Origin of the sequence: Streptomyces regalis (assembly GCF_001509475.1) — a bacterium.
GTDB classification, from domain to species: Bacteria; Actinomycetota; Actinomycetes; order Streptomycetales; family Streptomycetaceae; genus Streptomyces; species Streptomyces regalis.
On record NZ_LLZG01000232.1, the window covers coordinates 1 to 56,966 of the forward strand.

Consider the following 56,966-nt stretch of genomic DNA (forward strand, 5'->3'; position numbering starts at 1 on the left):
GCCGGGCGGTGAGTGGTGGCCGGGCTGTGTGTGGTGGCCGGGGGGCGACGGCACGTCGGGACCGCTCGCCGCCGGTGACACCGGTCCGGCGGGCGGCGGTGACGGGGGGGGCGGGGGCGCGCCCGGGGGCAGTTCGTGGCCGCCGGAGCCGGCCGGCGCCGAGCCGTTCATGACGATGGTCGGGTTGTCGTCCGGCCGTACGGGCACGGCGGACAGGTCGTATCCGCACGCACCGCAGAAACGGTCACCCGACTCGAGCGGCCATGCGCAGCTCGGACACTTCGACAGAGCGGCCTGCTGGGGCATCTGCGACATCAACTACACCCACGTCCGGGGGCGGTAACGATTGGCACGTTCCACCAGGTCGATCCTCTCCTCGCCGCCCCGTGCGAGCCGGGCCAGTGTGCGGTACGAACGCTCCAGTCCGAAACGCAGTCCCCGCTCGTCCAGGCCGCTGCCGAGCAGCGTCCGTCCTCCGGTGGCGGCGGGGTGGCGGCGGGAGGGGCGGAACCCTGGCCACCGGAGAGTATCCAGTCCAGGGCGCAGCCGAGGACTTCCGCCGACAACTGCTCCCGGCGCGCCGGGTCCAAGCCGTACGCGTCCAGCGCCTCGACCTGGCCCGCGGCCGCGGTCAGGTCGTCCAGGAACGGTACGTCAGCGGCGACAGTCGTGCGTCCCCGCAGCCGGGCGCGGACGGCCGCCACGCGTGCGGCCGTGTAGTGAATGGAGCTTTCCGGAACCGACTCCAGGGTCCGTACGGCGCTGCTGCGGTCGCCGGCCGCGAGCTGGACGCGGGCGAGACCGAACGCGGAGCTCACATGGCTCGGGTCGGTCGACCACACCAGCCGGTAGTACTCGGCGGCGTTGTCCAGCTGGCCCAGCACCTCCGCGCACAGGCCGAGGGCCAGCTTGGGGGCGGGCTCGCCGGGGAAGGCGTCGTAGATCGCGTCGAAGGCGAGCGCGGCGCCCTCGTGGTCGCCTGTGACGAGGGCGGCCACGCCGCGGTACCAGACGACCCGCCAGTCGTCGGGCCGCTCGTCCTCCAGCTTCAGCAGGGCCTCGTGCGCGGTGCCTGCGTCACCGTTCTCCAGCCACGCCCGCACCTGCCGCAGCCGCGTCTCGGTGGACGGCGCCGAAGCGGCGGCGAGGGCGCCGAGCAGCTCGGCCGGCGCGGTGGTCATCAGGCCCGCGAGGAAACCGGCGTTGGGGTCGGAGGGATCGACCCGGGGGACGGGAAGCGCGAGGGCGGCGACGGCGGCGTCGACGACCTTGACGATGCCGGCGGACACAGCAGGCGGGTGGGCCGCGGGGAGGGAGAGCTGCTCCTGGGTGCGCTTCTGGGTCCGCACGACCCGCGCACCCAACCGCGACACTTCGCTGTCCAGTTTCGGGAACAACTCCGTGTCCGTGACCCGTACCTCGGGGCCGAACAGGGTCGACAGCGACGGCCGCGCCCGACCCGTCTGCAGGGACACGACCTCGCGCAGGACGCCGGTCAGTTGCTCCGTCATCTCCTGCGCGGAGGCGAAGCGGCGGGCCGGGTCGGGGTCGGTGGCGCGGACCAGGAGGCGGTAGAAGGACTCGTACTGGCGGAAGACCTCGATGTTGTCGGGGTCGGGCAGGGAGTCGACGTAGACGTTCGTGTAGCCCTGGAAGTCGAAGGCCAGGACGGCCAGGGTGCGCGCGACGGTGTAGAGGTCGGACGCCACCGACGGGCCGACCTCCGCGACCTCCGGTGCCTGGTAGCCCACCGTGCCGTAGATGGCCGACTCGTCGTCGTCCATCCTGCGCACCGCGCCCATGTCGATCAGCTTGAGCTGGTCCTCGGTCTGGATGGCGTTGTCGACCTTGAAGTCGCAGTACAGGAGGTTGCGGCTGTGCAGGTGGCTGAGGGCCTCCAGCGCCTCGATGCCGTACGCACACGCCTGCTCGACGGGGAGCGGGTCACGCTTGCCCGTCTCCGTACGGCGCGAATTCGCGATCTCCTTCAGGGACTTGCCCCCGACGTACTCCATGACGATGTAGCCGTCGAGCGAGCCCGTGCGCTGGTCCAGGTGCTCGACGAAGTTGTAGATCCGCACGATGTTGGCGTGCTCGATCTCCGCGAGGAAACGCCGCTCGGAGATCGCCGCCGCCATCGCGTCCTGGTCACCGGTGTCGAGCAGGCCCTTGAGCACCACCCACCGGTCGGAGACGGCGCGGTCCACGGCGAGGTAGATCCAGCCGAGGCCGCCGTGCGCCAGGCAGCCGGCCACCTCGTACTGGCCGTGCACGATGTCGCCGGACTTCAGCTTCGGGACGAAGGAGTACGGGTGGCCGCACTTCGTGCAGAAGCCCTCCGTACGGCCCGGGCGGTCGCCGCGGGCCCGGCCCACGGGTGCGCCGCAGTCCGAGCGGGAGCAGAACCGCTTGCGCTCGGGCACCTCCGGGTTCTCCAGCACCATCGCGCGCGGGTCGGGCCGCGGCACGTCCGGGACCTGGACCAGGCCGACGCCGAGCCGGCCGCGGCCGCTGGAGCCCGCGGTGGAGCCGGAGCTGCGCACCGACACCGAGCGGCCCGTGGAACGGCCCGACAGCGCGCGCGACAGCCGCCCCGACACCGAGCGCCGGGACTTCGACGACTGCGACGACGTACGGGAACTGCCGCGGCTGGTGGAGCGGGAGCTGCCGCTGCCCGCCGAGCCGCGCGAGCTCTTGCCGCCGGCCGTCATGCCGGTGGGCGGCGAGCCGACCGTGCCGGTCGCCGAGACGACCGGGGCGAGGCCGCAGGTGTCGCAGTACAGCTCGCCGCCGCCCACGTCCTCGTACGTCCCGCCGCAGTCCGGTCGCTGGCAGGTCTGCTGTGCCTGACTCATGACGACGACTCCCCCCTGTTCCCCCTGCCCCTCATGATCCCGGCCCCCTGCGGTCCTCGGGCCCCCGCGGCCCCGGCACGCGCGGACTGCCGAGCAGTTCGGCGGCCGCCTGCTGGTAGCGCAGGACCGCCTGTTCGGCGACGCGCAGGTCGCAGGGCGCGCTCCACAGCATGCGGCGGGCCGCGTCGTACCGCTCGATGAGGAACGGGTCCTCCGCGAGGCCGTGCCGGGCCACCTTCGCCTTGTACGCGTCGAGGCGGCCGCGCAGCTCGGCGCGGACCGCCAGGGGCGCGGTGACCGCGGTCAACGACTCGCGGGCGCGCAGCAGTTCGTCCTCCGCCTTCTGCTCCAGGGACTCCAGGAGCGGCGACAGGCGGTGCCACTGGGCATGTCTGCGGTACTCGGCGGCCGTCGCCAGCTGCTCCTGCAGCGCGGTCGGCGGGCCGCTGACGACCGGCACCTCCGTGGCGGCGATCTTCGCCAGCACCTCGCCGCGCGCGGTGCGGGCCTCGGCGAGCGTACGGTCCGCGCGGGACAGCACGTCACGCAGCTTGACCAGACGCTGCTCGGCATCCTGACGGACCGTCAGTACAGCGTCGATCTCCCGCCGTACGTCCTCCAGGGCGCGCGCCTCCCGGTCGTAGACCGTGGTGTCCGGCTTGCCGCCGCCGGGTGCCGAACTCCCTTGGGTGGGGACCCAGTACGCGAGCGGGTCGGACACCACCTGGGCGCGCAGGTGGGTGAGCGTGCGCGTGATGCGCTCCAGGTCGTCGCCCGCCGGGTGCTCGCCGGGGCGTACGCCCACGGAGTGCGCGAGCCGGCGGGTGCGCTGGAGTTCCGCGGCCAGTAGATCGATGCGGGCGGGCAGCGCCGACCAGACCGCGTCGGCGGCGACGACCATGTCCAGCGATGTCGCGTACAGCTCGTTCATCCGGTCGACCAGGGTGACGAGCGTGAACTGTTCGCTGAGCTTGCCCGAACCGCCGTGCAGCGTCGGTGCGTTGGCCGCTGCGGCCGCCGAGCCCGCCACGGTCACGGACTCGCCGCGCAGCAGTTCCGTCAGCTCCACCAGGTCCTCGCGGCTGGACCAGCGGCGGCGGGAGCGGATCTCGCGGGCGGCGCGCAACGCGTCCGTGTACGCGTCGAAATACGCCCACAGCAGGGTGATCGACGCCTCCGCGGCCGTCCAGCGCTCCTTGGTGATGCCCGTGAGCTCGGCGCCCTCGAGAAGTCTGCGGCCCGCGTGGTCCTGCAGGGCGAGGAGCGAGGTCTCGATCGCCTCGTGCTCCGCGCCGAGCCGCGCCAGCGCACGGTCCACCTCGTCCCGGTCCATCACCGGCCCGGCGGGGTCCGTGACGCCCATCGATCACCTCTCGCTGCGTTGTGTGCCGTCAGTTGGTCTTCGTCAGTCTTGTGAGTCTTCGTCAGTCTTCGTGATCTGTCGTTCGTCGGGTGACGGTCTGCTGATGGTTGGTTGATGGTCGGTCACTTGTACCGGGCTTCGGGAGGGGTCGCCGACGCCGACTTCTTGTCGCCCTGGTCCATGGTCGGGTGCAGCCACTTCTCGTACGACGCCTCCCAGCCGCCGTCCTTGATGTAGTTCTCCAGGGTCCGGTTGACCTGGCGTACCAGATCGTCGGTGCCCAGTTTCATCGCCACGCCGTAGTACTCGTCGGTGAACAGGCCGCCCTTCAGTTCCACCGTGGGGTCCTGTGCGGCCTGACTCGCGGCGAGCGCGCCGTCGGTCACGACCGCGTCGACCTCGCCGAGCTGCAACTTCACCAGGCAGTCGAGCTGGTTGGGGACGGTTGTGGTGATGTCTGCGGAGGCGGGGAGGTCGCCGTTCTTCCTGCCGGCTTCCAGGTTGTCGTACGCGGTGGAGCCGTCCGCCGAGCACACCTTCTTGTCGGCCAGGCTCTTGTTGTATCCGGTGATCTTCGAGGTCTTGGGGGCCAGGACCTGCTGGCCGGTCACGAAGTAGGGCGCGGAGAAGGCGACTTGCTCGATGCGGGCGCAGTTGATCGTCATGGTGCGGACCACCATGTCGACCTCGCCCTTCTGGATGGCCTCGATACGCCGGCTGGTCGGGATGGCCTTGAACTGCACCGCGTCGCGGTCGCCGAGAATGTCCTGGGCGATCCGGTGGACCAGGTCGATGTCGAATCCCTCCAGCTCACCGGAGGGGTTGTTCGGGTCGAGGTAACCCCAGCGGTAGCTGTTGGTGTCGACGCCGACGATCAGGCGCCGGTCCTTGCGGGCCTTGATGGCGTCGACGGTCGGGCTCTTCCCGTCGCCGCCGGACGGCGACAGGCTCTTGTCCTGCGGCTTCTCGCAGTCCTCGGCGCGCACCTGAGTACTGTGGGCGACGCCCCGGCCCCCGATGGCCGTACCGCCGTCCCCGACGTGCGTCTGGGACAGGGGCAGCAGCAGCGCGAAGGCCACCGCCAGGGCGCAGACGAGCGCCATCGCGCCGACCCCGCCCCAGCCGCGCAGGCCGGCCCGCAGACGCCGCCACGGGCTGCCCGCACCCCGGAGGCGAACCGAGTCGTCGCGTGCGTTCATCGTCCTGCCCCCTTTCACCGGTACTCCGACAGCCTGCGACCGATGCCGAGCACCGCGCCGGCCGCGCCCAGGACCGCGAGGACCGCGGCGCCGGTCGGGAGGCCGGTCAGCGAGTCACGGCCGTCGCTCGCGGCCTGCTTGAACTCTGTCTGCTCGTGCTCGAGTGCCGTCGCCAGGGCCTTGTCCACGTTGTCGAAGCACACGCTCGTCGGCTCCTTCGCGGCGCCGATGACGCGGTCGCGGGCGGCCTGGTAGTTACCCGAGTTGTTGTCGTCGCGGGCGAGGCCGTGGCGGTCCTTCCAGACCTTCATGAAGCCGTTCGCGTCCTGCACGGGCTTCGTCCCCGCCGTGTCGTCGGCGAGGTCCTCCGCCCGGACGAGCGCCTTGCCGAGCTGTTCGATCTCCTGGTCGTAGCCCCACTCGTACGCGTCCACCACCGTGCCGTCGTCGAGCGTCCTGGTGTCCGCGCCGCGGCGGACCAGGTTCAGGTTCTCGTCGCTGCGGGCGGTCAGGGAGGCGATGCGGGCCTCGTGCAGCACGTTCAGCGAGCGGACGCCGTGGTCGTAGGAGTCGTTCAGGCCGGCGCGCGCGACGGTGTGGCCCACGGCCAGCCACAGCAGGACCACGGTGGAGGCGGCCGTGGCAATGACGAGGCCGTGGTTCAGGACCCGGTTGGTGCGCTGGTAGTTGCGGCGCTGGGCCCAGGCGAGGCCGGCCAGGGCGAGGATGCCGAGGCCGGCCGCGGCCCAGGGGAACGACTTCGCGTCCGCGTAGTCGTCGCGCAGGCGCTGGTTCTCCGTCTGGTGGAGCTTCTCGGCGGCCGGCAGCATCTTCTTCTGCATCATCTCGTTCGCCGCGCGCAGATAGGCGCCGCCCACGGGATAGCCCTGGCGGTTGTTGGCCCTCGCCGTCTCGACCAGGCCCTTGTACTCCGGGAGGAGCTCGCTGAGTTCGGCGATGGTGTCCGCCGAGGTGGAGCCCGGTTCGGAGTTGGCGGCGGCGGTGACGAGTTTGCTGGCGGCCCTGCGGATGTCCCGCTCGTAGCCCTCGCGCATGGCGGGCTTTTCCTGCAGACCCGCGAGGTAACCGCTGGCCGCCGCGGTGTTGGCATCCGCCAGCGAGCGGTAGATGTCGGCGGCGTCCGAGGTCAGGGGCTGGCTTCGGTGGAGGACGTCGTCGGCGGCGCTCGTCCGCTCGGTCATCTGCCAGGCGGCCACCGCGCCGAAGGCGACGACGAGGAGGGCGAGGAGGGCGCCGATGATCCGCAGACGGCCGGGCTCGGTGGTGGCGGCCGCGCGGAGCTGGTCGAGGCCCTCGGCGAAGGCGGTGCGGCGGGGTCCTGCGGCCGGTGGTGCGGGGGCGGGCGTGGGGGGCCGGCCGGGCTGTGGCGGTACGGACGGCATGGTGGGTGCGCCGGGTGCCGGGTCGTATCCCGGTGGTGGTGCCGTGCTGCTCTTCGGCGTCTGTGTCACTGCTGACCTCCCCCGTGGTCATCCGTCGCCGCAAGTATCGCTGCCGGGACCGACATCCGCACCGGGCTTCGCTGGATCTTGATCGGATCGCAGCGCGGACGCGGAGGTTCCGGCACACCGAAATGCGCCCCGCACCACCCCCTGCCCATGAACACGCCGGGAGAATCTGTTCGGTTCCAGGTTCAGGGTTCGCTGGGGGTTGCAAGCCCCCGGCAGCCCCAGCGGCCTCCAGTGGCCCTCACGACTCGAAGTACCGGCGGAGCCGGGTATGCACCTCCGCAGCGGCCCCCACCGCGTCCAGCCCCAGCAACGCCGCCCCCAGTACCGGACTCGCCGTGACCACCCCCGGTACCGCCTTGGGAGCCCGGGACGTGAGCAAGTCCCGGATGCCGTCGATCAGTTGGGGGTGGCGTGCCGCCAGGACGCCCCCGCCCAACAGCACCGGCGTCTCCTCCTCCAGCAGGTCCAGCCGGGTCAGGGCGACCGTGGCCATCGTCACCACCTCGTCGGCCAGGCGGTCGACGATCCCGCGGGCGATCGGGTCGCCGGCCGTGGCCGTGGAGAAGAGGACCGGGGTCAGCTCGTGGCGGCGGACGGGGGCGATGTGTTCGAGGTGCAGGGCCTCGATCAGGGCGTACATCGTCGGCAGGCCGAAGTGGGCGGGGAGGGTGTGCGTCAACGCCGTAGGCACTCCGCGGCCGTCCTCCGCCCGGGCCGCGTGCCACAGGGCCTCCTCCGACAGACCCCAGCCGCCGCCCCAGTCGCCGGAGATACGGCCCAGCGCGGGGAAGCGGGCGGTACGGCCGTCGGGGCGCATGCCCACGCAGTTGATGCCGGCGCCGCACACGACGGCCACACCGCGGGGTTCCGTCACGCCCGCCCGGAGGATGGCGAAGGTGTCGTTGCGGACCTCGACGGACGTGCCCCACGCGCGCGCGTGCAGCGCGGCCGCCAGTCCCTCCTCCTCCACCGGGAAGTCGGCGTTCGCCAGGCAGGCCGAGACGTGCTCGACGCCGGTGACGCCTGCCGCGGCGAAGGCCTCCTGCACTGCTTCGGCGAGGGTGTCCATCGCCGGCTCCACGCCTACCGCCGGTGGGCGGAATCCGCCTCCGCGGGCCGTGGCCAGGACGGTTCCGTCGGCCGCCACGACCGCCACGTCGGTCTTGCTGTTGCCCGCGTCTACGGCGAGGACACGTGCGGTCATGCCCACGCGAGGTGCTCCCGGTTGTGTGCGATCAGTCGGTCGGTGAGTTTCTCCGCGTACTCGTACTGGCCGATCAGGGGGTGGGAGAGCAGGGCCTTGAAGACTCGGGTGCGGCCGCCGTGCAGGGCTGCTTCCAGGGCCAGGTCCTCATAGGCCGTCACCTGGGCCATCAGGCCCGCGTACAGGGGATCCGGGGGTGGGATCGGGAGAGGGGCTGCGCCCCTCGTTCCCACCCCGGCCTGCACCTCGATCACCGCATCGTCGGGGAGGAAAGGAAGCGTGCCCTTGTTGTAGGTGTTGACCACCTGGTACGGGTTGCCGGCGCCGTTCAGCAAGGCGGCCGCCAGGTCCACCGCGGCCTCCGAGTAGTACGCGCCGCCCCTTTTGGAGAGTAGTTCCGGCTTCTCGTCGAGGGCGGGGTCGGCGTAGAGGGTGAGCAACCTCCTTTCCATTTCCGCCACCTCCGCGGCGCGCGACGGTTTGGTGCGCAGTTCCCGCACCACCTCGTCGTGGGCGTAGTAGTAGCGCAGGTAGTACGACGGCACCACGCCCAGGCGGTCCAGGAGGGGGCGGGGGAGGTGCAGGTCGGCGGCGATGGTGTCGCCGTGGTCGGCCAGCAGTTTCGGCAGGACGTCCTCGCCCTCGGGGCCGCCCAGGCGTACCCCGGTCTCCCAGGTGAGGTGGTTGAGGCCGACGTGGTCGAGGTGGACGTCGGCGGGGGTCACGCCGAGCATGGCCGCGAACTTGCGCTGGAAGCCGATCGCCACGTTGCACAGGCCGACCGCCTTGTGTCCCGCCTGGAGCAGGGCCCGGGTCACGATGCCGACCGGGTTGGTGAAGTCGATGATCCAGGCGGTGGGGTTGGTGCGGCGGACCCGTTCCGCGATGTCCAGGACCACCGGGACGGTACGCAGGGCCTTCGCCAGGCCGCCGGCGCCCGTCGTCTCCTGGCCCACGCAGCCGCAGTCCAGGGGCCAGGTCTCGTCCTGCTCGCGGGCCGCCTGGCCGCCCACACGGAGTTGCAGGAGGACCGCGTCCGCGCCGTCCACCGCCGCGTCCAGGTCTGTCGTGGTGGTGATCGTGCCGTGGTGACCCTGACGTTCGAAGATACGGCGGGCCAGGCCACCCACCAGTTCCAGACGGTCCGTCGCCGGGTCCATCAGGACCAGTTCCTCTATCGGCAGGGTGTCCCTGAGGCGGGCGAAGCCGTCGATGAGTTCGGGGGTGTAGGTCGAGCCTCCGCCGACCACGGTGAGTTTCACTGGTTCAACCCTTTACTCCGGTGAGTGTGACGCCCTCTACGAACGCCTTCTGGGCGAAGAAGAACACGAGGATCACGGGGGCCATCACGAGAACCGTGGCGGCCATGGTGAGGTTCCAGTCGGTGTGGTGTGCCCCCTTGAACGACTCCAGGCCGTAGGAGAGGGTCCAGGCGCCCGGGTTCTCGGACGCGTAGATCTGGGGGCCGAAGTAGTCGTTCCACGCGTAGAAGAACTGGAAGAGGGCCACAGCGGCTATGCCCGGTTTCGCCATGGGGAGGACGACCCGCAGGAGTGTGCGGAGTTCGCCGCAGCCGTCGACCCTCGCCGCGTCCAGGTACTCGTTCGGGATCGTCATCAGGAACTGGCGCAGGAGGAAGATCGAGAACGCGTCTCCGAACGCCATCGGGATGATCAGCGGCCACAGGGTCCCCGAGAGGTCCAGCTGCTTCGCCCAGAACAGGTACATCGGGATGATGATCACTTGCGGCGGCAGCATCATCATCGAGATGACCAGCATCAGGGACAGGTTGCGGCCACGGAAGCGGAACTTGGCGAGCGCGTACGCCACCGGGACGGACGACACGACGGTGAGGACGGTGCCCAGACCCGCGTAGATCAGGGTGTTCTTCCACCAGGTCAGGAAGCCGGGTGTGTCGAAGACCTTGGTGTAGTTGCCCCACTCCCAGGTGTCCGGGACCAGGTCGCGGGTGAGCGCCTGCTGGTCGCTCATCAGTGAGGTCAGGACGACGAACACGAACGGCAGCGTGAAGAAGAGCGCGGCCGCGACGCCGAGCGAATGGATCGCTATCCATTCCAGGAGCGCCCTGCGGCGGGCCGTGCGCTCCGCGACTGTCGGGGTTCCCAACTGAACTGGTTTGTCCAGCACTTGGGTCATGGTCCGTCACCTGCCTGGATCAGTCCGCCCCGGCGCCGCATCAACAGCGTGGTGAACGCCATGGCGAGGGCGAACAGCACCAGCGCGACCACACAGGCGGAGCCGTAGTCGAAGCGCTGGAAGCCGAGGTTGTAGACGAGTTGGGGGAGCGTCAGGGTCGACTTGTCCGGGTAGCCCGGCTCGAACTGCTGGCCGGAGCCGCCGATGATGCCGGAGGCGACCTTCCCGGCCACCAGCGGCTGTGTGTAGTACTGCATCGTCTGGATCACGCCCGTGACGACGGCGAACATCACGATCGGCGAGATGTTCGGCAGCGTGACGAAACGGAATCGCTGCCAGGCCGACGTTCCGTCCAGCTCCGCGGCCTCGTACTGCTCCTTCGGTACGTCGAGCAGCGCGGCCATGAAGATGACCATGAGGTCGCCCACGCCCCACAACGCCAGCGCGGTGAGGGCCGGCTTGGACCAGGCGGGGTCCGTGAACCAGCCGGGTGTCGGCAGACCCATGCCGTCGAGGACCGAGTTGACCGGGCCGGTGCCGGGGTTGAGGAGGAAGACGAAGGCCAGCGTCGCGGCGACCGGCGGGGCGAGGTACGGCAGGTAGAAGAGGGTGCGGAAGACGCCGGCCCCGGTCCTGATCTTCGTGATCAGCAGGCCGACGCCGAGTCCGAACACCACCCGGCAGGTCACCATCACCAGCACCAGCCACAGCGTGTTGCGCAGGGCCGGCCAGAACAGCGGGTAGTCCTCGAAGACGTAGGCCCAGTTGCCCAGGCCGCGGAAGACCGGTGTGCCGAAGCCGTCGTACTTCATCAGCGAGAAGTACACGGTGGACACCAGCGGATAGGCGAAGAAGACGCCGAACCCGATGAGCCACGGTGACAGGAAGGCCACCGTCCGAAGCGCCGACCTGCGGCGCTTCGCCCGGAGAGTATGGAGAGCGCGCGTGGACATCGGGCGCTACTTCGCCTGTTCGATGTCGGTGTCGATCTGCTCGGCGGTCTTCTCCAGACCGGCCTTCAGGTCCTTCACCTTGCCCGACTCGTACTGGTAGCCGAAGTCCTGCAGCGTCGTCTGGTACGTCGAGCCGTTGACGGAGGCCGGCGGCGTGTTCGACTCCGGGTTCTGGGCGATGTCCAGGAACGTCTTGAAGCCGGGGTCCACCGTCAGGTCGGGCGACTTCAGCGCGGCGAACGTGGAGGGCACGTTGTGGATGGCGTTGGCGAAGGAGACGACGGCCTCGGTGTCGGTCGTCAGGTACTTCACCAGCTCCCAGGCCGCGTTCTGCTTCTCGCTCTGCGGGGCGATGCCGATGATCGTGCCGGAGAGGAAGCCCTTGCCGTACTCGTCGGCCTCGTCGTCCGCGACCGGCATCGGGGCGGTGCCGATCTCGAAGTCGACGCCGGCGTCCTTCGCCATGCCCAGGCGCCACTCGCCGTCGAGCTGCATGGCCACCTGGCCGGTCTGGAAGGGGTGCTTGGCGCCCCACTCGTCACCGAAGGTGTTGCGGTACTTCTCCAGCTTCGCAAAGCCACCGAGGTCGTCGACGAGCTTCTTCTGGTACGTGAACATCTCGGCGAAGGCCGGGTCCTTGGCGATGCTGGACTTGCCGTCGGCGTCGAAGTAGGCGTGGTCCCACTGGGACATGTAGTGGTCCACGACCGTCTCGTAGCCGTGGTACGTCGGCATGAAGCCGAGCTGCTCGTAGCTGTCGCCCTTGGTCTTGGTCAGCTTCTTGGCGACCTTCGCGAACTCCGACCAGGTCTTCGGCGGGGACTTGATGCCCGCCTTTTCGAAGGCGTCCTTGTTGTAGTAGAGGCCGTAGGCGTCGCCCAGCAGGGGCAGGGCGCAGCGGGTGCCCTCGAACTGGGTGTAGTCCAGCATCGGCTTCGGGATGATCTTGTCGAGGTCCAGCTTCGACTTCTCGATGAACGGCTTCAGGTCGAGGAAGGCGCCCGAGGAGCAGAACTTGCCGACGTTGGAGGTCGTGAACGACGACACCACGTCCGGACCGCTGGAACCGCCCGCGCGCAGCGCCTGGTTGAGCTTGTCGTCGTTGATGTTGCCGACGACCTTCACGGTGATGTTGGGGTGGGCCTTCTCGAAGCGGTCGACGTTCTCCTGGATCGCCTTGGCCTCGGCGGGCGCGCTCCAGCCGTGCCAGAAGGTGATCGTCGTCTTGGCGTCGGGGTCGTCGGTGGCACCAGACGACGAACTGTCTGCCTGGCCGGTGCAGGCCGTGGCGAGGAGGGCCAGGGAGGCGGTGGCGGCGAGAGCGGCGGCCGCCTTGCGGGACGGTGAGGATATGACGTTCCAGGACTTTCCGGGCATGGCAAGGTCTCCCAGGGCGGGACGGGGTGGGTGAGTGAAGGCGGGGGGTGAGTTAAAGGGGCTGAGTCAACGAGCCGGCTTGAGGAGCCGGGGTCAAGGAGCCGGGTTGAGGAGTTGAGCCGCGGAGAGGGCGGGGTGCTCAGCGTGCGGTGTCGAAGACCTCGTCGCGCGTGGTCGCGAGCGCGCTCTCCAACGCGCCCCGCAACACGGGGTGTTCACGGATGGCGCCGACGACGAGCCGGGGCCGTGACGCGGCCAGCTCCTCCAACTCGGCCTGGACGAGAGCGCGCAGCACCTCGCCGCCGGCGGTGAGGGAGGCGCCGCTGAGGACGACCAGTTCGGGGTCGAGGACGGAGACCAAGGAGGCGAGACCGGTTGCGAGCCGGGTCGCGTAGGTCTCCAGGAGGAGCCGGCCCAGGACGGTGTCCTCCCCGGCGGCCCGTGCGACGAGGGCGGCGGCGGCCTCGGCGTACGGCCCGGACGGGATGTTCGCGATACCGAGTTCGCTCGCGAGCTGGGGGATCGCCTGCGAACCGGCCAGTTCCTGGTAGCCGCCACTGTTGGCTTTGGTTACCTGGCGGACCAGGGGTGCGCCCGGAACCGGCAGGAAACCTACCTCGCCCGCGCCGCCGGTCCAGCCGCGATGCAGCCGGCCGCCGAGGACCAGGGCGGCGCCGAGGCCCCCTTCGTTCCACAGCAGCACGAAGTCCTCGTGGCCGCGGGCCGCGCCGAGCCGCTGCTCGGCCACCGCCACGAGGTTGACGTCGTTCTCGTACTCGACCGGCATCGGCAGGGCGGCGGCGACTTCGTCGAGCAGCGCGGGGGTGTGCCAGCCGGGGAGGTGGGAGGCGTAGCGCAGGCGGCCCGTGTTGGGGTCGAAGGCGCCGGGGGTGCCGATGACGAGCCGGTGCACGTCGTCACGGGTGAGCCCTGCCGCCTTCACCGCGCCGTCGAGGGCGTCGGTGACCTGCCGGACGACGGGTTGGGTCGGCCGCCTGCCGGGGGTGGGCAGTTCGTACGACCCCACCGTGCGGCCCGTGATGTCGGCGACGGCGGCGAGGATGCGTTCGGGGGTGACATCGAGCCCCGCGGCGTACGCGGCGGCCGGATTGACCTCGTACAGCTGGGCGTTGGGGCCGGGTCGGCCCTCCGTGGTGCCGGTCGCCAGGACGAGGCCGGCGGCTTCGAGGCGGGCCAGCAGCTGGGACGCGGTCGGCTTGGAGAGGCCGGTGAGCTTGCCGATCCGCGTGCGGGACAGTGGCCCGTGCTCCAGGAGGAGGTCCAGGGCGGCACGGTCGTTCATGGCGCGCAGGACGCGCGGGGTGCCCGGCGTACCGGCGGTTCCTGCCATGGGATCGACACCTGCCTTTCGGCTGACCAGCTTCTCAGCGATCTATTGCGGAAGTCCATCCAGGATCACTGTTAGGAAAGTTTCCTATCGGGTTATCCAGGAAGGTAGACCCGAGAGGAAGGTGGCGTCAAGAGAGGTCTATACCAGGCAACCTAGTCGTTACCCGGTGGTGGTGGTGCTGTGCTGCGGTGCGTGCTCGTGCCGGGGGAGCAGGAGCGGGGTCGCCAGCAGCAGGACGCCCGCGAGGGCGATGGCGGTGCGTGGGCCGGTCAGTGCCGCCAGCAGGCCCCACAGCGCCGTCATGGCCGCGGTCGTCGTCCGGCCTGTGATCTGCCATGCCGACAAGGTGCGGGTGATCCGGTCCGGCGGGGTCCGGTCGAGGCGGGTGGTGGCGAGCACCGGGGTGAAGACGGCCGAGCAGGTGATCAGGCCGAACTCGACGACCATGACGAGGAGAAGGCCGGACGTGCCCGGGCCGACGAAGGCCAGTCCGACGGACCAGCAGGCACGCAGGGTGCCGGCGGTGAGCAGGACCCGGTGCCTGCCGTGGCGGGCGACCAGGCGGCGCGACAGGCGGGAGCCCAGCAGGCCGCCCAGGCACGGGACGGCGAAGGCGAGGCCGTACTGCCAGGGGGCGAAGCCGAGTTGGCCGAGCATGAGGACGGCGAGCACCGGGGCGGGCGCCATGATCAGGGCGTTGACCAGGACCGTGTTGAGGAACAGCGGGCGCAGGGTGGGGTGGGCGAGGAGATGCCGCCAGCCCGCCGCGAGGTCGGCGGCCCGCAGTCTGCCCGCCCGCGCAGCCGACGGTGCGTCAGGGGGGAACTGTTGCCTTTCCTTACCGCTCTGCCGCCCTTCCTCCCCGCACTGTTGCCTTTCCTTACCGCCGATCGCCCGGATCCCCAGCGCCGACAGCAGATAGCTGGCCGCATCCGCCAGCACCGTCGCCATCGGGCCGAACACGCCGATCGCCACCCCGCCCAGTGGTGGGCCGAGCGCGGTGGCCGTCCATGTCGTGGCCTCGAAGCGGCCGTTCGCCACGAGGAGGTCCTCCGGCGGCACGAGGGACTTCAGATACGCCCCGCTCGCCGCGGTGAACGTGATGTCCGCCGCGGCCACCACCACCGAAACCACCAGCAGCTGGCCGAGGCTGAGCCCGTCCAGCGCGAAGGCGGCGGGGATGCTCAGCAGCGCCGCGCACCGGACCAGGTCCGCCGCGATCATCACCGGCCGCTTCCGGCGCAGCTCCACCCACGCCCCGAGCGGCACCGCCATCGCCGCCCCCACCGCGAGCCCCGAGGCCGCCAGCAGCGCCACCTCGGTCGACCCGGCGTGCAGCACGACGACCGCGATGATCGGCAACGCGTCGAAGGCGAGCCGGGTCCCGAACGTACTGACCCCGTAAGCCGCCCACAGCCACCCGAACCCCCGCCCCAGCGACCGACCGCCCGCCATCCCACCCCAACCTTCTGTTGACCGACGCCATCAAAGCGGGCGGCGAACCGCGGATCAAACAACCATCGGGCTCACACAGCCACAACCGATCGTTGTGCTCCTGCTCTTCCTGTGCCTCATGCCCCTCCTGTGCCTCCTGTGCCTCCTGTGCCTCGTGCCTCCTGTGCCTCCTGTGCCTCCTGCGCCTCCTACGATGACGTCGTGGACCTCGACGCCGTGCGCACCTTCGTCGCCGCAGCGGACGCGGGCCGGTTCCAGGACGCCGCCGCGACGCTGTCGATCACCCAGCAGGCCGTCTCCAAACGCATCGCCGTGCTGGAGAAGCGCCTCGGGGTACGGCTGTTCACCCGCACCGCGCGCGGGGCGCGGCTCACCATCGACGGCCAGGCCTTCCTGCCGCACGCCCGCACCCTCCTCCAGGCCGAGGAACGGGCCATCGCCTCCGTACGCCCCGGCAGCCGTGCCCTGCGCGTCGACGTGATCGGCCGACGGCTCGCCCCGGCGGTCCTGCTGCGCGGCTTTCACCGCGCCAACCCCGACACCGAACTCGACGTCGTCACCCTCTTCGACGCCGACGCGGCCGTCGCCGCCCTCCGAGCCGGCACGATCGACGCAACGTTCCGCGCCGTGACCGGGCCCGCCCGGCAACTGCCCGACGGCATCGAGGCGGCCCGGGTGTACGACGAGCCGGTGCAGCTCCTGACCGGGCCGCGGCACGAACTCGCCGCTGCCCGCTCGGTGACACCCGCTCGACTCGCCGGTCAACGGATCTGGATGCCCGGCATCGTCGAGGGCACCGAATGGGCCGCCTACTACGACGCCCTCGCGGCCGAGTTCGGGCTCACCATCGAGGCGACCGGCCCCGACTTCGGCACCGCGCCGCTGGTCGACACGATCGCCGACTCCGCCGTACTGGCGACCTTCGTCGGCGAGGACACCCGTCTGGTCTGGCCCGCCGACCAGGACCTGCGCCGCATCCCGCTGCGCGACCCGGCCCCGGTCTACCCGCACTCCCTGCTGTGGCGCGCCGACAACCCGCACCCCACTCTCACGGCTCTTCGCGCCCACCTTGCCGCGACCCGGACCGAGTGCCCGGAGACGGAGACCTGGACGCCCGCATGGGCGCGGTGACCGGTTCCGGCGGTGGCGTGATCGGCCGCGGCCAGGCGGCGCGGATGACGCGTGACCGTCGCCGTGCACTGCTCGCCCTCGCCTCGCTCGCCGTGATCGTCGCGGGCGTGTCCTTCGTGTTCTGGGCGACACGGCCCGTGCCGCACGGCGAGTGCCTGGTCGCCTTCTCCCGGGTCACCACCATCGGCAGCAAGCCGCTGACCGGGCGTGAGCTGGACGAGCTCGCCCAGCGGGAGTACGAGAAGGCGATCGCCGAGGGGCGGTGCGAGGCGCCCTGGCCGCGGTGGCGGGGTTGGCTCGACTGAGGGAGGCGCGGCTACTTCGTCACGCTCGGCGGCGTCAGCGGAGTGGCGTTCTGTGCCTGCGGTGAGGACGTGTTGGAGTACGCCGACGGCGCCGCCATGCCCGCCGTCGGGTCGGTCGCGGCCGCCTCCTCCGTCGTCAGGGGAGTGTGGCCGACGATCCGGATGTCGGCGGCGTCGAAGGCGCGCTTGATGCGCCAGCGCAGCTCGCGTTCCACCGTCAGGGACTTGCCGGGCATCGTCTTCGCGGACACCCGTACGACCATGGAGTCCAGCAGCACGCTGTCCAGGCCGAGGACCTCGATCGGGCTCCAGAGGAGCTCGTTCCAGGGCTCCTCCTTGCTCATCTTCTCGGCGACCTCGTCAATGGTGCGCTTGACCTTGTCCAGGTCCTCGGAGGAGCGGACCGTGACGTCCACGCCGGCCGTCGACCAGCCCTGCGAGCGGTTGCCGATGCGCTTGACCTCGCCGTTGCGGACGTACCAGATCTCGCCGTTGTCGCCGCGCAGCTTGGTCACGCGCAGGCCGACCTCGATGACCTCGCCGGAGGCGACGCCCGCGTCGACCGAGTCGCCGACGCCGTACTGGTCCTCCAGGATCATGAAGACGCCGGAGAGGAAGTCGGTGACCAGGTTGCGGGCGCCGAAGCCGATCGCCACGCCCGCCACACCGGCGGAGGCCAGCAGCGGGGCCAGGTTGATGTCGAACGTGGAGAGGATCATCAGGGCCGCGGTGCCCATGATCAGGAAGCTCGCCACCGAGCGCAGGACCGAGCCGATCGCCTGCGAGCGCTGACGGCGGCGCTCGACATTGACCAGCAGGCCGCCGAGGGCCGTGCCGTCCACCGCCTGGGCGGTGCGGTTCATCCGGTCGATGAGCTTGGTGATCGCCCGCCGGATCGCCACTCTCAGCACCGCTGCGATCACCAGGATCAGCAGGACCTTCAGACCTATCGCGAGCCAGGTCGACCAGTTCTGCTCGACCCAGCTCGCGGCCTGGGTCGCGCTCTCGTGGGCGTCCTGGATCGAGGGAACCGCCGGGGGCGTCGTCTCCGACGGGGACGGCGAGGGGGTCGAACCGGCGGCCAGTAGGACGGCGGGCAAGGACACGGCTGGTACCTCCAGTGCAGCGGCCCGCCCCACCGGCAGATGGTCAAGGTCACGAAAAGGTCACCAGCAGGGCAGGTTCACCACACTATCGGGGCATCGTGTGTGGATCGGCGCCATGTTCGAGGGAGGAACCGTGCCCACCTGGGGATGAACTGGTGGGATGAACAGTTCGTCATCCTGGGGATGAATCAGATGTGGTCGAAAACACTCCCAGCCCGTTACCGGGACATGGTGGCGCTTTCACCAGGCAAGAGGGGAGACTGACTACAGATCGTCCCGGCGCGAGCCACGCGCCGCCGACGCCCAAGGAGGCATCCGTGCCGCATGTCCTGGTCCTCAACGCGTCGTACGAGCCTCTCGGCGTCGTACCGCTCCGCCGCGCGCTCGTCCTCGTCCTCGAGAACAAGGCCGTATGCCTCGAGGAGTCCGGCGCCTTCATGCACAGCGCAACCGTCACAGTCCCCGCACCCAGCGTGGTCCGGCTCAAGCGATTCGTCCGGGTTCCCTATCGGGGGCCCGTTCCTCTTACCCGCAGGGCGCTCTTCGCGCGCGACGGGGGCCGGTGCATGTACTGCGGTGGCGTCGCAACCAGCGTCGACCACGTCATCCCGCGCAGCCGCGGGGGCAAGCACGTCTGGGACAACGTGGTGGCCTCGTGCCGCCGCTGCAACCACGTGAAGGCCGACCGACACCTCTTCGAGATCGGCTGGCGGCTACGCCACAAACCTGCTCCACCCACCGGTCTCGCCTGGCGCATCATCGGCACCGGGCATAGGGACCCGCGCTGGCTGCCGTACTTGCAGCCGTTCGGCGCGGAGGACGCCATGGCCCGGATCGACGGCATTTCCGCCTGACGACCCGGGCCTTCGCATACCCGGCGTGCCATGCGTACGGCATCCGGCCCCGAGGGTCCCCCGTACCCCGGGGCCGGACGGTCGCGCGGCCGCCGGGCCGTTCTCACACGTACCGGCTCACACGTACCGCCTCACACGTACCGCCTCACACGTACCGCCTCACACGTACCGCAGCTCCGCCGGCCGCACCGAGCGGTGCAGCAGGGGCAGTGACGTGGCCGAGGCCAGCAGGCAGGTGGCATACACGGCCACCGGGACCAGCACCGGCACCAGTGGAATCGCCCCGACGGCGTCGTCGATCATCGTGGCCCAGCCCACGTAGATCGCCGTGCCGCCGGCGCCCGCCAGCAGGAGCGCCGGTGCGAGCGGCAGCGCGGTCTCCAGGAGCAGCGCCCGGCCGAGCACGCTCTGCGGCACCCCTGCCGCGGCCTGCGCAGCCAGTCCCCGGCGCCGGGTGGCCAGCGCCTCGGCGGTGCCCACGGCCAGGGCCGACAGGGTCAGCGCCAGGGCGATCAGGATCGCGGCGCCGCTGAGGTCGAGGCCGGTGGTGTAGTACGACCTGTTCTCGGCCAGGTACTCGGTGTTGTTCACCACCTGCAACAGCACCGTGCGGATGCCGGCGAAGGCTGTGCCCACGACCGTCACCAGCAGCACCGCCGCATGCGTACGGGCCGCCGCCCACGGGTCGTCCCGCAGCCGCTCCGCCGCGATCAGCAGCGCCGGGCGCTGGGCGCGGGTGGCGAGCACGGCGCCCAGCCGCCGGGACGACCAGCCCGCCAGCCACACCGCCGAGACGCCGATCAGCAGGCTGATGGCGAACACCAGCAGGGGGGCGAGGGCCATGTCGAGGGAATTGTGGAAGAACAGGGGATCGCCGAGGAACGCGATCAGGCCGATCCCCACCGCCATCACCGCCAGAAGCACGGTCACCGCCAGGAACGCCCGCCCAGGCCCCCGCGTCGGCCGCACCCGCCGTACCCAGCCCAGCGGCGAGGCCACCACCCGCCGCAGCGACAGCGCGCTCACGGTCGCGCCCAGCACCGGGACGGCCACGGCGACCAGGGCGATGCCCAGCCACGCCAGGGGCTCGGGGTCCTGCCACACGCGCAGCAGGAGCAGTACGGAGAAGACCGTGGCCACCGCCGATCCGACCAGGCAGGCCAGCCCCGCCTCCAGAGCGGCGATCCGCCTGACCTGACGGGGCGCGGCCCCCGCGAGCCGCAGCGCGGCAAGGCGCCGGTCGCGGTGCACCGCCCCCACCCGGGCGCACTGCCCGAGGAACCCGAGCACCGGCACCAGCAGCATCAACAGGGCGATGATCACGCCCTGCCGGTCGCTGGGCTGGTCGAGGAGCCCGGAGCCGAAGGACACCGAGTACTGCCCCCTGATCGAGATGATCGTGGCGACCGCCAGCCCGATGCCGGTCGCGAGCGCCGCCCCGAGCGCCGTGAGCGTGATCCGCCACCACTCGCGCCGGTCGGATCCCCGGGTGAGCAGCCAGGCCAGTCGGAGGTCGGCTCTCATGCCGCCACCTCCAGCGGCGTCACAGCCCCGTCGGCCAGCCGCACCTCGCGGTCCGCGTACGCCGCCACCTGGGCGTCGTGGGTGATCAGCAGCACCGCGGTGCCCGACTCGCGGGCCGTGTGCGTCAGGGCCGTCATCACCTGCTCGCTCGCCAGCGAGTCCAGCGCCCCGGTCGGCTCGTCCGCGAAGACGATCTTCGGGCCGGTGACCAGCGCCCGGGCCAGGGCCGCCCGCTGGGCCTGGCCGCCGCTCATCTCGCCGGGCCGCAACTCCTCCTGCCCGCGCACCCCGAACCGCTCCAGCCACTCACCGGCCTTCGCCTGCGCCTCCTGCCTGCGCGCACCGGCGAGCAGTAGCGGCAGCGCCACGTTGTCCAGGGCCGTCAGCTCCGGGATCAGCTGCCCGAACTGGAAGACCACGCCGAACTCGGTACGCCGCAACTCGCTCAACCGCTGCTCGGGCAACTGGTCCAGCCGCTCCCCGCCGTACGTCACCGAGCCGGTGTCCGGGCGGACGATGCCGGCCAGGCAGTGCAGCAGCGTGGACTTCCCGCTGCCGCTGGCGCCGGTGACGGCGAGGATCTCGCCCGCCCTCAGCTCGACGGAGGCGCCGCGCAGGGCCTCGGTCCTGCCGTGTGCCTTGACGAGGTCACGGGCCGCCAGAAGCGGCACCGTGCTCCGTCCTGTGTTGCTCATGCTGCGTCGACCTCCGCGGTCAAAGTGGTGAGCCGGGCCGCCGTGGTCGTCATCCAGCGGAGGTCGGCGTCGAGGTGGTTGAGGGCGTAGTCCGCCGAGAGGACGGTCGCGAGATCGGTGCCCTGTGCGGTCTTGACCGCCGTGAGCTCCCGCATCCGTTCCATGTGGGCGGCACGCTGGGCGCGCAGATAGGCCTCGGGGTCGCCGCCGGACAGGATCGACACGACGACCTTGGCGAAGATGTCGTTCGTCACGAACGGCGCGGGCGGCGCGATCTCCCCGGCCCACTTGGCCAGTTCGCGCGCTCCGTCGTCCGTCGAGCGGTACGTGGTGCGTTCCGGGCCGCCGTCCGAGTCGGTGCCGTCGACCTCGGCGAGGCCGTCGCGGGCCAGGCGCTGCAAGGTCGTATAGACCTGCCCGTAGGCCAGCGGGCGGGCCTGCGGGAAGCGTTCGTCGTGGCGTCGCTTGAGGTCGTAGCCATGGCTCGGCCCCGTGGCGAGCAGCCCCAAAAGGATGTGGCGGGTGCTCATGCCGATCATTATGTACTGAGTACATGTACTGAGTGAATAGTGATCAGTAAATTAATCCGACAGGGAGGGTGTGTGGAGCAGAATGTGCGGCACGGAATGTGACGCGAGGCATGTTGTTCGCTTCCGGACGTCTGTCCCCGCGCCTGGTGGGTAGGGCTGCGGTAACCCGCACGCCGTACTAGAAGAGGAGGCCCCGTGCCCACAGCATCGGCCCTGTCCAAACCCGAGGCGCCCAGCGAGCCCGAGATGTACGAAGGCGTCTTCACCGAACCGGAGATGCCCGACTGCGTCTTCAGCGCCGAGGGCGCCTACGCCGAGACCCCCCTCACCAGCGAACCGCCCCTCCCCGATGTCGAGCCCCTCACCAGCGAGCCGCCGCTCGCCGACGCCGCGCCGCTGACCAGTGAGGCGGCGACCTGGGACATGGGTATGGACACCGGTATGGACATGGACATGGACTTTCCGAGGTCGTAGATGACAGCAGAGCGGTCGGCCGAAACCCCTGCTGGGGGGCCTGGGGGGCCTAGGGGGCCTGGGGGACCTGAAGGTCTTGAGGGCCCCGAGGATCTGCCCTCCCATGACCTGGCCCGCCTCGCCGAGCTGTACGGCGTCGCCACCTCCTACCAGCCCTCCGCCGACCGTACGGTCACGGCCCCCGCCGCCGCGCTCACCCTCGCCCTGACCGCCCTCGACGTCGACACGACCACACCCGGGGCCGTCGCTGCCGCGCTCACCGCGCGGGAGCGGGAGCTGCGCGAGCGGCTGCTGCCGCCGACGGTGGTGTGCTGGAGCGGGGCCGACCCCGAGGCGCCGGCCACGCTGCCGTCGCTGCCGGCCGGTACCCGGCTGCACATCGAGACCGAACAGGGCGAGACCCGCACTGCCGTCGACCAACTCCCGCCCGGCGTCCACCACTTGACCGTGACCGCCCCCGACGGCCGTACGGTGACCAGCCACCTGGTCGTCGCCCCACCTCGCCTGCCTACGCCCCCCGGACGCTCGTACGGCCTCCTCGTCCAGCTGTACTCCCTCCTCTCCCGCCGCTCCTGGGGCATGGGCGACCTCGGCGACCTCGGCGAACTCGCCGCCTGGGCCGGACGGGCGCTCGGCGCCGGATTCGTGCAGGTCAACCCGCTGCACGCGGCCGTACCGGGAGCGCCGACCGACCCTTCCCCCTACCGCCCCTCCTCCCGCCGCTTCCCCGACCCGGTGCACCTGCGGGTCGAGGACGTGCCCGAGTTCGCGTACGTCGAGGACCGCGAGCGGGTGCGAGGGCTGCTGGAGCGGGCCGGGCGGCTGCGGGAAGCGGTGCTGGAGAAGGGGGAGTTGATCGACCGGGACGCGGTGTGGGAGGCGAAGCGGGAGGCGCTGGAGCTGGTGCGGGAGGTGCCGCTCGGGCCGGGGCGACGGGCCGCGTACGTCGACTTCCTCGCGCAGGAGGGGCAGGCGCTGGAGGACCACGCCACGTGGTGCGCGCTGGCTGAGGTGCACGGCTCGGACTGGCTCCGGTGGCCGGAGGGGCTACGGGATCCGCGGTCGCCGGAAACCGCCCGCGCGCGGGGCGAACTGATGGACCGGGTCGACTTCCAGTGCCGTCTCGCCTGGCTCACCGACGGCCAGCTGACCGCCGCCCAGCGGGTCGCGCGGGAAGCGGGGATGGGAGTCGGGATCGTGCACGACCTCGCGGTCGGCGTGCACCCGGGGGGCGCGGACGCCTGGGCGCAGCAGGAGTACTTCGCCGCCGGGATGTCGGTGGGCGCCCCGCCGGACGCCTTCAATGCCCGCGGCCAGGACTGGGGACTGCCGCCCTGGCGACCGGACCGGCTGGCCGAGTCCGGGTACGAGCCGTACCGCCGGCTGCTCAGGGCGCTCTTCCGCTACGCGGGCGCGCTGCGGATCGACCACGTCATGGGGCTGTTCCGGCTGTGGTGGGTGCCGCAGGGGCATGCGCCGACGGAGGGGACGTACGTCCGTTACGACGCCGAGGCCATGCTCGCGATCCTGGTGCTGGAGGCCTCCCGGGCCGGGGCGGTGGTGATCGGGGAGGACCTCGGCACGGTGGAGCCGGGTGTGCGGGAGACGCTGCGCGCGCGGGGCGTGCTCGGCACCTCGGTGCTGTGGTTCGAGCGGGACTGGGACGGCGACGGCCGTCCGCTGCCGCCGGACTCCTGGCGCGCCGACTGCCTCGCCACCGCCACCACCCACGACCTGCCGCCCACCGCGGCCCGCCTCACCGGCGAACACGTCCAACTCCGCGACAGCCTCGGCCTGTTGACCCGCCCGCTGGAGCAGGAGCGGGCGGAGGCGTCGGCGGACACGGGCGAGTGGCTGGAGCTGCTCTCCCGGCTCGGCCTGCTGCGGGGCACGCACGGCGGGCACTGCACCTCGGAGGAGGAGGCCGAGATCCAGGCCGTCCACCGCTTCCTGCTGCGCACCCCGGCCCGCATGGTCGGCATCTGGCTCCCGGACGGCGTGGGCGACCGCCGCCCGCAGAACCTGCCGGGGACCTGGGACCAGTACCCGAACTGGCGGCTGCCGATCGCGGACGCGGAGGGCAGAGCGGTGACCTTGGAGGAACTGGCGGCGTCGGCCCGGGTACGGGCGCTGGTGGAGGTGCTGCGGGGCGAGGCGGTCCGGCGGGGGTGACGCCCGGGCGGACCGCGTCTCATGCGGCATTCGGCACCCCGGGCGCGCGGCCCTTCCCGTCGTTCGATACTTTTGGCCCCGTGGACAAGAAGAACGCCCTGCGCGCCGGCGCCCTGGCTGCCGGTACGACGCTGATGATGCTGCTCATGTCGTCCCCCGCGCTCGCGCTTGCGCGTGACGACGGCGACGACCCCGGTCAGGGCCTGAGCGTCATGGAGACGCTGGGCCAGTTCGTCTTGGCCCCGATCGTGCTGTTCGCGGTCGTGGCGGGCCTCGTGATGGTCCTGGACCGCTCTTCGGACCGTCAGCCGAAGGCGAAGGCCAAGGCGAAGGCCTGATCGGCCTCATTGGTCTGACCCGTCTGGCCTGTCTGCTGTCTGACCTGCCTGGTCTGCTTGATCAGGACTTTTCCGTCCGGTCACAGCTTCCCCGAGGGCGCCGACCCCGTCGCACGTACGCGCATCCGCCGTACGTGGGCGAGGCCGGCGCCCTCGGTGTGTTCTTCGCCGTAGGCGGCGCTCACGCCGGGTGCGGCGCGGTCAGATACCGCTGCACCGTGGGCGCCAGCCATGCCACGACCTCCTCGCGGGCCAGCGCCACGGCGGGCGGGAACCGCAGGACGTAGCGCGTGAGTGCCAGCCCGAGCAGTTGCGACGACGCCAGTGCGGCCCGCGCCGGGGCCTGCTCGGGGTCGGGGCACACCTGGCGGGCGAGGGGCAGCAACTGGTCCCCGAAGATGCCCCGCATGCGCTCGGCCCCGGCCTGATTGGTCGCGCCGACGCGGAGCAGGGCCGTGAGGACCTCGTTCTCCTCCCACATGGCCAGGAAGTGCGTGACGAGCGCCCGGCCGACCTCGGCCCGGGGGAACGACGCCGGGTCCGGCAGTTTCAGATCTACGGCGACGGCCGCCGCGAACAGGCCCTCCTTGTTGCCGTAGTAGCGCATCACCATCGACGGATCGATGTTCGCGTCCTTGGCGATGGCGCGGATGGTGGCGCGCTCGTAACCGTCGGCCGCGAAGCGCTCGCGGGCCGCGTCGAGGATCGCCGTGCGCGTGGCCTCGGAGCGGCGCGCGGGGGTGGGGGGCTTGCTCTGTGTCATGCCAACAAGCGTAGGTCAACGCGTGTGGGCCAACAAGCGTGTGCCAACGTATGTGTGCCAGCGAGTGCCTGCCGGCGAGCGCGTGCCAACAAATGTAGGCCCACAAGCGTTGACGCCCCGCGTCGGGCGACCCTATGCTTGCCAACAAGCGTTGACCAACAGACGTTGGCCAACGAGTGTTGGCAACCAGGAGGGCCACCATGAACGGCACCGGCACCCACACCAACTCCCCCCACCCCGTGCTCGTCGTCGGCTCCGGCCCCACCGGTCTCCTCCTGGCCGGTGACCTCGCCGCCGCCGGCGTTCCCGTCACCCTCGTCGAGAAGCGCCCCCACAAGATCAGCAACCTCTCCCGCGCCTTCGGCGTCCACGCCCGCACCCTGGAACAGCTCGATGCCCGCGGTCTGGCCGACGACTTGCTCGCCACCGGCAGCACCATCACCGAGCTGCGTCTCTTCCGCCGCCTCTCCCTCGATCTCGGCACGCTGCCGTCCCGCTTCCCGTTCCTGCTCATCACCCCGCAGTACGAGGTCGAGCGGCTGCTGGAGCGGCGGGCGCGGGAGCTCGGTGTCGAGTTCCTCTTCGAGAGCGAGGTCGTGGGGCTGCGGCAGGACGACAGCGGGGTCGACCTCGACGTGCGCGGTCCGGACGGGGCGGTCGTCACCCGTCGCGCGGCCTACGTCGTCGGCGCGGACGGTCACCGCAGCGCCGTACGCGACGCCGTCGGCCTGTCCTTCCCCGGCGTCTCCGTCATCAAGTCCCTGTTCCTGGCGGACGTTCGGCTCGCCGAGCAGCCCGAGAGTGTGCTCACCGTCAACGGCGCGGGCGACGCCTTCGCGATGATCGCCTCCTTCGGCGACGGCTGGTACCGCGTCATGGGCTGGAACCGCCGCCACGAGGTCGCCGACGACGCCCCGCTCGACCTCGACGAGGTCAAGGAGGTCACCCGCCGCGCCCTGGGCACCGACTACGGCATGCACGACGCCCGCTGGCTCTCCCGCTTCCACAGCGACGAGCGGCAGGCGCCGCAGTACCGGGTCGGGCGGGTCTTCCTCGCCGGCGACGCCGCCCACGTGCACTCACCGGCCGGCGGGCAGGGCATGAACACCGGCCTGCAGGACGCGGCCAACCTCGGCTGGAAGCTCGCCGCCGTCGTCAAGGGCCGGGCGCCCGAGGGCCTCCTGGACACCTACCAGGCCGAGCGCCACCCGGTCGGCAAGGCCGTCCTGCGCAGCAGCGGCGGGCTGGTCCGGCTGGCGCGGGCACAGAACCCGGCGCTGCGTGCCGTACGCGCCCTCGTCTCCGCCTTCGTCAACGCGGCCCGGCCCGCCCAGGCGAAGGCACTGGCCCAGATCTCGGGCATCGGCTACCAGTACCCCGCCCCGCGTGGTTCCCACCGCCTGGTCGGCACCCGCGTCCCGGACGTGGCTCTGGAGAGCGGCCGCCTTTACGAGGCCCTGCGCGGCGGACGGTTCGTGCTGATCACCCCGAAGGCGGCCGACGTGTCCGAGGACCAGGGCCCCCGCAAGGACCGGCTGTCCGTGGAGCGCTGGGCGAGCGACCGCCGTACGACCGTGCTGGTGCGGCCCGATGGATACGTGGCCTGGGCGGCGGACGCCACGGGCGCCACGGACGCGCGGGCGATCGAGGCGGCAATCGCCGCGCACGTGGGGTGAGCGGAGCCCCGGCTACCGGGAATCGGGCGTCCCTGCGAGCAACTCCCGCAACAGGTCGGCCAGTCGGTCGGCCTGTTCGTCGTCGAGGGTGGACAGGGCCTCCGTCTGAACGGCCAGGCCCGCGCCGACCGCCTCGTCGATGATGGTCAACCCCTTGTCGGTGAGGGTGACTTGCAGGCCGCGGCGGTCGTGCGGGTCGGGGGAGCGGCGCAGCAGGCCGGCCCGTTCCAGTTTGTCGAGCCGGCCGGTCATGCCGCCGGTGGTGAGCATGAGCGTCGCCGAGAGCTGGCGGGGCGAGAGCGTGTACGGCTCACCGGAGCGGCGCAGGGTCGCCAGGACGTCGAACTCGCCGCGCGAGATGCCGTAGGGCGCGTACGCCTTCTCCATGCGGTCGCCCATCGTGCGCGAGAGGCGGTAGATCCGCCCGAAGACCTCCATCGCCTTGGTGTCGAGGTCGGGCCGCACGGTCGCCCACTGGTCGATGATCGCGTCGACGGGGTCCTTGCGCTGGGGGCGTTCGCTCATGCGTCGAGTATCGGCGGTCCGATGCTGGCCTGCAAGAAAGTGGCTTGACGGAAAGTGACTTAGCGCTAAGCTACTTTCCATTGACCTACTTCGAAGGGTGCGTCCTATGGCCGCCAGCCGCGTCGGCGGTGTCTCTCCCGCCCTGATACTCCTCACCGCCCTCGCGCCCATCTCCTGGGGCACGACCTACGCGGTCACCACCGAGTTCCTGCCGGCCGACCGGCCCCTGTTCACCGGCCTGATGCGCGCTCTCCCCGCCGGTCTGCTGCTGCTCGCCCTCGCCCGTGTGCTGCCGCGGGGCGCCTGGTGGTGGAAGTCGGCGGTGCTGGGCGCGCTGAACATCGGGGCCTTCTTCCCCCTCCTCTTCCTCTCCGCGTACCGGTTGCCCGGGGGTATGGCCGCCGTCGTCGGCTCGGTCGGTCCGCTGTTCGTCGTGGGTCTCTCTGCGCTGTTCCTGGGGCAACGGCCGACGGTGCGGAACGTGCTCACCGGGGTCGCGGCGGCCTTCGGCGTCAGCCTGGTGGTGCTGAAGGCGGCCGGTGCGCTCGACCTCGTCGGCCTGCTGGCGGCCCTGGCCTCGACGGCGTCCATGTCCACCGGCACCGTGCTGACCAAGCGGTGGGGGCGCCCCGAGGGCGTCGGCCCGCTCGCCCTCACCAGCTGGCAGTTGACGGCCGGTGGCCTGCTCATCGCGCCCCTCGCCCTCCTCGTCGAGGGCGCCCCGCCCGCGTTCGACGGCCGGGCGGTCGGCGGCTACCTCTATCTGGCGCTGGCGAACACGGCGGTCGCGTACTGGCTCTGGTTCCGCGGCATCGGCCGCCTCAGTGCCACGCAGGTCACCTTCCTCGGCCCACTGTCCCCGCTGACCGCCGCCGTGGTCGGCTGGGCGGCGCTGGGGCAGGCGCTGTCCCCGCTCCAACTGGCGGGCATGACGCTCGCGTTCGGGGCGACGGTCGTGGGGCAGATCGGGGTGACCGGCACTGGTGCGGGGTCGGCTGCCGGACGCCGATCATTCAGTTCTTCTGAAAAGAAGCATCAAAAAGATTCGATGGACGTGACAGGTCCGGCGCTGCAACGGTAGATCGAGCCCGATCACCGATCACCGATCACCGATCGCCGATCGCCGTCCAGCGAAAGGACCTCCGTGACCGTCGTCCTCCCCAGGACCGCCACCACCCCGACCCACCTCCCCAGGGCGACCGTCCTCGGCATCGCCCTCGCCGCCCTCGCCACGGTCGTCTGGTCGGGCAGCTTCGTCACCTCCCGCGCGCTGCACGACAGCGTGCCGCCGGTGCAGCAGGCGTTCTGGAGATGGCTGGTGGCGCTGGCCGCGGTGGCTCCCTTCGGCGCCCGGCAGGCATGGCGGCAACGGGAGTTGATCCGCCGCCACCTCGGGTTCGTGCTGCTTGCCTCTCTCCTCGGCGTCACCGCCTACAACACCCTGGTCAACCATGCCGGGTTGACCACGCCCGCCGCCAACATGGGCATGATCATGGCTGCTTCGCCGGTCCTGATGGCCGTGTTCGAACGGGCCGCGGGGATACGGCTGGGCGCGCGCCGGGTGGCGGGACTGCTGACGGCCTGTGCGGGCGTCGTGCTGCTGATCGGGGGTGGCGCGGGCGGGGCCGGGTTCGCGGCAGGGGACCTGTGGATGGTGGCCGCTGCCTGCTGCTTCGCGTCGTACAGCGGTCTGCTGCGGCGCAAGCCGGCCGAACTGGGCGGTGCGGCCTTCCTGTTCACCACGTTCGTGCTGGGCACGGTCCTGCTGTTGCCCGCGCAGGGGGTCAGCCTTGCGGTGCAGGGCGGCTTCGAGCCGACGCCCGGGACGGTCCTGCCGATCGTCTACGTGGGCGTCGCCTCCTCCGCCGTCGCCTTCTTCGCCTGGAACAAGGCGATCGCGCTGGTCGGCCCGAGCCGTGCCGGTGTCGTCTACTACCTCCAGCCGGTGTGCGTGTCCCTGCTGTCCTGGGCGGTGCTCGGCGAGGCGACCGGCTGGACGCAGGTGGGGTGCATGGCGCTGATCCTCGGCGGAGTCGTCCTGGGGGCGGGGGCGCGTCGGTGACGTAGGTTGCCGCCATGGTCGACTGGGACATCCGGAAGCTGCAGATCCTGCGGACGTTGGGGGAGCGGGGGACCGTGACGGCGACGGCCGAGGCGCTGCGGATGACGCCGTCCGCCGTGTCGCAGCAGCTGACGAACCTCGCCAAGCAGGTGGGGGTGCCGTTGCTGGAGGCGCACGGGCGGCGGGTGCGGCTGACGGATGCGGCGCGGCTCGTGCTGCGGCACGCCGAGGCCGTGTTCGAGCAACTGGAGCGGGCGGACGCGGAGTTGGCGGCGTACGTGCACGGCGAGGTCGGGGAGGTGCGGGTCGCGGCGTTCTCCACCGCCGTACCCGCCCTTGTCGTACCCGCCGTGCGGGCGCTGCGGACCGCGCATCCCGGGGTGACCCTGCGGGTGCGGGAGGCGGAGGCCGGGGAGGCGTACGAGCTGCTGGCCGCCGGGGACGTCGACCTCGCCCTGTCCCTCGCCGCGCAGGCCCCGACGGCCGCCGACCCCCGCTTCACCCGCGTCCCGCTGCTCGCCGACCCCCTCGACGTCGCCCTGCCCCGCGACCACCCGCTCGCCGCCGCGGAGGGGCTGCGGCTCGCCGATCTCGCGGGGGAGCCATGGATCTTCGGCGGCAGCGGGCCCTGGTCGGACATCACCCGCGGGGCCTGCGAGGCGGCCGGGTTCAGCCCCGTCCAGGGGCACTCGGCGGCCGGGTGGACGGCGATCCTGGCGATGGTGGAGGCGGGGATGGGGGTGGCGTTGGTGCCGCGGATGGCTGCGGTGGCCAGGGGCGGGGTCGTGATGCGGGAGCTGGGTGCGCAGCGGCCGGTTCGGCATGTGGTGGCAGCCGTACGCAAGGGCGGGGCGGATTCACCGGCGGTGGGGAGGGCACTCGACGCTCTGCGGAGTGCTGCCGCCGCGTAGTCGGGGTCACTCCGGCATGAACTCGTACTGAAGTTCGTAGAGGTGGCCTGCCTTGACCATGACCGTGACTTCGACGGAACGCTCGTCGTCGCTGTACACGACGCGCAGCGTACGGAGAACCGGCAGGTCACTGGGCAGGTTCAAGGCCTGGTACTGCTCTTGGGTGGGAACTCTGGCGGAGACTCGGTCCACGCTGAGACGCGGAGGATGTCCGAGTTCGGCGAGGAGGGCTGGAGTGCCGCCCCTGATCTTCCGCTTGTCCATGATGGCGGTCCCTCGGGCAAGGGCCAAGGGGTAGTAGGACTTGACCAGCTCGACGGGTTCCCCGTCGATGGAGAGAAGCTGGTGCCGCAGCAGAGCCGTCTCGCTCTCGGCGAGATCCAAGGCGGATGAGACATCGGCAGGGGGACGGACCTCCGCCACGTCCAGCAGGGTGCTGTGAGCCTGGGTTCCGCGCTTCGCGGCTTCGGTCAGCCAGCGGTAGGGCTGTCCCGGCCGGGCCGGAGCCATGAACGCGGCGGGGCGCATGGTCCGCTGCCGGTGCTCGCGCACAGTGACCGCGGCTCCGGCGCGGCCGATGACGAGCCGCTCGTCCTTGAGGACCTGGAGTGCTTTCTGAATGGTGGCGTTGGAGGCGTCGAATCTCGCCTTGAGCTGAGCAGTGGAGGGCAGCTTGGCGCCCGGCGCCAGGTCGCCGCTCATGATCTCGTCCCGGAGGTCGGCGGCGATCCGCTCGTGGAGCGAACGCGGGTCCGAGGCGTCGCTGTCGGTGGTGGGCACAGTCATCCGATCTTGATTTCGTAACGCAGCCGCTGCCGATGAGCCGGCATGACCATCACGTCGACCTGTATGGGCTTGTCATCGGTGTCCAGTGTGACCCTGCTCAGCCGTAGGACCGGCTCGTCCGCGCTCATGCGCAAAGTCTCGCGCTCCTCGTCGCTGGGCATCCGAGCCGTGACATCCTCACGCACTCGTGCGCCGACGTGCCCGAGTTCGGCGAGGAACGTCACGGCACCACCGGGGATCTTCCCCTTCTCGGCGAGACGGGTGCCATGGGCGATGCTCAGCGGGTAGTACGTGTCCGTCAACTCGCATGGGGCGCCGTCCAGTTGAATGACCCTTCGGCGCACGACAACCGATTCCCCCGCCTGCAGGCCGAGAAGTGTGGCGACCTCCTCCGGAGCGGGCACCTCGCCGGCGAAGGCGATGCGCTGGCTGCCCTTGCCTCCATGGGCGGCGGCCTCGGCGCCCCACGCGTCGGGTTGCCCCTTCTCTTTTGGTGTCAGATACGGCATCGAGGTGCTGACCCAAGCGCTGTCACTCACGGTGTCCTCCTGCGGAGCGGGATTTCGACCTTGCCGCTTTACACGTTAAGCGACTCGCACAGGTGCCCGCTTCCCGGACCTTCCTTTCTGGGCATTTCTTTCCGCTTTTCGCGAATAGTGGTACGGTGTCTCTGATCGTACCCCACACGAACAGGCGGTGATTCGCATGCCCTTGTCGCGGCAAAGGCGATTCCCTCGCGCCCGCAGCTCCGTCGGCGCCGCACGTGCCTTCGCCCTCCAAACGCTCATGGAGTGGGGCTGCACCGATCGGCATGACGATGTGCGGCTCTGTGTCTCGGAGCTGGCAACGAACGCGTTACTGCACGGCGTCCCGCCAGGGCGTGAGTTCTGTCTGACGGTCATCACCGAAGGCTCGCTGGTCCGCGTCGAGGTCCGGGACAGCGGGGGCGGGCGCCCGGAGGCGGCGCAGAAGCGAGCTGACGACTGCGGAGGCTGGGGGCTTCGTCTCGTGACCGCTCTCGCCGACGACTTCGGCGTAACCGCGCACAGCCCCGGAAAGACCGTTTGGTCTGAGTTCAAGATTGCCGGCGCAAGGATCGAGGAGCCTCAGGATGGAAGCATCTGAACGCGCCCAGCTCGACGCCTACTTCGGACGAATCGCCTGTCGTTTCGCTCTGGCGACCGATCATCCGGTCGCGCTCCTGATCACACACCTGTTACCCGAGCGACCCGCCTTCGTACGGGGCGTGGCTGCGGTGACGGATCTGCGGGCGGTGCTGCCCAAGCCCAAGTCCGTGCATGTCGAGGCACTGCGCGAGATCGAGGGCAGCGGGTACGTGTGCGACAAACTGTCGCGTGAGTTGTTCGCCGATCCTGATCGCGCGGTGGGATATGTCGAGGCGCGCGCCGCAGGCCGCGCTGTCGTGCTGCTCGATGTGGGCGGTTACTTCTCCCCGTCGCTGGAGACGCTGTGCGACCGTTTCTCCGGGCGGATCCTCGGCGTGGTCGAGGACACCGAGAACGGCCACCGGCGCTATGCAGCCCTCGACAAACTTCCCTGTCCGGTCATGTCGGTGGCACGCTCACCCCTCAAGGACCCAGAGGACTTCCTTGTGGGGCAGTCGGTCGTGTTCTCGACCGAGGCGCTCATGCGCAGCCGGGGCGACATCTTGCACGGCCGAACGGCGCTCGTCATCGGATTCGGCAAGCTGGGGTCGAGTATCTCCCGCCTGCTGCACGCCAAAGGGGTACGTGTCACGGTTTACGACACCGATCCTGTCCGCCGCACACAGGCGCTCTCCCAGGGCTTCGCGGTGGCGCGTGCACTCGCGGAAGGGCTTGAGGGTGCGGGGCTCGTCCTGTGCGCCACGGGCGCGCTCTCGCTGCGTGGTGAGGACTTCGGGCGGTTGCGCAACGGCGCATACGTCGCCACGGTGACGAGCAGCGAGGATGAGCTCGAACTCGAAGGTCTGCCGGACGTGTACGAGCGCGCCCATGTTGGCCCGCACATCACCCGCTACCTGACGACCGGCCACTACTTTTACCTCCTGAACGGAGGAAACGCCGTCAACTTTCTGCACGGCGCCAGCGTGGGACCGTTCATCTTCCTCGTACAGGCCGAGATACTCGCCGCTTCCGGCGTACTCGCCCGCGGCGGACTCGGCCCCGGCATGCATGAGATGGGCCCGGTGGACCGCGCTGCCATCGCCGAGACCTGGCTCGACTACTTCAACCGGTGAGGAGACACCCATGGCCATCACGGCCGACCACATCCGCAAGACCCTCGACGACTACCTCGACGTCCATCCGCACGACAAAGGGCGGCTCGTCACTCTTCTCGAACTCCTCGACGCCTCCGCCGACCTGGCCAGCCGTAAGGAGTTCCGGGGTCACGTCACTTCCGGGGCGGTCCTCGCCGACCCCGCAGGCCGCGTGCTGCATGTCAAGCATCTCGCGCTGAACTGCTGGCTCCTGCCCGGCGGCCACCTTGAGGCGGACGACGTCAATCTCCTCGCCGCCGCACAGCGGGAGTTGTCCGAGGAGACCGGCATTCCGGCCGCCGTCGTCATGCCGGCCGGGCATCGTCCTGTACACATTGACGCCCACCACATCCCGGCCAACCCGACCAAGGGCGAACCGGACCACCAGCACTTCGACTTCCGATACCTCTTCCACACCTCTGCCGACGTGGTTGAACTGCAGACCGAGGAAGTCACCGCCGCGGCTTGGCGCCACGCCAACACCATCGAGAACGAAACGCTGCGCAGCCGAGTACTCGAGGCGCTGCGCTGACGTGAGTCCTGCGGCTCCTGAGCACATGACAGGGCGCCCGGCACAGCAGCACCGGGCGCCCTGTCGGCGTACGTACGACGACCGTTACTGCTCCGCCGCCGCGTCCGCCGCCTGCGCCTTCAGCGCCCGCTCCACGCCCGCGCGGGACTCGGAGACCAGGCGTCGCAGGGCCGCGTTCGGCTCCGCGGAGGACAGCCAGGTGTCCGTCTTGTGCAAGGTCTCGTCGGAGACCTGGAGCGTCGGGTAGAGACCCACCGCGATCTGCTGGGCGATCTCATGGGAACGGGCGTCCCAGATGTCCTTGACCACCTCGAAGAACTTGTCCGTGTAGGGGGCCAGGAGTTCACGCTGGTCGGTCTGGACGAAGCCCGAGATCACCGCTTCCTGGAGGGCGTTCGGGAGCTTGTCGGAGTCGATGACCGACGACCAGGCCTCGGCCTTGGCCTCGGGGGTCGGGCGGGCGGCGCGGGCCGTGGCGGCGTGGCGCTCGCCGGCCGCCGTCTTGTCCCGCTCGTACTCGCCCGCGATCTCCGTCTCGTCGAAGCGGCCCACGGCCGCCAGGCGCTCCACGAACGCCCAGCGCAGCTCCGTGTCGACGGCCAGGCCCTCGATCGCCTGCGAGCCGTCCAGCAGGGCCTCCAGCAGGTCCAGCTGCTCCGGCGTACGGGCCGTCGCCGCGAACGCCCGCGCCCACGCCAGCTGGTGGTCGCTGCCCGCATCGGCGGAACGCAGATGGGCCAGCGTGGCGTCCGTCCAACGGGTCAGCAGGGCCTCGCGGGCCGCCGGGTCGGCGTACAGCTCGATCGCCAGCTTCACCTGGCGCTGCAGCGACTGCACGACACCGATGTCGGACTCCTTGCCGATGCCCGACAGGACCAGCGAGAGGTAGTCACGGGTGGCGAGCTCCGCGTCACGGGTCATGTCCCAGGACGACGCCCAGCACAGGGCGCGGGGCAGCGAGGCCTCGAAGTCGCCGAGGTGCTGCGTCACGAACGCCAGCGACTCCTCGTCCAGGCGGACCTTGGCGTACGACAGGTCGTCGTCGTTGAGGAGGACCACGTCCGGGCGGCGGGTGCCCGCCAGCTGCGGTACGGCGGTCAGCTCGCCGTCCACGTCCAGCTCGATGCGCTCGTCGCGCAGCAGCTTGCCCGTCGCGTCGTCGAGGTTGTACAGGCCGACCGCGATGCGGTGCGGGCGCAGCGTCGGCTCACCCTTCGCACCCGTCGGCAGCGCGGGGGCCTCTTGGCGGATCGCGAAGGACGTGATCACACCGGCGCCGTCCTTTTGGTCTGTCTCGATCACGGGGCGCAGGATGTTGATGCCCGCCGTCTCCAGCCACTGCTTCGACCACGTCTTCAGGTCGCGGCCGGAGGTCTCCTCCAGGGCGCCCAGCAGGTCGGACAGGCGCGTGTTGCCGAACGCGTGGCGCTTGAAGTACGCCTGGACACCCTGGAAGAACTCGTCCATGCCGACGTAGGCGACGAGCTGCTTGAGGACGGAGGCGCCCTTGGCGTAGGTGATGCCGTCGAAGTTGACGAGCACGTCGTCCAGGTCGCGGATCTCGGCCATGATCGGGTGGGTGGACGGCAGCTGGTCCTGGCGGTACGCCCACGTCTTCATCTGGTTCGCGAAGGTGGTCCACGAGTGCGGCCAGCGCGACTCGGGCGAGTACGCCTGGCAGGCGATGGAGGTGTAGGTGGCGAACGACTCGTTCAGCCACAGGTCGTTCCACCACTCCATGGTGACCAGGTCGCCGAACCACATGTGGGCCAGCTCGTGCAGGATGGTCTCCGCGCGCGTCTCGTACGCCGCGCTCGTCACCTTGGAGCGGAAGACGTACTGGTCGCGGATGGTCACCGCGCCCGCGTTCTCCATCGCGCCCGCGTTGAACTCCGGCACGAACAGCTGGTCGTACTTCTTGAACGGGTACGCGTAGTCGAACTTCTCCTGGAACCAGTCGAAGCCCTGCCGGGTCACCTCGAAGATCGCGTCCGAGTCGAGGTACTCGGCGAGCGAGGGCCGGCAGTAGATGCCGAGCGGGACGGACTGCCCGTCCTTCTCGTAGACGCTGTGCACGGAGTGGTACGGGCCGACGATGAGCGCCGTGATGTACGTCGAGATGCGCGGCGTCGGCTCGAAGGTCCAGACGCTGTCCTTGGGCTCCGGCGTGGGCGAGTTGGAAATGACGGTCCAGCCCTCCGGCGCCTTCACGGTGAACTGGAAGGTGGCCTTCAGGTCGGGCTGCTCGAAGGACGCGAAGACACGGCGGGCGTCCGGGACCTCGAACTGGGTGTAGAGGTAGGCCTGCTGGTCGACCGGGTCGACGAAGCGGTGCAGGCCCTCGCCCGTGTTGGTGTACGCGCAGTCGGCGACGACCCGCAGGACGTTGCGTCCCTCCAGCAGGCCCGGCAGGGCGATCCGGGAGTCCTTGAAGACCTCGTCCGGGTCGAGCGAGTCGCCGTTCAGGGTCACCTCGTGGACGGTCGGGGCCACGAGGTCGATGAAGGAGTCGGCGCTGTTCTCGGCGACGTCGAAGCGCACCGTGGTCACGGACCGGTAGGTGCCGCCCTCCTGCGCGCCGGAGAGGTCGAGATCGATCTCGTACGAGTCAACGGTGAGCAGCTTCGCCCGCTGCTGTGCCTCATCGCGAGTCAGGTTTGTGCCAGGCACGCGGTCATCTCCTCGATATGTGTGGGTTGCGCCATCCTTCCACGGGACCTGCACGGAGCGCGATGTCCGTTTACCGCCGGTGGGCGGGGCGGACGCGCGTGAGTCTGGGGACATGACGACCTATCGCGCACGCCCCATCGATCCGGCGACCCTGAAGGAGCTTCGCTCTGCTGACGACGCGGGACGCCGGACGGTTCCCGTGACCGACGAGGAGGGCGGGTCACCCCTGCGCTGCTGCCTGCGCCGCAGCGCGCCCGGCGAGCGGATCGCCCTCGTCTCGTACGCTCCCCTGCGCCGCTGGGCGGCCGAGAACGGCGTCGATCCAGGGGCGTACGACGAGCAGGGGCCCGTCTTCATCCACGCGGAGGAGTGCGCGGGGCCGCAGTTGCAGAGCCTGCCCTTCGTGAACGCCCACCGCGTGCTCCGCCGGTATTCGGCCGAAGGGCACATCCTCGGCGGACAGCTGGTCGAGGGCGCGGACGGATCGGCCAGGGCCCTCCACAACGCGTTCGACGACCCGGCCGTGGCGTTCGTCCACGTCCGGGCCGTCGAGTACGGATGCTTCCTCTACGAAGTCCGCAGGGCCTGAGGGGTGTTGCCTAGCCCTTCAGCTCCGCCGCCACCAACTCCGCGATCTGCACCGCGTTCAGCGCAGCCCCCTTGCGGAGGTTGTCGTTGGAGAGGAAGAGGGCGAGGCCGTGCTCGACGGTCTCGTCGGTGCGGATGCGGCCGACGTACGACGGGTCCTGGCCGGCTGCCTGGAGGGGGGTCGGGACGTCGGTGAGGGCCACGCCGGGGGCGCCGGCGAGCAGTTCCTTGGCGCGCTCCACGCTGATCGGGCGGGCGAAGCGGGCGTTGACCTGGAGGGAGTGGCCGGAGAAGACCGGGACGCGGACGCAGGTACCGGAGACCTTCAGCTCGGGGATCTCCAGGATCTTGCGGGACTCGTGGCGGAGCTTCTGCTCCTCGTCGGTCTCGTTCAGGCCGTCGTCGACGATCGAGCCGGCCAGCGGCAGGACGTTGTACGCGATCGGGGCGACGTACTTGTTCGGCTCGGGGAACTCCGCCGCCGAGCCGTCGTGGGTCAGCTTGGGCGCGTCGTCGCCGACCTTCTTGACCTGCTCGAACAGCTCGTCCACGCCGGCCAGACCCGAGCCGGACACCGCCTGGTACGTGGCGACGACCAGCGCCTGAAGCCCGGCCTCCGCGTGCAGCGGCTTCAGGACCGGCATCGCGGCCATCGTCGTGCAGTTCGGGTTGGCGATGATGCCCTTGGGGCGGTCGGTGATCGCGTGCGGGTTCACCTCGGAGACCACGAGGGGTACCTCGGGGTCGCGGCGCCAGGCCGAGGAGTTGTCGATCACGACGGCGCCCTGGGCGGCGACCTTCGGGGCCAGGGCCTTCGAGGTCGAGCCGCCCGCGGAGAACAGGACGATGTCCAGGCCGGAGTAGTCGGCCGTGGCCGCGTCCTCCACCGTCACGCCGTCCAGGACCGTCCCCGCCGAGCGGGCCGAGGCGAACAGGCGCAGCTCGGTGAGCGGGAAGGCACGCTCCGCGAGGATCCTGCGCATGACCGTGCCGACCTGCCCGGTGGCTCCGACGATTCCGACCCTCACGGCGACTCCCTTACCCGTTCTTGAATGTCTGCGGCCTTTCCATCATGCGGCCGACCCGGGTCCGCCTGTCCAATTCTTTGCGTTCCATGCCCGAGGGCCGGGACACTCCGCCCCGTCCGGCGGTACCGGAACTCCCGTGCGCACCCACCCTGAGCTGCAGAAATTAGCCCTACGAGGCCCTCGTTCCGCAAGCTGTGCTGCGCCCGCGCGGCGGTGTGACGTACGCCTCGCAGAAACTTCCGGCGACCCGGGCGAACGTTTCCGTGCGCTGCGGCGTCGTAGGAGAAACGCGGTGAGGGGGGTGGCTTGTGCTGCGCAGAAAGGCCCGCCGTGTCCAGGAGGACGATCACAGAGATCCTCTGGACGCGGCCCAGGAGCGTCGGGTGCGGGCGGTGCTCGCGCTGGGCGGGGTGCCGCAGGCGGACCTGCTGGACGGGGTACAGCAGGTACGCCTGCGGCTGCTGGAGCGGGCCGCGAACGGGCAGGAGGCACCGCGGGACGTCTCGGCGTGGGCGGCAGTCGTCGCCTCCAACCTCGCCATGGACTGGCACCGGGCCAAGAAGCGCCAGGAGCGGATCGGTGAGCGGCTCGCCTCCTTGCGCCAGCTCGAGCACCCCTCCGGCGAGGACACCAGCCTGCTCTCCCTCGCCGTCGCCCAGGGCCTGGACGAGCTGCCGGACGCCCAGCGCCAGGTCCTCGTCCTGCGCTTCTACGCCGACCTGCCGGTGCGCGGGATCGCCGAGGAGCTCGGCATCCCGGAGGGCACGGTCAAGAGCAGGTTGCACACGGCGGTACGGGCCCTGCGCGCCCGCCTGCACGAGGACGAGGTGGTGTGACGTGACCGCCGAGAACGAAAGCCGCAACGGTCGCGACGGTTACGACGGCCGTACCGGCGCCGACGCGCTGCTGGCCGCGATCACCGGCGAACCGCTGCCGGACGACGCGCGTGCGGACGCCGCCTTCATGGCCGAGCACCGGTCGGCTGCCGCCGATGTGGCGCTGCTGCGGGAGCAGTTGGGCCTCATCGGGCAGGCGCTCACCGAGCCGCCGGCCGAGGCCAAGGCCCCCGAGCCTGTGCCCCTACGACGCCCTTCCCGCGTACGGCGCCGTGCGTTCACCTTGGCCTTCGGCACCCTCGCCGTGGCTGCCGTCGCGTCCGTGGTGGCCGGCCTGGGCTGGCTGGTGTCGCAAGGCGGGGACGGCCTTGCCTCGGGAGGCAGCGCCGACGAGGCGAGCTCCAAGCAGGCCGGCGCCGACTTCGGCAGCCCCCGCTACCTCGCCTGCGCGCGCCTGGTCGTCGAGGGAGACGTCACCGCCGTGGTGCCGGTGCCCGGGACGGCGCAGGAGCGGATCACTCTGCGGGTGACCCGCTTCTACCAGCCGGACAAGAGCGACGACGAGGAGGTGACCTTCGCGATGGAGGAGGGCGTCGTCCACCAGGGCGAACACGTCCTGGTCGGCGTCCCGCAGCATGCGGCGGCACCGGACCTCTGGGCCGTCGGCGAGAAGGACATCGCCGTCGAACGGGCCTGGATCACCGCCTCGCTGTCCGAGGCCCGCAAGCTCACCTGCGAATGACGAAGGGCGGGCGCCCGCACGGACGCCCGCCCCATGGTCGTACCAGGGATTACGGCGTGACCTTCTCGATCTTCACGTTGCCCAGGCCCGCGACCGTGCCGCGCGCGTTCAGCAGCCGGACCTGGCCGAAGAACTCCCGGCCCTCAGGCGCCGCCGCCTGCGCGGTGACGCTGCCCGCGACGGTGGCCGAGTCGCCCGTGCCGAGCTTCACCGGCGACTCGTCGACCGTGACGGTGCCGAGCGAGGCGGAGAAGAACACGTCCAGGTAGTCGTACGCCGTCGAGCCGGCCGGCACCGCGTAGCCGATGACCTCGATGGTGTACGTCCCGGCGGCCGGGTTCGCGACCTTGACCGCCTCCTCCGAGTCACCGTCGGCGGAGCTGCCGACCTCGGTGCCGGCCGCGTCGCGGACGACCAGGTCGAGGTCCGTGGCGGCGTCGGAGACGTTGCCGATGGAGACGTCGAGCGACGTGGCGCCCGCGGGCACCTCGACCGTGGTGGTCTGCGTGGCGCCCTCGGCGATGGTCGGACGCGCCGTCTTCGACGAGCCGAGCGGGCCGCCGGCCAGCTTGCCGTCGATGGCGGCGTAGCTGTTGGTCACCTTCCAGGAGGCGGTGGCCGGGGTGCCGACCTTGGCCTCGGGGACGGTCACGGTCTCCGGGTCGAAGGCCGCGCCCAGGACGGTGACGTCCAGCTTGAACGGGTTGTCGAGCAGCGGCGACGTACGGCGCGACTCGACCTCGATCTCCCAGACGCCGGGCTGCGGGTCGGCGTAGGAACGCACGTCCGGCTTGCAGCCGTTGCCGCCGAGGTAGTTGTTGTAGCAGTTCGGGGTGCTCGTGGTGTCGGCCGGAACGCCGTACGGGTGGATGGCGATGAACCGGGTCTGGCTCTTGTCCTTCAGCCCGCCGATCGCCACCTCGAGCGACTTCGCGCCCTCGGGGACGGTCACGAAGTACGACTTGGTGCTGTTGCGCTGCACCGAACCGGACGCCGAGTAGGTGTACTTCAGCGGCGCCGTGACCACGACCGTGTTGAGGACCTGCTTGTCGATGCCCTCGGTGCGCGGGTCGTCGACCTCCAGGATCGCGCTCTTGATGCCGGCCGAGTACGGCTTGGCGGCGACCTGGACGGTGACCGGCTTGTTCAGGCCGAGGCTGATCTCGTCGGAGCCGACGATCCGGAAGGTGTCCCCGGCGTTGTTCTCGAAGTGCAGCTCGTGCCGGATCGCCTTGTCCGCGCCGGACGTACGCGTGATCGTGACGTCGTACGTCTTCTTCTGCCCGGCCTTGAGGCCGCCCTCGCGGTCGTAGACGCCCGTGCCGAAGCCCGGGGTCTTCAGGAACTGGTCGATCGCGGTGTCGACCGGGGCCTTGACCACGTAGTTATTGGGCTCAGCCTCGTGGGCGGTGGCGCCGTCACGGATCGAGTCCCAGGCGTCCTCGATGTTGATGAGGCCGGCACCCTCCTCGTACGCCTGAACACCCTTGATGTGGTCGGCGGTCGAGGTGAGAGCCGTGCGCAGCTTGGCCGGCGTCAGGGCGATGCCCTTCTGCTTGGCGGCGCTCAGCAGCAGCGCGGACGCGCCCGCCGCCTGCGGGGACGCCATCGACGTGCCCTGGAGCATGCCGTAGCCGGCCGGGAGCGAGTAGCCGGCCTCGGCGACCGGGGCGCCCGGCAGCCAGGTCTGGATGGTGTTGATGGCGGCGCCCGGGGCGACCAGGGTCGGGGTGAAGCCGCCGTCCTCACGCGGGCCGCGCGAGGAGAACGGCATCATCGCGTACGGCTTCTGCACGAGGGAGCCGTAGTTGGCGGCCCAGGTCTCCTTGGAGACGCTCGCGCCGACCGAGATGACCTTGTTGGACAGGGCCGGGTCGCCGATGGTGTTGGCGCCGGGGCCGGAGTTGCCGGCGGAGATGACGAGCTGGACGCCGTAGGTGTCGATGAGCCGCGTGTACAGCTCGGCGCGCGCGTTGTTGCCGTCGTTCAGCGCCGGGAGGCCGCCGATGGACATGTTGACGATGTCGACGCCGCGGTTGACGACGAGGTCGATCATGCCCTCGGTGAGCGCGACGTTGGTGCAGCCGCCGGTCCAGGTGCAGGCACGGGAGGAGACGAGCTTCGCGCCCGGCGCCTGGCCGTTCATCTTCCCGCCGAACAGGCCGTTGGCGGCGGTGATGCCGGCGACGTGCGTGCCGTGCTCGGACTCGATGACACCGACGTTGACGTAGTCGGCCTTGTCACCGGCCGCGTTGTAGACGACGTCCTTGCGGATCTCGACGACGAACGGCTGACGCTCGGCGACATCGGTCGCCGGGTTGTCGGTACCGAAGTATCCGACCTGGAAGCCGTCCTTGTACGGCTTCATCGCCTCGTCGTCGGTGAAGTCGTTGTTGTTGTTCAGGTCGACCCGGACGGTTCCGGCGGTCGCGTCGTAGAGGATTCCCCAGACGTCGGTGGTGTCGCCGTCGCGGTTGGCGTCGCCCTTGGCGTCACCGCCGGTGGTGGCCGCCTCGCGGAACAGGTTGAACTGGTAACCGCCCACGGGAGCCTGCCAGGTGGCGCCCGCGATGGTGAAGGTCGGGCCGGTGACCGGGTTGTTCATCCGCCGCCAGGTGGCGTCCTGGTCGTTGACGGGGTCGGTCGCGGTGACCCAGTCGATGATCTTCCGCTCGCCGGTGGTGGTCTTCTGCAGCGCGGGATGCGCCAGGTCCACACCGCTGTCGAGGATGCCGATGGTGATGCCGCGGCCGTCCGCCTTCGGGTGGTCCTCCACGAAGTCCACGGCGCCCGTCTCGAAGGACGGGTTGTACGGGTTCTCGGCCGGGGTCTTCTTGCCCGGGCCGGAGTACGAGGTCGCCGCGGCCGTCGACTTCTTCGTGTCGACGGCGGGGTCGTCCAGGGGGATCTCCTCGCGCAGGTCGATGCCGTGCACCGAGGAGAGCTTCGCGGCGGCGGCGATGGCCGAGTCGGCCTTGCCGGTGGGGACGGTGGCCCGGACGTAGCCGAGCTTGTCGTAGGTGCGGCCCACAGAGCCGACCGCGTCCAGCTGCTCGGCGACCTTCTCGGTCTGGCCGGGCGCGGTCGCGATCATCATCGTGACGTTCTTGTCGCCGTCGGCCTTGGCCTCGGCGAGCAGATCGGCGTCGTCCGAACCGAGCTTGTCATGCGCGGACTTGACGCTCGGGTCCGTCGCGGCGGGCGCGGGGTCCGCGGCCATGGCCATGGGTATCGGCCCGGCTGCGGAGAGCGCGGCGACGAGACCGGCGGCCACGGCTATGCGGGCCGCGCGTCTCGCGCCCGGTTTCGGTTCGCGCTGGGGGGTGAGGGTCATCGGCATCCCTTGTTGGTAAAGGAGCATGAGGCGTCCGGTATGCGACCCCGGACGACCGCACAGCCTTACGCAAGGGAAGGATGTTTGGGAAGAGTTGACCGAATCGAAACAGAGGGATGGGGGAAACCCCCTATGCAATTGGGGCGTGCAGCGTGAAAGGGGTAAGTCGCCCGCAAGCCGAATAATCGCCTGCCTGATGCGGCCCCAGCCGTTTAACGTCCGTACGTGCAGAAGAACTTGAGGGTGGCGGCCTACGCCATTTGCGTACGTGACGGGCAACTCCTCCTCGCGCGGTCCCCGGCGCCCGGCGGCGGCTTCGAGTGGGTCCTGCCCGGCGGCGGCATGGAGCACGGCGAGGATCCCTACGACACGGTCGTGCGGGAGGTGGAGGAGGAGACCGGCTACCTCGTCGAGCCGACCGGCCTGCTCGGCATGGACTCCGTCCACCGCCTCATCCCGGGCCGCCGCCTCCGCCCGGCCGTGGACCACCAGGGCCTGGGGCTGGTCTACGAGGCCCGGATCACCGGCGGCGAACTGCGTTACGAGACGAACGGCTCCACGGACATGGCGGCCTGGCATCCGCTCGACACTGTGCCCGACCTGACCCTGGTCCCCATGGTCGTGAAGGGGCTGGCGCTGTGGCGTGAGCGCCCGGCGACGGGACGGGTACCCCGGAAAATGAACACTGAGTGACCGCGTCCCGGCCGTTGAAGGAGCGGCCGTGGACGCGGAAGGTAGTCCAAGATCCACGTACGGTGATCGGCGCTGCCCGTTGCCGTCATGTTCATGCGCAGGTCATCCCCGGTGCCAACGATCCACAGTGAGCGGGAGGTTCGCTTCGGCGACCACCCGCGACCACTGCCGACGCGTTCGCACTCGGGGAGATCGCGCCATGTCGCGCATACGCTCTGTCGCCAGCTCCGCGCTGGGGATCCACCGCCGTTCCCTGCTCGCCGCCACCGGAGCGGTGACCCTCTCCGCCGGCGTCGGCTACGCCCTGCGGCCCACCGACAGCCAGGCCGTCACCACCACGAGCCCCGCGGGCGCACCGGGCGCCGACGCGGGCAACGCCGCCGCCGAGGCACCCGTCGGTGCCTCCCGCAAGCTGCCGGTCGCGCTCGCGCCGTACACCCGCGGCACCACCCTCACCTCGGTCGCCGCCCCGCGCGGCACCTCCGGCTACCGCCGGCTCGGCCACGGTCCCGGCTGGAAGCGGGTCGTCCGCGAGAACCTGGCGGCGGCCAAGTCGGGGCGCGAGAGGCGGCGTACGGCGCTCGCCGCCTTCGTCCAGCTCACCGACCTGCACCTGATCGACGCCCAGCACCCGCTGCGCCTTGAGTACCTGCGCTCGACCGACGTGCACGCCTGGCGGCCGCAGGAGGCGCTGACCGTGCCGGGCGCCGTCGCGCTCGTCGAGCGGATCAACGCGCTGCGGGGCGCCCCCGTCACCGGGGCCCCGTTCCACTTCGCCATGACCACCGGCGACAACACGGACAACAACGCCAAGTCCGAGCTGGAGTGGTTCCTGACGGTGATGAGCGGCGGCCGCGTCACCCCGAACACCGGTGACCCGCGCAGTTACGAGGGCGTCCAGAACAGCGGCCTGAAGCAGTACTGGCAGGCCGACGACAGCGTCCGCGACGCCGACAAGCAGCTCGGCTTCCCGCACATCGACGGCTTCCTCGCCGCCGCGATCCGCGAACTGCGCAGCCCCGGCCTGAACATCCCCTGGTACTCGACGGTCGGCAACCACGACGCGATGCCGCTCGGCACCTACGCCTCGCATGCCGACTCCTACCTCACCGACCTCGCCGTCGGCGGCAAGAAGCTGATGAACGTGTCGGCGGCCGACGCCAAGAAGCTCCAGGACTCCCTCAAGCAGGACAAGGACCCGAGGGGCACCGTCTTCAAGGACTTCCTCAAGGCCCACGCCCGCTCGATGCGCTCGGTCACGCCGGACGAGAGCCGGGCCCCGTTCACGCCCAGGGAGTATCTGCAGGCCCACCTGAACCCGGCGTTCCGGGGCCTCGGCCCGGTCGGCCACGGCTACTCGACGGCCAACCTGGACGCGAACACCCAGTACTACAGCTTCCGCATCGCCGACGACGTCATCGGCATCAGCCTCGACACCACCGACGCGGGCGGCCACTACGAAGGGTCCATCGGGGCGGCCCAGTTCAACTGGCTGGACCGCACGCTGCGCGACAACAAGGACTCGTACGCGATCATCTTCAGCCATCACACCAGCGAGACGATGGACAACCTGCGCCGCGACCCGGCCCGCCCGAACGAGCGGCGCGTGGGCGGCGCCGAGGTCGTCGAGCTCCTGGCCCGTCATCGCAACGTCCTGGCCTGGGTGAACGGCCACATCCACAAGAACGTCATCACCCCGCGCACCGGCTCCGGCGGCGGCTCCTTCTGGGAGATCTCCACCGCCTCCCACGTCGACTTCCCCCAACTCGCCCGGATCATCGAGGTGGCGGACAACAAGGACGGCACGATCTCGCTCTTCACCACCCTGATCGAGTCCTCGGCCCCGCACGCCACGGACTTCACGGACCTCTCCCAGACGGGCCTGGCCGCCCTCTACCGCGAGCTGTCCTTCAACGCACCGGGGGCGCGGACAACGCTGGCGGGCGACCGCAGGGACCGCAACACGGAGCTGGTGCTGAAGAAGGGCTGACCGCAAGCTGAGCTGCGGCGCAGAAAAGGTCGGTAATCGAGAGGACTCGGACATGAAGCGCCGTGTTCATCCGTACGTAACGTCCGTACCGCCTCATATCGGCTAACCCGCACTTCACGGGGGATGGCTTGATATGTGTGCAAGGCGGGTGATCGTGTGCGCGCGGAACACGGACTGCGTGTGCTGTCGGTCTACGACGGCTTCTTCTCCGGCGGAGCCCGGATCGTTCACAGCGATGTGGTGCTGGGGCTCATGGAGGGCGGCCAGCACCACCGGGTGCTGAGCATTCACGGCGAGGTGCACCGGGAGGCCACCCGGCAGCGGATGGAGGACGACGCCTGCTACCGGTCACTGACCGCGGCGGGGGCGGGCGTCACCTCGCTGGGCCGCGTCCAGGGAGGTGGTCGGATACCGGCCACCTTCAACGGGCCGGAGCTGGCCGAGACCGCGCGGGCCATGGCCGGGGCCGACGTGATCCTCTCCCTCAAGGAGCAGCCGCTGGCCCTCCTCAACCAGGCGGGCCTGCCGCGCCGCCCGGTCGTGGTCTGTCTGCACCGCTCGGACCCGGAGAACCAGGGCTCGTCCCTGGCCGACCTCAAGGCCGCCGTCGCCGACGGCACGGTGGCCGCCTGTGTCTGCTGCGCGGAGTCGACGCGGGCCGCGTACGAGGCGGCCGGCATCCCGTCCGACCTGCTCCACGTGATCCCGAACGGCGTGGACCTGCTCCGCTTCCGCCCCGACCCGGCCCGTCGGCTGGCCCTGCGCACGGACCTCGGCATCGACCACCCGGCGCCGGTGGTGGTCTACGCCGCCCGCTACGACGCGATGAAGAACGTCCCCCTCTTCCTGCGGGCCGCCGCGGCCTGGCTGCGCCGCACCCCGAACGGTCACGTCCTGATGTGCGGCGCCGGCATGACGGCGGCCAACTCGGAGCTCGACGCCGACATCCGGGCCGCGCTCGGGCACAGGCACGACAGGCGCCGCCTGCACCTCCTCGGCGTCCGGCGCGACATGGAGACCGTCTACGCCGGTGCCGACGTCGTCGCCCTCACCTCGACCTGGGGCGAGGCGGCGCCCCTGTGCCTGATCGAGGGCATGATGTGCGGGGCCGTGCCCGTGACCACCGACGTCGGCGACAGCGCGGCGATCGTGGCCGGGCGCGGAATCGTCACGGCACCGCACCCCGAGGTGATCGCCCGCGCCTGGACGACCGCGGTCGTCGACCGCGCCGCCTACGCCCCGGCCCTGGCCGCGAGCCGCGAGCTCTTCAGCCGCACCCGCATGATCGCCTCCTACGCGGCCCTCATCGACCGTCTGCACGCGGGGTCGGCGCGTCCTGCCCTGCAGGAGCCGCACTGACGGGAGCCGCACTGACGGGGGTCGCCGGACCGCCGCCGAGCCCTCGCGGCATCAGGCCCCCACACTCCTCGATCGCCCCGCGGAGATGCCGTACCGCTTCGCGCACCGCGCCGTCCGCGAGGTTGCCGTAACCGAGGACCAGGCCGTGGTCGGCGTGGTCCTCGGTGGCGTGGTAGGCGGTGAGGCCGGCGATGCGCAGTGACCGGGCGGCTGCCGCGGTGACCACGGCTGCGGTGTCCACGGTGGGCGGCAGGCGGAGGATGAGGTGGAGGCCGGCCGCGATGCCGGAGACCGGGGCACCGGGCAGCTGGTCGGCGAGGGCTTGGACGAGTGCGTCGCGGCGGTTGCGGTACCGCTTCCGGCAGGCGCGGAGATGGCGGTCGTACGCACCCGACTCCAGCAGTTCGGCGAAGGCGAGCTGGTCGAGCGTCGGGGGCTGGGTCGCCGTCTGGTCGGACCGGTGCAGGTACCGGGTCCAGCGGGGCGGTGCCACGAGCCACCCGATGCCGAGCGCCGGGGACAGTATCTTGCTGAGCGACTTGAACAGGACCACGCGAGACGGGTCCATTCCTTGCAGTGCCGCGACCGGACGACGGTCGTAGCGGAACTCCGCGTCGTAGTCGTCCTCCAGTACGACGCCGTCCACCTGGCGAGCCCACCGCAGCAGGGCGGCGCGCCGCTCGGGGGCGAGCACGCTGCCCAGCGGGAACTGGTGCGCCGGGCTCGTCAGCACGGCCCGAAGGCCGGCGTGTCCGGCGAGTTCGTCGACGCGCAGACCCCCGCCGTCCGTGCGCACGGGCACCGGGTCCAGACCGGCGGCGCGGATCACCTCGCGCAGCCGCGTCCAGCCCGGTTCCTCACAGCCGACCGCGGTGATGCCGTCGGTGCGCAGGGCGTGGCAGACGCGCCGTACTCCGTCGGTCACGCTCGTGCACACCATCACGTCCTCCGGGGGCGCCACGACGCCGCGGGAGCGGCCCAGGTACGCGACGAGCGTGCGCCTCAGCCGGAGGTGACCGCCGGGCGGCGGGTAGCCGAACTCCGTGAACGCCGTGGTGGTCACCTGTGCCCGTACGGCCTCGGCCCACCGGCGGCGCGGAAACGCGCGCAGGTCCGGCAGACCCGGCCCGAGGTCGAAGCGAGCCTCGGGAGCCTGGCGCGGTGCGCGGCGCCCCGAGCCGGCGTCCAGGGCGTTCGTCCAGCGCACCCGGGTGGCTGAGCCGGTCTGCGCCTCCAGATATCCCTCGGCGATGAGCTGGCTGTACGCCTCGGTGACCGCCCAGCGCGAACAGCCGAGGTCGCCGGCGAGCTGCCGACTGGGCGGCAGGGCGGTGCCGACCTCGATCCGCCCGTCCCTGATCGCCGTACGCAGCGCCCGCTTCACCCGCTCGTGCAGCGGACTGTCACCGGGCTGCCCCAGCTGAAGCAGAAGGTCGCCCGCCAAATTGGTCTGTGATTCCCGCATGCCATTGGACGGTATCAGCGAGCCATTGCTGGCTACCTTCGATACATCGACACATCGACGCGTGCGTGTATGTGAAGGAGGCCGTCGTGGCTACAGTGAGGCGCTCGGTGCCGATCCAGGACCAACACCAGTTGTTCCGCGGCGTGTTCGAGGACTGGCAGACCAGGGCCGGCGCCCTGTCGGCCCTGCCGGACGCACCGGTCGTGCCGGACGACACGCGGCAGGGGCAGACCACGTGGCGTCGGCTGCGGACCCATTTCGCACGGACTGCGGGAGCCCGCCGGGCCGTTGCCATCGACGACATGGAGCTGGTGCTGCAGAAGGGCTGAATACGCCTCAACTGCCGTACGGTGCCTCAACCTTCGACGTATGTCTCTGGTCTGTCCCCTCGATTCGATCGAGCCGAGTGCTGCATGGGGGAAGACAGATGACCGTACGAACGACGACGACGGCGGCGATGACGGTGGTGGCGCTGTCGATGGCTTTGGCGGGACCGGCGGTAGCGGCGCCGGCCGGCAGGGGCGACGGCCACGAGGCCACCCGCCGGGCTTTGCAGGCGGCCGTTGCCGACGGTGTGCCCGGGGTGACGGCGGCGGTGCAGGACGGTCGCCGTGGCTGGTCGGCGACGGCGGGCGTGGGTGACCTGGAGACAGGGAAGCCGCGCTCGCCGCAGGACCGTTACCGGGTCGCGAGCATCACCAAGACCTTCGTGGCGACGGTGCTGCTCCAGCTGGAGGCGGAAGGGCGGCTGTCGCTGGACGACACGGTGGAGGAGTGGCTGCCGGGAGTGGTCCGGGGCAACGGCCACGACGGCAGCCGCATCACCCTGCGCCAACTCCTCAACCACACCAGTGGCATCTACGACTACCTGACGGACCCGACCTTCCAGCAGACGTACATGGCGGCGGAAGGCTTCCTGGAACACCGCTACGACCAGAAGGAGCCCGAGTACTTCATCGCCATCGCCATGACCCACGAGCCGCATTTCCCGCCGGGCACTTCGTGGAGGTACTCCAACACCAACTACGCGCTGGCCGGCCGGGTGATCGAGAAGGCGACCGGCAACAGTTACGGCGACGAGATCCGCCACCGCATCATCGACCCCCTGCACCTGACGGCCACGTCGGTCCCCGGCACCCGGGTCACCCTTCCCCGGCCCAGCAGCCGCGCCTACTCCAAGCTGGCCAGGACGGCGACGGGCCCGACGTACGACGTCACCGAACTGAACCCCCGGCTGGCCTACGGCTCGGGCGAGATGATCTCCAGCTCGGCCGACCTGAACCGCTTCTATACGTCCCTGCTCCGCGGCAGGCTGCTCCCGCCCGAGCAGCTGAAGGAGATGAAGACGACGGTCAGCTCCAGGGGCACCAACGGCTACGGCCTGGGCCTCGTCGAACGCAAGCTCAGCTGCGGCGTCCACGTCTGGGGCCACGACGGCGGCATCCACGGCTCGAACTCGGATGCGGTGACGACGGAGGACGGGCGCCACGCCCTGGCGTTCAACTTCAACGGGGACTGGTCGGGGGACAGCGACGCGGTGGTGGAGGCGGAGTTCTGCGGCAGGTGACCGTCGTGCGCCGCGCGCCGATTGTCTTGATCCGGCTCAACCGGCGTGCGGCGCCTCAACCTTGGCAGACAACCCGGAGTCTCCCTCCCTGATCACGCTCCACATGAGCGGCAACAGCGATGACCAGGGGGAACAAGACATGACCGTACGGACGACCCGCACGACGGCGGTGGCGGCGACGGCAGTGGCATTGTCAGTGGCCCTCGCGGCCCCCGCGCTGGCGGCGACGCCCGCCGAAGCCGGCCACGACGCGACCCGCAAGGCCATCGAGGCCGCGGTGGACGCGGGCGTGCCCGGAGTGACGGCGACCGCGCAGGACGGCCGGAGCACCTGGTCGGCGACGGCAGGCGTCGGCAACCTCAAGTCGGGCAAGCCGCGTTCGGCGCAGGACCGCTACCGGGTGGGCAGCATCACCAAGACCTTCGTGGCGACGGTGCTGCTCCAGCTGGAGGCGGAGGGCAGGCTGTCGCTGGACGACACGGTGGAAGAGTGGCTGCCCGGCCTGGTGCAGGGCAACGGCCATGACGGCAGCCGGATCACTCTGCGCCAACTCCTCAACCACACCAGCGGCATCTTCAACTACACGGCGGACGAGGACTTCGGTCGCACGTACTTCCTCAAGGACGGCTTCTTCGAGCACCGCTACGACACGAAGAAGCCCGGGGAACTGGTCGCGCTCGCCATGACCCACAAGCCGGACTTCGAGCCGGGAACGTCCTGGAACTACTCCAACACCAACTTCGTGCTCGCCGGAATGGTGATCGAGAAGGCCACGGGCCGCCCGTACGGCGACGCGATCCGCGACCGCATCATCAAGCCCCTGCACCTGACCGCCACATCGATCCCCGGCACCCGCGTGACGGTGTGGCAGCCCAGCAGCCGGGCCTACTCCAAGCTGGCCGAGACGGCGACGGGCCCGACGTACGACGTCACGAAGATCAACCCGTCCATCGCCTACGCGGCCGGCGAGATGATCTCGAACTCCACCGACCTCAACCGCTTCTACACGGCCCTCCTGCGCGGCAAGCTCCTCCCGCGCGAGCAACTGACCGAGATGACCACGACCGAGCCCGTCAACGAGGCCATCGGCTACGGCCTCGGCCTGATGAAGACCGAGCTGAGCTGCGGCGTCACCGTCTGGGGCCACGGTGGCGGCATCCACGGCTCCATATCCGAGGCGGTCACGACGAAGGACGGCAGCCGGTCCCTGGCCTTCAACCTCAACGGTGACTGGTCGGGGGACACGGGGGCGGTGATCGAGGCGGAGTTCTGCGGGAAGAAGCCGGCGAAGGCCGGTGACCGAGCGGGCTCGGACACGAAGCACCGAGTTGATGCGGGAGTGAGGTTCGCACCGCCCCGTATCGGCTGACCGACATCAGGCCGCACAGCTCGCCATCGGGCGGCGCGTGAGCAACGGCGGCCGCTACCGCCACTACCCGATCGTGGGCGGCGCACTGGCCACGGCGGGTGCCCTGGCTCTGCTCACGCTCGATGTCGGCACGACCGCGGGTGCGGCCTCGGTTTATCGGCGGCTCGCTCGGCGTCGCGGTCCTCGGCTCCGTCTACGCGAACCGTCTCACCGCCACCGCCACCGTCACAGATCGGCTCGGCGTCGAGGGGAAGCGGTTGACGGGCGGGGAGCTCACGCCCGCGCGCCGGGCAGTGCCGCTGCGGGGCACTGCCCAGCGAACCAAGCCGCCGACGACATGAGGAGGGGCCGCCCGGACTGTCCGGCCCGGCGGCCCCTCCTCTCCCCTCCTGGTGCTGCCTTCCCGGTCCGTCACTGCCGGGGCAGCACCACGACATACGCGGCCGGATCGCGGTCCGCCGCCGCCATCAGGGCCGTACGGACCACCGCCGCCTGCTGCTCCATCGCGTCCCGGAGCTTCTTCGGGGTGATGTACACGACCGTGATGCCCAGGCGCTCCAAGTGCTCGCGCTTGCGGGCGTATTCGGACCACAGCGCGTCGTCGTCCTGCCGTTGGCCTTGGCGGGGCGCGCGGGTGTCCAGCTCGACCGCCACCGCCTGCTCCGGCCAGTACGCGTCCAGGCCGCCGAGGTGAGGGCCGCCGGGCAGGCGCAGGTCGACGTTCCAGACGGGGTCGGGGAGGGCGTAGTCGCGGACCATCTCGTACAGGCGGTCCTCCGCGATGGCGCGGCCCTCGGCGAGCAGGGAGTCCACCGCGTCCACCACGTGCGGGCGGGACAGGAGCTTCGCCTGGTTCAACTCCCGTACCACCGATGCCGGTTCGCAGTGGCTGCCGCGGACGGCTTCCGTCAGCAGCCGGCGTACGGCGCTCGCGTCCGTCAGTTCGGCCACCGCGTCGGCCAGGGCGCGCGGGACCGGGGCCACCGGGAGGCCTGTCACCTGCTGCGGGGTGGGGAGCGCGGAGGTGCGCAGGATGCGGGCGCAGCCCGTGGAGCGCAGCCGGCGCATCCGGGGGACCAGGACGTCGATCTGGTCCAGCGCGGTGAGCGGCGGCGTGGCGGAGAAGCCGTGCAGGGTCAGCGCCGCGAGGCCCGTGATCACCGCGTCGGGGTAGGCGGGGGCGTGTCCCTCGCCGGCGTTCGGCTGGGACGGCACCCCCGGCGACCGTTCCCGCGCCGCGTACATCAGCACCGCGTGCAGGCGCTCCTCGCTGGTCGGCGGGCCGGGGTGGAGCAGGAAGACGCCGGGGAGGAACTGCTGCCAGGGGCCGCCGGGGCGGCACTGGTCGTTCATCTCGGCGGGCGAGATGCCGTGCGACTTCAGCTGTGCGGTCGTCATGACACGGCGGTGCACCTCGGAGAGGTGACGCAGGGGGCGGGGGGAGAGCGGGGGGAGCGGGGCGTTGTGGTTCATGACCCGGAGGTTCCCGCGTCTCGTCCGCCCTTTAACCGCTGTTACACGCCCGTCGACAAAAACGGACAACCCGGCACTAAAGGACGGGTGTTCGGATGCCGAGTAGGCACGGAAAACCCCTGGTCCGTTCGGGTTGGACCAGGGGTTACGGCTGCTATTGCCTGAATTCCGTAACGGTCACGGAGGGCCGTGATCGTTGGCCAAAGGTCTTATGCGGTTGACGCCGCCGCGTCGCACGCCTGCCCCCGCAGCCCCCGCGCCAGGTCGTCCCGCGCCTCCAGCACCAGCCGCCGCAGCGCCGGCGCCGCGTCCTCGTGGGCCGCGAGCCACGTGTCCGTCGCGTCCAGCGTGGCCTGCGACTGCTGGAGCCCCGGGAACAGGCCCTGGACCACGTCCATGCCGATCTGGATCGACCGCTCGGCCCACACCCGCTCGATCGCCGCGAAGTACTTGTCGGCGTACGGCGCGAGCAGCTCCCGCTGCGACGGCTGGGTGAAGCCCGCGATGGTCGCCGCGACCAGCGCGTTGGACAGCGCGTCGGACTCGACGACCTGCGCCCAGGCCTGCGCCTTCACCGCCGCCGACGGCCGGGCGGCGAGGCAGCGGACCTGGTGACGCTTGCCGGAGGCGGTATCGTCGCGGGCCAGTTCGGCGGCCAGCATCGACTCGTCCGCCACGCCGTGCTCGGCCAGCGGCCCCAGGAACGCCCAGCGCAGCTCCTGGTCGACGTCCAGCCCCTCGATCTTCTCCGTGCCCTCCAGCAGCCCCCGCAGCAGCCCCAGGTCCTCCGACTCCGACGCCACCGACGCGAAGAACCGCGCCCACGCCAGCTGTTGCTCGCTGCCCGGCGCGGCGGCCCGCAGCTCCCGCAGCGCGCCCTCGGCGAGCAGCTGTCCGCCGGTCGGCCGCCACTCGGGCATCACATAGTTGACCAGCGACGAGCTCGCCCACGCGTGCAGCATCTGCAGCACGCCGATGTCGGATTCGCGCCCCGCGAACCGCAGCACCAGGCCCACGAAGTCCCGCGCCGGCAGCAGCGCGTCCCGCGTCATGTTCCACAGCGCCGACCAGCACAGGGCGCGGGCCAGCGGGTCGGTCAGCGAGCCCAGGTGCTCCCGCAGCGTCGCCAGTGACGTCTCGTCGAAGCGGGTCTTGCAGTACGTCAGGTCGTCGTCGTTGACCAGCACCAGCTCCGGCGCCTCGACGCCCGTCAGCTCCGCCACGACCGTCCGCGGACCGGCGACGTCCACCTCGGCCTGCGCGTACCGCTCCAGCGAGCCACCGGTGCCGCGCCGGTACAGGCCCACCGCAACGCGATGCGGACGCAGCTCGGGGTGGTCCGCCGGGGCAATAGCAGCCGCTTCCTGGAGCACCGCCAGCTCGTCGATCCGGCCCTCCGCGTCCAGCAGCACCTGCGGAGTCAGCGAGTTCACACCCGCCGTCTGCAGCCAGGAACGCGCCCACGCGCCCATGTCCCGCCCGCTGGTCTCCTCCAGCACCGACAGCAGGTCATCGAGGCGCGTGTTGCCGTACGCGTGCCGCTTGAAGTAGCGCCGCGCGCCCTCCAGGAACGCGTCCTGGCCGACGTACGCCACGAGCTGCTTCAGGACGGACGCACCCTTGGCGTAGGTGATGCCGTCGAAGTTGAGCTTCGCGTCCTGCAGGTCGCGGATGTCCGCCGTGATCGGGTGCGTGGAGGGCAGCTGGTCCGCGCGGTACGCCCACGCCTTGCGGCGGTTGGCGAAGGTGATCCAGGCGTCCTTGAAGCGGGTCGCGCCCACGTTCGCGAAGGTGCCCATGAAGTCCGCGAAGGACTCCTTCAGCCACAGGTCGTCCCACCACACCATGGTGACCAGGTCGCCGAACCACATGTGCGCCATCTCGTGCAGGACGACGTTCGCCCGGCCCTCGTACGACGCCCGCGTCACCTTCCCGCGGAAGATGTACTCCTCCCGGAACGTCACCATCCCCGGGTTCTCCATCGCGCCGAGGTTGTACTCGGGCACGAACGCCTGGTCGTACTTCCCGAAGGGGTACGGGTAGTCGAAGTGCTCGTGGAAGAAGTCCAGGCCCTGCTTGGTGACCAGGAAGATGTCGTCGGCGTCGAAATACGGGGCCAGGCCCTTGCGGCACATGGCGCCGAGGGGGATCTGAAGCGTCGTGCCGTCGGCGAAGGTGCGGGAGTAGGAGTCCGTGACGTAGTGGTACGGGCCCGCCACGACACAGGTGATGTAGGTCGAGATCGGCTTGGTCTCGGCGAACTGCCAGATCCCGTCCGTCAGTTCACCGAGGCCGTTGCTCCACACCGTCCACTCCTCCGGCGCCCGCACCTCGAAGCGGAACGGGGCCTTGAGGTCCGGCTGCTCGAAGTTCGCGAAGACACGGCGGGAGTCGGCCGGCTCGTACTGGGTGTAGAGGTAGACCTCGCCGTCCTCGGGGTCGACGAAGCGGTGCAGGCCCTCGCCGGTGCGGGAGTAGGCGCACTGGGCGTCGACGACGAGTTCGTTGTCGGCGGCGAGGTCCTCCAGGGTGATCCGCGAGCCGTCGAAGACCTCGCTCGGATCCAGATCCTTGCCGTTGAGGGAGACGGCCGTCACACTCGGCGCGATCAGATCCGCGAAGCTGGTGGCGCCGGGCTCGGCGCAGCGGAAGCGGATCGTGGTGACCGAGCGGAAGGTGCGCGGGCCCTCGCCGTCGCCGCCCGCGTCACCGATGGCGGAACGCACGTCGAGGGATACGTCGTACCCGTCAACGGCCAGCAGGGCGGCCCGCTCCCGGGCCTCGTCACGGGACAGATTCTCACCGGGCACGGGTGCCACTCCCTCGGGTGGTGTTCAGTATGCGGACAGCCCTGATCCTGCCATGCGCTCCTGACCCGCGGCACCGGGGAATGGCCGGGCGAGCAGTGGTGTTCCCCCAGACGTTGCGCGGACCCACGCCTGCCTCATGAGGAGAGACATGTCTGAGAAGACCCCCGTCGACTTCTGGTTCGATCCGCTGTGCCCCTGGGCCTGGATGACCTCGCGCTGGGTGCTGGAGGTGGAGAAGGTCCGCGACATAGAGGTGCGCTGGCATCTGATGAGCCTGGCCGTCCTCAACGAGGACAAGCTCGACGAACTGCCCGAGCAGTACCGCGAACTGCTCGAGACCAAGGCGTGGGGCCCTGTCCGGGTCGTCATCGCGGCACAGGAGGAGCACGGCGCCGAGGTGCTCGGCGACCTCTACACCGCGCTCGGCACCCGCTTCCACAACAAGGATGAGGGCTCCGGCAAGGAGACCGTCGCCGCCGCCCTGAAGGACGTCGGCCTGCCGGACTCCCTCATGGAGCACTGGGACGGCACCGCCTACGAGCCGCAGCTGCGCGCCTCCCACAAGGAGGGCATCGACAAGGTCGGCCAGGAGGTCGGCACCCCGGTCATCGCCGTCCCCGGCGCCGACGGCGAGCAGATCGCCTTCTTCGGCCCGGTCGTCACCCCCGCCCCCAAGGGCGAGGACGCCGCGAAGCTGTGGGACGGCACCCTCGCCGTGGCCTCCGTGCCGGGCTTCTACGAGATCAAGCGCACCCGGACCAAGGGGCCGGACTTCAGCAACCTGTAGAGGGGTCATGCCGGTTCGGTGGCGGTGGCCTGGATCTTCAACTCCTCCGGGAGCAGGCCGCCGTCGCGCTGCTTGTGCCATGGCTGGTACCACCGGCAGCCCTCGCCGGTGCAGCGCCACAGGTCTCCACGGTCCGCCTCGACCGCTTCCAGTTCCTTGGGGGTGAGCGGCCTGAACACCTGCGTGCCGCTGCCGTGACATGTCGGGCAGTGCTTGTCCCGGAAA

General features: G+C 70.6%; 50 protein-coding genes and 1 pseudogene (1 of these 51 running past the window's edge). 24 read left to right on the plus strand and 27 right to left on the minus strand.

Features of this window, described 5'->3' with window-relative positions; all coding sequences use genetic code 11:
- The 12 genes and pseudogenes from ADL12_RS50925 to ADL12_RS23980 form a co-directional block, all read right to left on the minus strand.
- On the minus strand, positions 1-315 hold a 315-nt coding region (locus ADL12_RS50925), incomplete at its 3' end, for a zinc ribbon domain-containing protein (RefSeq protein WP_159053265.1).
- A gap of 3 nt (positions 316-318) precedes the next feature.
- Positions 319-2,855: pseudogene (locus tag ADL12_RS23930) on the minus strand (serine/threonine-protein kinase).
- Positions 2,856-2,886: 31 nt separating this feature from the next.
- Positions 2,887-4,218: a hypothetical protein gene (locus tag ADL12_RS23935; protein ID WP_062704992.1), complete on the minus strand. Its 1,332-nt coding sequence runs from the start codon at positions 4,216-4,218 to the stop codon at positions 2,887-2,889.
- A 122-nt stretch (positions 4,219-4,340) separates the two neighbouring features.
- Positions 4,341-5,417, minus strand: a complete 1,077-nt coding sequence (locus ADL12_RS23940; RefSeq protein ID WP_062704994.1) for a glutamate ABC transporter substrate-binding protein — start codon at positions 5,415-5,417, stop codon at positions 4,341-4,343.
- A 14-nt stretch (positions 5,418-5,431) separates the two neighbouring features.
- A complete protein-coding gene (locus ADL12_RS23945; RefSeq protein WP_062704995.1) occupies positions 5,432-6,889 on the minus strand; it encodes a hypothetical protein in 1,458 nt (485 codons plus the stop codon).
- Between the two features lie 238 nt (positions 6,890-7,127).
- Positions 7,128-8,099 (minus strand): N-acetylglucosamine kinase, encoded by a 972-nt coding sequence (locus tag ADL12_RS23950; RefSeq protein WP_062704997.1) that lies wholly within the window; start codon positions 8,097-8,099, stop codon positions 7,128-7,130.
- Positions 8,090-9,355 (minus strand): 6-phospho-beta-glucosidase, encoded by a 1,266-nt coding sequence (locus ADL12_RS23955; protein WP_062704999.1) that lies wholly within the window; start codon positions 9,353-9,355, stop codon positions 8,090-8,092. The genes ADL12_RS23950 and ADL12_RS23955 overlap by 10 nt, the downstream gene beginning before the upstream one ends.
- A 4-nt stretch (positions 9,356-9,359) precedes the next feature.
- Positions 9,360-10,250, minus strand: a complete 891-nt coding sequence (locus ADL12_RS23960) for a carbohydrate ABC transporter permease (protein WP_062705001.1) — start codon at positions 10,248-10,250, stop codon at positions 9,360-9,362.
- A complete protein-coding gene (locus ADL12_RS23965) occupies positions 10,247-11,203 on the minus strand; it encodes a carbohydrate ABC transporter permease (RefSeq protein WP_062705003.1) in 957 nt (318 codons plus the stop codon). The genes ADL12_RS23960 and ADL12_RS23965 overlap by 4 nt, the downstream gene beginning before the upstream one ends.
- 6 nt (positions 11,204-11,209) lie before the next feature.
- The gene (locus ADL12_RS23970; RefSeq protein WP_107120009.1) at positions 11,210-12,556 is read right to left on the minus strand and encodes an ABC transporter substrate-binding protein; all 1,347 of its coding nucleotides are present in this window, start codon (positions 12,554-12,556) and stop codon (positions 11,210-11,212) included.
- A 163-nt stretch (positions 12,557-12,719) separates the two neighbouring features.
- Positions 12,720-13,931: an ROK family transcriptional regulator gene (locus ADL12_RS23975; RefSeq protein WP_062705007.1), complete on the minus strand. Its 1,212-nt coding sequence runs from the start codon at positions 13,929-13,931 to the stop codon at positions 12,720-12,722.
- A 159-nt stretch (positions 13,932-14,090) separates the two neighbouring features.
- A complete protein-coding gene (locus ADL12_RS23980) occupies positions 14,091-15,386 on the minus strand; it encodes an MFS transporter (protein ID WP_062705009.1) in 1,296 nt (431 codons plus the stop codon).
- Positions 15,387-15,587: 201 nt separating this feature from the next.
- Between ADL12_RS23980 and ADL12_RS23985 the strand changes: the two genes are divergently transcribed.
- Positions 15,588-16,517 (plus strand): LysR family transcriptional regulator, encoded by a 930-nt coding sequence (locus tag ADL12_RS23985; protein WP_062705011.1) that lies wholly within the window; start codon positions 15,588-15,590, stop codon positions 16,515-16,517.
- Complete coding sequence (locus ADL12_RS23990) at positions 16,505-16,822, plus strand: hypothetical protein (protein WP_062705013.1); 318 nt, start codon at positions 16,505-16,507, stop codon at positions 16,820-16,822. Before ADL12_RS23985 ends, ADL12_RS23990 begins: the two co-directional genes overlap by 13 nt.
- Before the next feature lie 11 nt (positions 16,823-16,833).
- Here the strand turns inward: ADL12_RS23990 and ADL12_RS23995 are convergent, their stop codons facing one another.
- Positions 16,834-17,928: a mechanosensitive ion channel family protein gene (locus ADL12_RS23995; RefSeq protein WP_062705015.1), complete on the minus strand. Its 1,095-nt coding sequence runs from the start codon at positions 17,926-17,928 to the stop codon at positions 16,834-16,836.
- 317 nt (positions 17,929-18,245) lie between these two features.
- On the opposite strand from ADL12_RS23995, the gene ADL12_RS24000 reads away from it, so the two are divergent.
- Positions 18,246-18,782: an HNH endonuclease gene (locus ADL12_RS24000; RefSeq protein WP_030049754.1), complete on the plus strand. Its 537-nt coding sequence runs from the start codon at positions 18,246-18,248 to the stop codon at positions 18,780-18,782.
- A 159-nt stretch (positions 18,783-18,941) separates the two neighbouring features.
- Here ADL12_RS24000 and ADL12_RS24005 read toward each other — a convergent pair whose 3' ends face one another.
- Genes ADL12_RS24005 through ADL12_RS24015 form a run of 3 tightly spaced genes read right to left on the minus strand, consistent with a single transcriptional unit; the run spans position 18,942 to position 21,531 of the window.
- Positions 18,942-20,306 carry an FtsX-like permease family protein gene (locus ADL12_RS24005; RefSeq protein WP_062705017.1) on the minus strand — a complete coding sequence of 455 codons (1,365 nt, stop codon included), beginning with the start codon at positions 20,304-20,306 and terminating at the stop codon, positions 18,942-18,944.
- Positions 20,303-21,001 (minus strand): ABC transporter ATP-binding protein, encoded by a 699-nt coding sequence (locus ADL12_RS24010; protein ID WP_062705019.1) that lies wholly within the window; start codon positions 20,999-21,001, stop codon positions 20,303-20,305. Before ADL12_RS24010 ends, ADL12_RS24005 begins: the two co-directional genes overlap by 4 nt.
- Positions 20,998-21,531: a PadR family transcriptional regulator gene (locus ADL12_RS24015; RefSeq protein WP_062705106.1), complete on the minus strand. Its 534-nt coding sequence runs from the start codon at positions 21,529-21,531 to the stop codon at positions 20,998-21,000. Before ADL12_RS24015 ends, ADL12_RS24010 begins: the two co-directional genes overlap by 4 nt.
- A gap of 246 nt (positions 21,532-21,777) precedes the next feature.
- Here ADL12_RS24015 and ADL12_RS24020 point away from each other — a divergent pair, with 246 nt between their 5' ends.
- The 3 genes from ADL12_RS24020 (at position 21,778) to ADL12_RS24030 (ending at position 24,515) form a co-directional block, all read left to right on the plus strand.
- Positions 21,778-22,005, plus strand: coding sequence for a hypothetical protein (locus ADL12_RS24020; protein ID WP_062705108.1), 228 nt, complete (start codon positions 21,778-21,780; stop codon positions 22,003-22,005).
- A complete protein-coding gene (malQ, locus tag ADL12_RS24025) occupies positions 22,006-24,177 on the plus strand; it encodes a 4-alpha-glucanotransferase (protein WP_208614606.1) in 2,172 nt (723 codons plus the stop codon). It abuts the gene before it with no gap.
- An 80-nt stretch (positions 24,178-24,257) separates the two neighbouring features.
- The gene (locus ADL12_RS24030) at positions 24,258-24,515 is read left to right on the plus strand and encodes a hypothetical protein (RefSeq protein ID WP_062705020.1); all 258 of its coding nucleotides are present in this window, start codon (positions 24,258-24,260) and stop codon (positions 24,513-24,515) included.
- 181 nt (positions 24,516-24,696) lie between these two features.
- Here ADL12_RS24030 and ADL12_RS24035 read toward each other — a convergent pair whose 3' ends face one another.
- On the minus strand, positions 24,697-25,278 hold the full coding sequence (locus ADL12_RS24035; protein WP_062705022.1) for a TetR/AcrR family transcriptional regulator: 582 nt from the start codon (positions 25,276-25,278) through the stop codon (positions 24,697-24,699).
- Positions 25,279-25,478: 200 nt separating this feature from the next.
- On the opposite strand from ADL12_RS24035, the gene ADL12_RS24040 reads away from it, so the two are divergent.
- The gene (locus ADL12_RS24040) at positions 25,479-26,954 is read left to right on the plus strand and encodes an FAD-dependent monooxygenase (RefSeq protein ID WP_062705025.1); all 1,476 of its coding nucleotides are present in this window, start codon (positions 25,479-25,481) and stop codon (positions 26,952-26,954) included.
- A 12-nt stretch (positions 26,955-26,966) separates the two neighbouring features.
- On the opposite strand, the gene ADL12_RS24045 is transcribed toward ADL12_RS24040, so the two are convergent.
- Positions 26,967-27,479 carry a MarR family winged helix-turn-helix transcriptional regulator gene (locus ADL12_RS24045; RefSeq protein ID WP_062705026.1) on the minus strand — a complete coding sequence of 171 codons (513 nt, stop codon included), beginning with the start codon at positions 27,477-27,479 and terminating at the stop codon, positions 26,967-26,969.
- A gap of 106 nt (positions 27,480-27,585) precedes the next feature.
- Between ADL12_RS24045 and ADL12_RS24050 the strand changes: the two genes are divergently transcribed.
- From ADL12_RS24050 to ADL12_RS24060, 3 genes are all read left to right on the plus strand, one after another.
- A complete protein-coding gene (locus tag ADL12_RS24050) occupies positions 27,586-28,560 on the plus strand; it encodes an EamA family transporter (protein ID WP_062705028.1) in 975 nt (324 codons plus the stop codon).
- 63 nt (positions 28,561-28,623) lie between these two features.
- On the plus strand, positions 28,624-29,541 hold the full coding sequence (locus ADL12_RS24055; RefSeq protein WP_062705030.1) for a DMT family transporter: 918 nt from the start codon (positions 28,624-28,626) through the stop codon (positions 29,539-29,541).
- Between the two features lie 14 nt (positions 29,542-29,555).
- Positions 29,556-30,452, plus strand: coding sequence for a LysR family transcriptional regulator (locus tag ADL12_RS24060; RefSeq protein WP_062705032.1), 897 nt, complete (start codon positions 29,556-29,558; stop codon positions 30,450-30,452).
- 6 nt (positions 30,453-30,458) lie between these two features.
- Here ADL12_RS24060 and ADL12_RS24065 read toward each other — a convergent pair whose 3' ends face one another.
- Together ADL12_RS24065 and ADL12_RS24070 are read right to left on the minus strand one after the other, a co-directional pair.
- Positions 30,459-31,238 carry a GntR family transcriptional regulator gene (locus tag ADL12_RS24065; RefSeq protein ID WP_062705034.1) on the minus strand — a complete coding sequence of 260 codons (780 nt, stop codon included), beginning with the start codon at positions 31,236-31,238 and terminating at the stop codon, positions 30,459-30,461.
- Positions 31,235-31,777 carry a GntR family transcriptional regulator gene (locus ADL12_RS24070; RefSeq protein WP_062705037.1) on the minus strand — a complete coding sequence of 181 codons (543 nt, stop codon included), beginning with the start codon at positions 31,775-31,777 and terminating at the stop codon, positions 31,235-31,237. The genes ADL12_RS24065 and ADL12_RS24070 overlap by 4 nt, the downstream gene beginning before the upstream one ends.
- Before the next feature lie 166 nt (positions 31,778-31,943).
- Here ADL12_RS24070 and ADL12_RS24075 point away from each other — a divergent pair, with 166 nt between their 5' ends.
- Genes ADL12_RS24075 through ADL12_RS24085 form a run of 3 tightly spaced genes read left to right on the plus strand, consistent with a single transcriptional unit; the run spans position 31,944 to position 34,030 of the window.
- Positions 31,944-32,363 carry an ATP-binding protein gene (locus ADL12_RS24075; protein WP_062705111.1) on the plus strand — a complete coding sequence of 140 codons (420 nt, stop codon included), beginning with the start codon at positions 31,944-31,946 and terminating at the stop codon, positions 32,361-32,363.
- The gene (locus tag ADL12_RS24080) at positions 32,350-33,477 is read left to right on the plus strand and encodes an adenosylhomocysteinase (protein WP_062705039.1); all 1,128 of its coding nucleotides are present in this window, start codon (positions 32,350-32,352) and stop codon (positions 33,475-33,477) included. Before ADL12_RS24075 ends, ADL12_RS24080 begins: the two co-directional genes overlap by 14 nt.
- 10 nt (positions 33,478-33,487) lie before the next feature.
- A complete protein-coding gene (locus ADL12_RS24085) occupies positions 33,488-34,030 on the plus strand; it encodes an NUDIX hydrolase (RefSeq protein WP_062705041.1) in 543 nt (180 codons plus the stop codon).
- 84 nt (positions 34,031-34,114) lie between these two features.
- Here the strand turns inward: ADL12_RS24085 and pepN (ADL12_RS24090) are convergent, their stop codons facing one another.
- Positions 34,115-36,700 (minus strand): aminopeptidase N, encoded by a 2,586-nt coding sequence (gene pepN, locus ADL12_RS24090; RefSeq protein ID WP_062705042.1) that lies wholly within the window; start codon positions 36,698-36,700, stop codon positions 34,115-34,117.
- Positions 36,701-36,812: 112 nt separating this feature from the next.
- Between pepN (ADL12_RS24090) and ADL12_RS24095 the strand changes: the two genes are divergently transcribed.
- The gene (locus tag ADL12_RS24095) at positions 36,813-37,289 is read left to right on the plus strand and encodes a DUF1203 domain-containing protein (RefSeq protein ID WP_062705044.1); all 477 of its coding nucleotides are present in this window, start codon (positions 36,813-36,815) and stop codon (positions 37,287-37,289) included.
- Between the two features lie 10 nt (positions 37,290-37,299).
- On the opposite strand, the gene ADL12_RS24100 is transcribed toward ADL12_RS24095, so the two are convergent.
- Positions 37,300-38,316, minus strand: coding sequence for an aspartate-semialdehyde dehydrogenase (locus ADL12_RS24100; RefSeq protein ID WP_062705046.1), 1,017 nt, complete (start codon positions 38,314-38,316; stop codon positions 37,300-37,302).
- A 308-nt stretch (positions 38,317-38,624) separates the two neighbouring features.
- Here ADL12_RS24100 and ADL12_RS24105 point away from each other — a divergent pair, with 308 nt between their 5' ends.
- Together ADL12_RS24105 and ADL12_RS24110 are read left to right on the plus strand one after the other, a co-directional pair.
- Positions 38,625-39,152, plus strand: a complete 528-nt coding sequence (locus ADL12_RS24105; RefSeq protein WP_062705052.1) for an RNA polymerase sigma factor — start codon at positions 38,625-38,627, stop codon at positions 39,150-39,152.
- Position 39,153: 1 nt separating this feature from the next.
- Positions 39,154-39,894, plus strand: a complete 741-nt coding sequence (locus ADL12_RS24110; RefSeq protein WP_062705054.1) for a hypothetical protein — start codon at positions 39,154-39,156, stop codon at positions 39,892-39,894.
- A 49-nt stretch (positions 39,895-39,943) separates the two neighbouring features.
- On the opposite strand, the gene ADL12_RS24115 is transcribed toward ADL12_RS24110, so the two are convergent.
- On the minus strand, positions 39,944-43,228 hold the full coding sequence (locus ADL12_RS24115; RefSeq protein WP_062705113.1) for a S8 family serine peptidase: 3,285 nt from the start codon (positions 43,226-43,228) through the stop codon (positions 39,944-39,946).
- Between the two features lie 225 nt (positions 43,229-43,453).
- Here ADL12_RS24115 and ADL12_RS24120 point away from each other — a divergent pair, with 225 nt between their 5' ends.
- The 3 genes from ADL12_RS24120 to ADL12_RS24130 all read left to right on the plus strand — a co-directional run bounded on the left by ADL12_RS24120 (position 43,454) and on the right by ADL12_RS24130 (position 47,270).
- Positions 43,454-43,921, plus strand: coding sequence for an NUDIX hydrolase (locus tag ADL12_RS24120; RefSeq protein WP_062705056.1), 468 nt, complete (start codon positions 43,454-43,456; stop codon positions 43,919-43,921).
- A gap of 199 nt (positions 43,922-44,120) precedes the next feature.
- Positions 44,121-45,911: a TIGR03767 family metallophosphoesterase gene (locus ADL12_RS24125; RefSeq protein WP_062705058.1), complete on the plus strand. Its 1,791-nt coding sequence runs from the start codon at positions 44,121-44,123 to the stop codon at positions 45,909-45,911.
- A 180-nt stretch (positions 45,912-46,091) separates the two neighbouring features.
- Entirely contained in the window at positions 46,092-47,270 is a 1,179-nt protein-coding gene (locus ADL12_RS24130) for a glycosyltransferase (RefSeq protein ID WP_062705115.1), read from the plus strand.
- Here the strand turns inward: ADL12_RS24130 and pdxR are convergent.
- Positions 47,215-48,735, minus strand: a complete 1,521-nt coding sequence (pdxR, locus tag ADL12_RS24135) for a MocR-like pyridoxine biosynthesis transcription factor PdxR (RefSeq protein ID WP_062705060.1) — start codon at positions 48,733-48,735, stop codon at positions 47,215-47,217. The two genes, ADL12_RS24130 and pdxR, sit on opposite strands and share 56 nt — an antisense overlap.
- A gap of 86 nt (positions 48,736-48,821) precedes the next feature.
- On the opposite strand from pdxR, the gene ADL12_RS24140 reads away from it, so the two are divergent.
- From ADL12_RS24140 to ADL12_RS55665, 4 genes are all read left to right on the plus strand, one after another.
- Positions 48,822-49,064 (plus strand): hypothetical protein, encoded by a 243-nt coding sequence (locus ADL12_RS24140; RefSeq protein ID WP_159053266.1) that lies wholly within the window; start codon positions 48,822-48,824, stop codon positions 49,062-49,064.
- A 98-nt stretch (positions 49,065-49,162) separates the two neighbouring features.
- A complete protein-coding gene (locus ADL12_RS24145; RefSeq protein WP_062705065.1) occupies positions 49,163-50,302 on the plus strand; it encodes a serine hydrolase domain-containing protein in 1,140 nt (379 codons plus the stop codon).
- A 139-nt stretch (positions 50,303-50,441) separates the two neighbouring features.
- Entirely contained in the window at positions 50,442-51,671 is a 1,230-nt protein-coding gene (locus tag ADL12_RS24150; protein WP_107120010.1) for a serine hydrolase domain-containing protein, read from the plus strand.
- Positions 51,672-51,793: 122 nt separating this feature from the next.
- Entirely contained in the window at positions 51,794-52,012 is a 219-nt protein-coding gene (locus tag ADL12_RS55665; RefSeq protein ID WP_208614607.1) for a hypothetical protein, read from the plus strand.
- A gap of 70 nt (positions 52,013-52,082) precedes the next feature.
- Here ADL12_RS55665 and ADL12_RS24155 read toward each other — a convergent pair whose 3' ends face one another.
- Both ADL12_RS24155 and pepN (ADL12_RS24160) read right to left on the minus strand, forming a co-directional pair.
- Positions 52,083-53,144 (minus strand): hypothetical protein, encoded by a 1,062-nt coding sequence (locus ADL12_RS24155; protein ID WP_062705067.1) that lies wholly within the window; start codon positions 53,142-53,144, stop codon positions 52,083-52,085.
- A gap of 209 nt (positions 53,145-53,353) precedes the next feature.
- The gene (pepN, locus tag ADL12_RS24160; protein WP_062705069.1) at positions 53,354-55,954 is read right to left on the minus strand and encodes an aminopeptidase N; all 2,601 of its coding nucleotides are present in this window, start codon (positions 55,952-55,954) and stop codon (positions 53,354-53,356) included.
- A 148-nt stretch (positions 55,955-56,102) separates the two neighbouring features.
- Between pepN (ADL12_RS24160) and ADL12_RS24165 the strand changes: the two genes are divergently transcribed.
- Complete coding sequence (locus tag ADL12_RS24165) at positions 56,103-56,741, plus strand: mycothiol-dependent nitroreductase Rv2466c family protein (protein ID WP_062705072.1); 639 nt, start codon at positions 56,103-56,105, stop codon at positions 56,739-56,741.
- 5 nt (positions 56,742-56,746) lie between these two features.
- Here the strand turns inward: ADL12_RS24165 and ADL12_RS24170 are convergent, their stop codons facing one another.
- Positions 56,747-56,966 carry the 3' portion of a hypothetical protein gene (locus tag ADL12_RS24170; protein WP_062705074.1) on the minus strand. It continues 5 nt past the right edge of the window, so only the last 220 of its 225 coding nucleotides appear in the window; the start codon falls outside the window, past its right edge; its stop codon occupies positions 56,747-56,749.

Excerpts from the sequence above, each read along its gene's own strand:
- ADL12_RS23935 (WP_062704992.1), bottom strand. The coding sequence starts at position 4,218 with ATGGGCGTCACGGACCCCGCCGGGCCGGTGATGGACCGGGACGAGGTG.
- ADL12_RS23940 (WP_062704994.1), bottom strand. The coding sequence starts at position 5,417 with ATGAACGCACGCGACGACTCGGTTCGCCTCCGGGGTGCGGGCAGCCCG.
- ADL12_RS23960 (WP_062705001.1), bottom strand. The coding sequence starts at position 10,250 with ATGACCCAAGTGCTGGACAAACCAGTTCAGTTGGGAACCCCGACAGTC.
- ADL12_RS23965 (WP_062705003.1), bottom strand. The coding sequence starts at position 11,203 with ATGTCCACGCGCGCTCTCCATACTCTCCGGGCGAAGCGCCGCAGGTCG.
- ADL12_RS23975 (WP_062705007.1), bottom strand. The coding sequence starts at position 13,931 with ATGGCAGGAACCGCCGGTACGCCGGGCACCCCGCGCGTCCTGCGCGCC.
- ADL12_RS23980 (WP_062705009.1), bottom strand. The coding sequence starts at position 15,386 with ATGGCGGGCGGTCGGTCGCTGGGGCGGGGGTTCGGGTGGCTGTGGGCG.
- ADL12_RS23990 (WP_062705013.1), top strand. The coding sequence starts at position 16,505 with ATGGGCGCGGTGACCGGTTCCGGCGGTGGCGTGATCGGCCGCGGCCAG.
- ADL12_RS24005 (WP_062705017.1), bottom strand. The coding sequence starts at position 20,306 with ATGAGAGCCGACCTCCGACTGGCCTGGCTGCTCACCCGGGGATCCGAC.
- ADL12_RS24010 (WP_062705019.1), bottom strand. The coding sequence starts at position 21,001 with ATGAGCAACACAGGACGGAGCACGGTGCCGCTTCTGGCGGCCCGTGAC.
- ADL12_RS24015 (WP_062705106.1), bottom strand. The coding sequence starts at position 21,531 with ATGAGCACCCGCCACATCCTTTTGGGGCTGCTCGCCACGGGGCCGAGC.
- ADL12_RS24020 (WP_062705108.1), top strand. The coding sequence starts at position 21,778 with ATGTACGAAGGCGTCTTCACCGAACCGGAGATGCCCGACTGCGTCTTC.
- malQ (WP_208614606.1), top strand. The coding sequence starts at position 22,006 with ATGACAGCAGAGCGGTCGGCCGAAACCCCTGCTGGGGGGCCTGGGGGG.
- ADL12_RS24035 (WP_062705022.1), bottom strand. The coding sequence starts at position 25,278 with ATGACACAGAGCAAGCCCCCCACCCCCGCGCGCCGCTCCGAGGCCACG.
- ADL12_RS24040 (WP_062705025.1), top strand. The coding sequence starts at position 25,479 with ATGAACGGCACCGGCACCCACACCAACTCCCCCCACCCCGTGCTCGTC.
- ADL12_RS24045 (WP_062705026.1), bottom strand. The coding sequence starts at position 27,479 with ATGAGCGAACGCCCCCAGCGCAAGGACCCCGTCGACGCGATCATCGAC.
- ADL12_RS24050 (WP_062705028.1), top strand. The coding sequence starts at position 27,586 with ATGGCCGCCAGCCGCGTCGGCGGTGTCTCTCCCGCCCTGATACTCCTC.
- ADL12_RS24060 (WP_062705032.1), top strand. The coding sequence starts at position 29,556 with ATGGTCGACTGGGACATCCGGAAGCTGCAGATCCTGCGGACGTTGGGG.
- ADL12_RS24065 (WP_062705034.1), bottom strand. The coding sequence starts at position 31,238 with ATGACTGTGCCCACCACCGACAGCGACGCCTCGGACCCGCGTTCGCTC.
- ADL12_RS24075 (WP_062705111.1), top strand. The coding sequence starts at position 31,944 with ATGCCCTTGTCGCGGCAAAGGCGATTCCCTCGCGCCCGCAGCTCCGTC.
- ADL12_RS24080 (WP_062705039.1), top strand. The coding sequence starts at position 32,350 with ATGGAAGCATCTGAACGCGCCCAGCTCGACGCCTACTTCGGACGAATC.
- ADL12_RS24085 (WP_062705041.1), top strand. The coding sequence starts at position 33,488 with ATGGCCATCACGGCCGACCACATCCGCAAGACCCTCGACGACTACCTC.
- ADL12_RS24095 (WP_062705044.1), top strand. The coding sequence starts at position 36,813 with ATGACGACCTATCGCGCACGCCCCATCGATCCGGCGACCCTGAAGGAG.
- ADL12_RS24115 (WP_062705113.1), bottom strand. The coding sequence starts at position 43,228 with ATGACCCTCACCCCCCAGCGCGAACCGAAACCGGGCGCGAGACGCGCG.
- ADL12_RS24125 (WP_062705058.1), top strand. The coding sequence starts at position 44,121 with ATGTCGCGCATACGCTCTGTCGCCAGCTCCGCGCTGGGGATCCACCGC.
- pdxR (WP_062705060.1), bottom strand. The coding sequence starts at position 48,735 with ATGCGGGAATCACAGACCAATTTGGCGGGCGACCTTCTGCTTCAGCTG.
- ADL12_RS24145 (WP_062705065.1), top strand. The coding sequence starts at position 49,163 with ATGACCGTACGAACGACGACGACGGCGGCGATGACGGTGGTGGCGCTG.
- ADL12_RS24150 (WP_107120010.1), top strand. The coding sequence starts at position 50,442 with ATGACCGTACGGACGACCCGCACGACGGCGGTGGCGGCGACGGCAGTG.
- ADL12_RS55665 (WP_208614607.1), top strand. The coding sequence starts at position 51,794 with ATGTCGGCACGACCGCGGGTGCGGCCTCGGTTTATCGGCGGCTCGCTC.
- ADL12_RS24155 (WP_062705067.1), bottom strand. The coding sequence starts at position 53,144 with ATGAACCACAACGCCCCGCTCCCCCCGCTCTCCCCCCGCCCCCTGCGT.
- ADL12_RS24165 (WP_062705072.1), top strand. The coding sequence starts at position 56,103 with ATGTCTGAGAAGACCCCCGTCGACTTCTGGTTCGATCCGCTGTGCCCC.